42 protein-coding genes and 13 pseudogenes (1 of these 55 running past the window's edge) are annotated in these 57,671 nt (G+C 59.3%); 36 read left to right on the top strand and 19 right to left on the bottom strand.

What is annotated here, in order from left to right; translation table 11 throughout:
• The 4 genes in view from trbF to I6F17_RS34860 are tightly spaced (each overlapping or abutting the next) and all read left to right on the top strand, a layout consistent with a single transcriptional unit that may run on beyond the window.
• Positions 1-679 carry the 3' portion of a conjugal transfer protein TrbF gene (trbF, locus tag I6F17_RS34875; RefSeq protein WP_109141600.1) on the top strand. Its footprint begins 11 nt before the window's first position, so only the last 679 of its 690 coding nucleotides appear in the window; its start codon lies beyond the left edge, outside the window; its stop codon occupies positions 677-679.
• Entirely contained in the window at positions 676-1,755 is a 1,080-nt protein-coding gene (trbG, locus tag I6F17_RS34870; protein ID WP_109141599.1) for a P-type conjugative transfer protein TrbG, read from the top strand. The genes trbF and trbG overlap by 4 nt, the downstream gene beginning before the upstream one ends.
• Entirely contained in the window at positions 1,746-2,948 is a 1,203-nt protein-coding gene (locus tag I6F17_RS34865; RefSeq protein WP_109141598.1) for a TrbI/VirB10 family protein, read from the top strand. The genes trbG and I6F17_RS34865 overlap by 10 nt, the downstream gene beginning before the upstream one ends.
• Complete coding sequence (locus I6F17_RS34860) at positions 2,945-3,202, top strand: DUF2274 domain-containing protein (protein ID WP_091878502.1); 258 nt, start codon at positions 2,945-2,947, stop codon at positions 3,200-3,202. Before I6F17_RS34865 ends, I6F17_RS34860 begins: the two co-directional genes overlap by 4 nt.
• On the opposite strand, the gene I6F17_RS34855 is transcribed toward I6F17_RS34860, so the two are convergent.
• Both I6F17_RS34855 and I6F17_RS34850 read right to left on the bottom strand, forming a co-directional pair.
• Positions 3,166-4,077, bottom strand: a complete 912-nt coding sequence (locus tag I6F17_RS34855) for a LysR family transcriptional regulator (RefSeq protein WP_225130575.1) — start codon at positions 4,075-4,077, stop codon at positions 3,166-3,168. The two genes, I6F17_RS34860 and I6F17_RS34855, sit on opposite strands and share 37 nt — an antisense overlap.
• Positions 4,078-4,398: 321 nt before the next feature.
• Positions 4,399-5,103, bottom strand: a complete 705-nt coding sequence (locus tag I6F17_RS34850; RefSeq protein ID WP_109141595.1) for a GntR family transcriptional regulator — start codon at positions 5,101-5,103, stop codon at positions 4,399-4,401.
• 257 nt (positions 5,104-5,360) lie between these two features.
• Here I6F17_RS34850 and I6F17_RS34845 point away from each other — a divergent pair, with 257 nt between their 5' ends.
• The 7 genes from I6F17_RS34845 (at position 5,361) to I6F17_RS34815 (ending at position 13,629) form a co-directional block, all read left to right on the top strand.
• Positions 5,361-6,401 carry a mandelate racemase/muconate lactonizing enzyme family protein gene (locus I6F17_RS34845; RefSeq protein WP_225130574.1) on the top strand — a complete coding sequence of 347 codons (1,041 nt, stop codon included), beginning with the start codon at positions 5,361-5,363 and terminating at the stop codon, positions 6,399-6,401.
• Between the two features lie 19 nt (positions 6,402-6,420).
• Positions 6,421-6,606 (top strand): hypothetical protein, encoded by a 186-nt coding sequence (locus tag I6F17_RS34840; protein ID WP_225130569.1) that lies wholly within the window; start codon positions 6,421-6,423, stop codon positions 6,604-6,606.
• 103 nt (positions 6,607-6,709) lie between these two features.
• A complete protein-coding gene (locus tag I6F17_RS34835) occupies positions 6,710-8,218 on the top strand; it encodes an ABC transporter substrate-binding protein (RefSeq protein ID WP_225130568.1) in 1,509 nt (502 codons plus the stop codon).
• Between the two features lie 43 nt (positions 8,219-8,261).
• Complete coding sequence (locus I6F17_RS34830; protein WP_109145498.1) at positions 8,262-9,248, top strand: ABC transporter permease; 987 nt, start codon at positions 8,262-8,264, stop codon at positions 9,246-9,248.
• On the top strand, positions 9,242-10,162 hold the full coding sequence (locus I6F17_RS34825; RefSeq protein WP_225130573.1) for an ABC transporter permease: 921 nt from the start codon (positions 9,242-9,244) through the stop codon (positions 10,160-10,162). Before I6F17_RS34830 ends, I6F17_RS34825 begins: the two co-directional genes overlap by 7 nt.
• The gene (locus I6F17_RS34820; RefSeq protein ID WP_225130566.1) at positions 10,159-11,991 is read left to right on the top strand and encodes an ABC transporter ATP-binding protein; all 1,833 of its coding nucleotides are present in this window, start codon (positions 10,159-10,161) and stop codon (positions 11,989-11,991) included. Before I6F17_RS34825 ends, I6F17_RS34820 begins: the two co-directional genes overlap by 4 nt.
• Positions 11,992-12,045: 54 nt before the next feature.
• Positions 12,046-13,629, top strand: coding sequence for a GMC family oxidoreductase N-terminal domain-containing protein (locus tag I6F17_RS34815; protein ID WP_225130564.1), 1,584 nt, complete (start codon positions 12,046-12,048; stop codon positions 13,627-13,629).
• 443 nt (positions 13,630-14,072) lie between these two features.
• On the opposite strand, the gene I6F17_RS34810 is transcribed toward I6F17_RS34815, so the two are convergent.
• Entirely contained in the window at positions 14,073-14,351 is a 279-nt protein-coding gene (locus tag I6F17_RS34810; RefSeq protein ID WP_109141590.1) for a helix-turn-helix transcriptional regulator, read from the bottom strand.
• 1,111 nt (positions 14,352-15,462) lie between these two features.
• Between I6F17_RS34810 and I6F17_RS34805 the strand changes: the two genes are divergently transcribed.
• Positions 15,463-15,807, top strand: coding sequence for a hypothetical protein (locus tag I6F17_RS34805; protein WP_146207642.1), 345 nt, complete (start codon positions 15,463-15,465; stop codon positions 15,805-15,807).
• A 1,060-nt stretch (positions 15,808-16,867) separates the two neighbouring features.
• Here I6F17_RS34805 and I6F17_RS34800 read toward each other — a convergent pair.
• Positions 16,868-17,092 (bottom strand): hypothetical protein, encoded by a 225-nt coding sequence (locus I6F17_RS34800; RefSeq protein WP_146207641.1) that lies wholly within the window; start codon positions 17,090-17,092, stop codon positions 16,868-16,870.
• A 49-nt stretch (positions 17,093-17,141) separates the two neighbouring features.
• Here I6F17_RS34800 and I6F17_RS34795 point away from each other — a divergent pair, with 49 nt between their 5' ends.
• Positions 17,142-17,549 (top strand): hypothetical protein, encoded by a 408-nt coding sequence (locus I6F17_RS34795; protein WP_146207640.1) that lies wholly within the window; start codon positions 17,142-17,144, stop codon positions 17,547-17,549.
• 333 nt (positions 17,550-17,882) lie between these two features.
• Here I6F17_RS34795 and I6F17_RS34790 read toward each other — a convergent pair whose 3' ends face one another.
• Both I6F17_RS34790 and I6F17_RS34785 read right to left on the bottom strand, forming a co-directional pair.
• Positions 17,883-18,161, bottom strand: a complete 279-nt coding sequence (locus I6F17_RS34790; RefSeq protein WP_225130562.1) for a DUF2285 domain-containing protein — start codon at positions 18,159-18,161, stop codon at positions 17,883-17,885.
• 76 nt (positions 18,162-18,237) lie between these two features.
• On the bottom strand, positions 18,238-18,567 hold the full coding sequence (locus tag I6F17_RS34785) for a hypothetical protein (RefSeq protein WP_109141585.1): 330 nt from the start codon (positions 18,565-18,567) through the stop codon (positions 18,238-18,240).
• An 885-nt stretch (positions 18,568-19,452) separates the two neighbouring features.
• Here I6F17_RS34785 and I6F17_RS34780 point away from each other — a divergent pair.
• Entirely contained in the window at positions 19,453-19,677 is a 225-nt protein-coding gene (locus tag I6F17_RS34780) for a hypothetical protein (RefSeq protein WP_109141584.1), read from the top strand.
• Positions 19,678-19,788: 111 nt separating this feature from the next.
• Positions 19,789-19,974 carry a hypothetical protein gene (locus tag I6F17_RS34775; RefSeq protein WP_109141583.1) on the top strand — a complete coding sequence of 62 codons (186 nt, stop codon included), beginning with the start codon at positions 19,789-19,791 and terminating at the stop codon, positions 19,972-19,974.
• A 371-nt stretch (positions 19,975-20,345) separates the two neighbouring features.
• Here I6F17_RS34775 and I6F17_RS34770 read toward each other — a convergent pair whose 3' ends face one another.
• The 5 genes and pseudogenes from I6F17_RS34770 to I6F17_RS34750 form a co-directional block, all read right to left on the bottom strand.
• Positions 20,346-21,509 (bottom strand): recombinase family protein, encoded by a 1,164-nt coding sequence (locus I6F17_RS34770; RefSeq protein WP_225130560.1) that lies wholly within the window; start codon positions 21,507-21,509, stop codon positions 20,346-20,348.
• 128 nt (positions 21,510-21,637) lie between these two features.
• Entirely contained in the window at positions 21,638-21,925 is a 288-nt protein-coding gene (locus tag I6F17_RS34765; protein WP_225130558.1) for a recombinase family protein, read from the bottom strand.
• Between the two features lie 344 nt (positions 21,926-22,269).
• Positions 22,270-23,628, bottom strand: a pseudogene (locus I6F17_RS34760) (IS1182 family transposase).
• Positions 23,629-23,685: 57 nt separating this feature from the next.
• Entirely contained in the window at positions 23,686-23,907 is a 222-nt protein-coding gene (locus tag I6F17_RS34755; protein WP_225130557.1) for a hypothetical protein, read from the bottom strand.
• A gap of 110 nt (positions 23,908-24,017) precedes the next feature.
• Positions 24,018-24,794: an acetoacetate decarboxylase family protein gene (locus I6F17_RS34750; protein ID WP_109145496.1), complete on the bottom strand. Its 777-nt coding sequence runs from the start codon at positions 24,792-24,794 to the stop codon at positions 24,018-24,020.
• Positions 24,795-26,045: 1,251 nt separating this feature from the next.
• Here I6F17_RS34750 and I6F17_RS34745 point away from each other — a divergent pair.
• The 6 genes and pseudogenes from I6F17_RS34745 (at position 26,046) to I6F17_RS34720 (ending at position 36,696) form a co-directional block, all read left to right on the top strand.
• Entirely contained in the window at positions 26,046-26,804 is a 759-nt protein-coding gene (locus I6F17_RS34745; protein ID WP_109141581.1) for a glucose 1-dehydrogenase, read from the top strand.
• A 45-nt stretch (positions 26,805-26,849) separates the two neighbouring features.
• Complete coding sequence (locus I6F17_RS34740; RefSeq protein WP_109141580.1) at positions 26,850-28,610, top strand: oleate hydratase; 1,761 nt, start codon at positions 26,850-26,852, stop codon at positions 28,608-28,610.
• A gap of 735 nt (positions 28,611-29,345) precedes the next feature.
• A pseudogene (locus I6F17_RS34735) lies at positions 29,346-29,579 on the top strand (ATP-binding protein); the annotation flags it as partial.
• A gap of 2,063 nt (positions 29,580-31,642) precedes the next feature.
• A complete protein-coding gene (locus I6F17_RS34730) occupies positions 31,643-33,643 on the top strand; it encodes a cytochrome c (protein WP_109141579.1) in 2,001 nt (666 codons plus the stop codon).
• Positions 33,644-33,768: 125 nt separating this feature from the next.
• Positions 33,769-35,001, top strand: coding sequence for a cytochrome P450 (locus tag I6F17_RS34725; protein ID WP_109141578.1), 1,233 nt, complete (start codon positions 33,769-33,771; stop codon positions 34,999-35,001).
• A gap of 1,383 nt (positions 35,002-36,384) precedes the next feature.
• Positions 36,385-36,696, top strand: a complete 312-nt coding sequence (locus tag I6F17_RS34720) for a hypothetical protein (RefSeq protein ID WP_109141577.1) — start codon at positions 36,385-36,387, stop codon at positions 36,694-36,696.
• Between the two features lie 246 nt (positions 36,697-36,942).
• On the opposite strand, the gene I6F17_RS34715 is transcribed toward I6F17_RS34720, so the two are convergent.
• Entirely contained in the window at positions 36,943-37,242 is a 300-nt protein-coding gene (locus tag I6F17_RS34715) for a hypothetical protein (protein ID WP_225130556.1), read from the bottom strand.
• Between the two features lie 98 nt (positions 37,243-37,340).
• On the opposite strand from I6F17_RS34715, the gene I6F17_RS34710 reads away from it, so the two are divergent.
• A complete protein-coding gene (locus I6F17_RS34710) occupies positions 37,341-37,664 on the top strand; it encodes a hypothetical protein (RefSeq protein WP_225130555.1) in 324 nt (107 codons plus the stop codon).
• A gap of 276 nt (positions 37,665-37,940) precedes the next feature.
• Here the strand turns inward: I6F17_RS34710 and I6F17_RS34705 are convergent, their stop codons facing one another.
• From I6F17_RS34705 to I6F17_RS37645, 3 genes and pseudogenes are all read right to left on the bottom strand, one after another.
• On the bottom strand, positions 37,941-38,474 hold the full coding sequence (locus tag I6F17_RS34705) for a transposase (protein WP_225130554.1): 534 nt from the start codon (positions 38,472-38,474) through the stop codon (positions 37,941-37,943).
• Positions 38,475-38,808: 334 nt separating this feature from the next.
• Positions 38,809-38,967: pseudogene (locus I6F17_RS38000) on the bottom strand (recombinase family protein); the annotation flags it as partial.
• A gap of 280 nt (positions 38,968-39,247) precedes the next feature.
• Positions 39,248-39,523, bottom strand: a pseudogene (locus I6F17_RS37645) (recombinase family protein); the annotation flags it as partial.
• Between the two features lie 613 nt (positions 39,524-40,136).
• Between I6F17_RS37645 and I6F17_RS34690 the strand changes: the two are divergent.
• The 10 genes and pseudogenes from I6F17_RS34690 to I6F17_RS34665 all read left to right on the top strand — a co-directional run.
• Positions 40,137-40,579 (top strand): annotated as a pseudogene (locus I6F17_RS34690) (ATP-binding protein); the annotation flags it as partial.
• 1,142 nt (positions 40,580-41,721) lie between these two features.
• Positions 41,722-42,363 carry a GNAT family N-acetyltransferase gene (locus I6F17_RS34685; RefSeq protein ID WP_192893372.1) on the top strand — a complete coding sequence of 214 codons (642 nt, stop codon included), beginning with the start codon at positions 41,722-41,724 and terminating at the stop codon, positions 42,361-42,363.
• Positions 42,364-42,799: 436 nt separating this feature from the next.
• A pseudogene (locus I6F17_RS37995) lies at positions 42,800-42,967 on the top strand (transposase); the annotation flags it as partial.
• Positions 42,968-43,360: 393 nt separating this feature from the next.
• A pseudogene (locus I6F17_RS37845) lies at positions 43,361-43,648 on the top strand (ribonucleotide reductase N-terminal alpha domain-containing protein); the annotation flags it as partial.
• 15 nt (positions 43,649-43,663) lie between these two features.
• Positions 43,664-44,416, top strand: coding sequence for a hypothetical protein (locus tag I6F17_RS37840; protein WP_276519415.1), 753 nt, complete (start codon positions 43,664-43,666; stop codon positions 44,414-44,416).
• Positions 44,404-44,586 (top strand): hypothetical protein, encoded by a 183-nt coding sequence (locus I6F17_RS37835; protein WP_276519412.1) that lies wholly within the window; start codon positions 44,404-44,406, stop codon positions 44,584-44,586. Before I6F17_RS37840 ends, I6F17_RS37835 begins: the two co-directional genes overlap by 13 nt.
• A 2-nt stretch (positions 44,587-44,588) precedes the next feature.
• Positions 44,589-45,065, top strand: coding sequence for a hypothetical protein (locus tag I6F17_RS34675; protein ID WP_276519413.1), 477 nt, complete (start codon positions 44,589-44,591; stop codon positions 45,063-45,065).
• Positions 44,992-45,246 (top strand): hypothetical protein, encoded by a 255-nt coding sequence (locus I6F17_RS37990; protein WP_346656856.1) that lies wholly within the window; start codon positions 44,992-44,994, stop codon positions 45,244-45,246. Before I6F17_RS34675 ends, I6F17_RS37990 begins: the two co-directional genes overlap by 74 nt.
• Positions 45,179-45,433 (top strand): annotated as a pseudogene (locus I6F17_RS37985) (hypothetical protein); the annotation flags it as partial. The gene I6F17_RS37990 and the pseudogene I6F17_RS37985, both read left to right, overlap by 68 nt.
• A 52-nt stretch (positions 45,434-45,485) precedes the next feature.
• Positions 45,486-46,183, top strand: a pseudogene (locus I6F17_RS34665) (outer membrane beta-barrel protein).
• An 893-nt stretch (positions 46,184-47,076) separates the two neighbouring features.
• Here the strand turns inward: I6F17_RS34665 and I6F17_RS34660 are convergent.
• Positions 47,077-47,226, bottom strand: a complete 150-nt coding sequence (locus tag I6F17_RS34660) for a hypothetical protein (protein WP_158284318.1) — start codon at positions 47,224-47,226, stop codon at positions 47,077-47,079.
• Positions 47,227-47,649: 423 nt separating this feature from the next.
• Between I6F17_RS34660 and istA the strand changes: the two are divergent.
• From istA to I6F17_RS34640, 4 genes and pseudogenes are all read left to right on the top strand, one after another.
• Positions 47,650-49,381, top strand: a pseudogene (gene istA / locus I6F17_RS34655) (IS21 family transposase).
• A complete protein-coding gene (istB, locus tag I6F17_RS34650) occupies positions 49,359-50,126 on the top strand; it encodes an IS21-like element helper ATPase IstB (RefSeq protein WP_109146022.1) in 768 nt (255 codons plus the stop codon). Before istA ends, istB begins: the two are co-directional and overlap by 23 nt.
• A gap of 443 nt (positions 50,127-50,569) precedes the next feature.
• A pseudogene (locus tag I6F17_RS34645) lies at positions 50,570-51,367 on the top strand (ISAs1 family transposase); the annotation flags it as partial.
• Positions 51,368-52,530: 1,163 nt separating this feature from the next.
• Positions 52,531-52,827 (top strand): annotated as a pseudogene (locus I6F17_RS34640) (DUF3892 domain-containing protein).
• A gap of 1,625 nt (positions 52,828-54,452) precedes the next feature.
• Here the strand turns inward: I6F17_RS34640 and I6F17_RS34635 are convergent.
• The 3 genes and pseudogenes from I6F17_RS34635 to I6F17_RS34625 all read right to left on the bottom strand — a co-directional run.
• Complete coding sequence (locus tag I6F17_RS34635; protein WP_146207638.1) at positions 54,453-54,743, bottom strand: hypothetical protein; 291 nt, start codon at positions 54,741-54,743, stop codon at positions 54,453-54,455.
• Between the two features lie 604 nt (positions 54,744-55,347).
• On the bottom strand, positions 55,348-56,505 hold the full coding sequence (locus tag I6F17_RS34630) for an HlyD family efflux transporter periplasmic adaptor subunit (RefSeq protein WP_158284317.1): 1,158 nt from the start codon (positions 56,503-56,505) through the stop codon (positions 55,348-55,350).
• A gap of 930 nt (positions 56,506-57,435) precedes the next feature.
• Positions 57,436-57,555: pseudogene (locus I6F17_RS34625) on the bottom strand (ATP-binding protein); the annotation flags it as partial.
• Positions 57,556-57,671 lie beyond the last annotated feature (116 nt).

Raw genomic sequence — 57,671 nt, 5'->3', positions numbered from 1 at the left:
TCGGCGATCGTCGGTGCGCTACGGCCGTACGCCCGAACCCGAAACGCCGTACCAACGCGCGGCGCAAGTTTGGGACGAACGCATCGGCTCGGCCCGCGTGCAGGCCAAGAACTGGCGGCTGATGGCGTTTGGTTCGCTGGTCCTGTCGTGCGGCCTCGCCGGTGGGCTCGTCTGGCAATCCACCCACGGCACAGTCGTTCCCTGGGTGGTGCAGGTCGACAAGCTCGGCGAGGCGCAAGCCGTCTCGCCCGCCGCTGCCGACTACAGACCAAACGATCCGCAAATTGCCTGGTATCTCGCCCACTTCATCGAGATCGTTCGCTCGCTTCCGGCCGATCCAATCATCGTGCGACACAACTGGCTGCAAGCTTATGACTTCACGACCACGGCGGGGGCGGCGGCCCTGAACGAATACGCCCGCGCCAATGACCCCTTCGCCAATCTCGGCAAGCAGCAGGTCGCCATCGACGTATCCAGCGTCATCCGGGCCTCGCCCGACAGTTTTCGCGTGGCCTGGGTCGAGCACCGCTATCAGGACGGCGCGCTCGCCGGCACCACACGGTGGACCGCGATCCTCACCATCGCGATCCAGCCGCCCACCGACGCCGATCGGCTGCGTAAGAATCCACTCGGCATCTACGTCAACGCCATCAACTGGTCAAAGGAGCTGGGACAATGAGCCCGCCGATTTTCTCGAAAGCCGGCGGTCCGGCTTCGTCTTTCTTCATCGTTCAGCAAAACCGGAAAGACGGCGATCCGCACTTCCGTATATCCGCCTTTGCGGCTTTACTGATATGCGCCTCGACACTCGGCGGCTGTGCGCACAATTTCATCCCGCCCGACATCAACTACGACACCGCGGAGCCGGCAACGCTGACCGCCGATCCGCCAGCGCCCGTCAAGATCGTGGAATTGCCCAAGCCGTTGCCGCTGCCTGGCCAGTTGAAACCGCTTGCTGCCAGCAAACGCGTGCCGGAAGCCGCTGACCCGAAGGTCCGCGTCAAACAGGCCAACGCCGCGGCACGGGTGCAGCCAGTCCGCAACGGCTTCATCAACGCGGTGCAGGTCTATCCCTTCTCGGGTGGAGCCCTGTACCAAGTCTATACGGCGCCGGGTCAGATCACCGATGTCGCCCTCCAGGAAGGCGAGCAACTCGTCGGCACCGGTCCGGTCGCTGCCGGCGACACGGTGCGCTGGATTATCGGCGATACCGAGAGCGGAGCGGGTACGACCAGGAAGATCCACATCCTGGTCAAGCCGACGCGGCCGGAACTGGTCACCAATCTCGTGATCAACACCGACCGGCGGACCTATCTCCTTGAGCTGCGCTCGACGGAGAAGACCTACATGGCCTCGGTCTCCTGGCAGTATCCTGAGGATCAACTCATCGCGCTTCGGCGGCAGAATGCAGCCGCTGAAACCGCAGCGCCAATCGCGGCCGGCGTCGATCTCGCCGCGATCAACTTCCGCTACGCGATCGAGGGCGATGATCCCGCCTGGCGTCCGCTGCGTGCCTTTGACGACGGGAACAAGGTCTACATCGAGTTTCCGAGCGGGATCGTCCAGGGCGAAATGCCGCCGCTGTTCGTCATCGGTCCGGCCGGCGGCTCCGAGCTGGTGAACTACCGCGTCAACCGCAACTACTACATTGTCGACCGTCTGTTTGCCGCCGCCGAACTGCGTCTTGGCGACAAGGACAGCGAGCGGCGCGTGCGCATTGTGCGCACCGACGGAAGGCCGCGCGCATGGCGATAGATGGCGAACACGAACATCAACGCGATATCCCGCCTGTCGCACCACCAGACCTTCGGCTCCGAGGCGAGCGGCCTCGTGTTACGCGGCTCTCGCGCAAGGTGCTTATCGGCCTCGGCGCGGTGTCTGCCGTCGCAATCGCGGGCGCGCTCGGCTACGCGCTGCAGACCGGCAACAAGCAGCAGACGGGCCAGGAGTTGCTCAGCACCCAGAACAGGCCTTCGGCCGAGGGCCTCGCCGCCTTGCCGAAGGACTATACCGGTCTGCCGCGTCAAGCGCCGCCGCTCGGACCGCCGCTGCCGGGTGATCTCGGCAAGCCCATCCTCAACGCCGGCGCCGCACCGAACACCACGGCAGCGACGTCTGATCCGGAGACCCAGCGTATGTCCCAGGAAATCGAGGCGGCACGGGTCAGCCGCCTCTTCGCCCAAACTGCTCAACAGCCGCAGGGCGTTGGCCAACTCATCCCAAATGCTCCCGCCGGGACCGCGACGACCGCGGCGGCGACACCGCCCGTCGATGCCGGATCCGCCCAGAACATGCAGGACCGCAAGATGGCCTTTCTCACTGCTGCGACGGACAAGCGCACGGTCAGTCCGGACCGGCTCGAGGCCAAGGCCTCACCTTACGTCGTGCAAGCCGGCACCGTGATCCCGGCTGCGCTCATCACGGGCATCCGCTCCGATCTGCCAGGGCAGGTCACCGCCCAGATCACGGAGGCGGTCTACGACAGTCCTTCCGGCAAATATCCCTTGGTGCCCCAAGGCGCCAAGCTGATCGGCCAGTACGACAGCTATGTGGCGTTCGGCCAGAGCCGCATTCTCTTGGTCTGGACTCGCATCATCATGCCGGACGGCAACTCGATCGTGCTGGAGCGCCAGCCCGGCGCCGACACCGGTGGTTATGCCGGCCTCGAGGACGAAGTCGATAATCATTGGGGCATGCTGTTCAAGGCCGCCGTTCTCTCGACCATGCTGAGCGTCGGAGCCGAGGCGGGAACGAGCCAGAATGAGAACAACCTTGTCCAAGCAATCCGTAGCGGTGCGTCCAACAGCATTAGCCAGACCGGCCAGCAAATCGTGCAGCGCCAGCTCAACATCCAGCCGACGCTGACCATCCGGCCAGGTTTTCCGGTCCGCGTCATCGTCACGCGCGATTTGGTGCTGGCTCCCTACGGACAAAAAGGTGCGCGATGACGAAGCTCAAGCTTGGACCACTCGAAGACGATAAACCGGTCAAGCTCACGATCGAGCTGCCGGCGGCGGTTTTCAGGGATCTCAAAAGCTACGCCGAGATTCTGACGCGTAGCGGAAGTGCGACGACGCCGACCGAGCCTGCCAAATTGATCGCGCCGATGATCGAGCGCTTCATGGCGACCGACCGCGCCTTTGCGAAGGCCCGGCGAAGTGCTGCTCAACTCTCGCCCGGGTCGGCGGAAAGATCTGGATAGCGTTCACGAATCAAGTCGAGAAACGGACGTACTAATGGATTGCCGTTGGACTGCCGCCAATAGACGCGGAAGCTCAGCCGCGTCGGTCCCTCGGCATCATGTACCTCCCGAAAGGTGACACAGGGATAAGTCGCGCCAGTCGCACTTTCCAGGGCGAGGAGAATACCGAAGTCCATGCCCACCAGGGAGAGAAGCCTGTCGAGCCCCACGTCATAGCGAAGCAGCTTGCAAGGATCGGAAGATCCTAATTTGCTGATAAGAAGCTTGAGGAGCTCCGGTCCGGGGCCACGCTGTGACATCAAAAGCTGTTCGCGCCGCAGCTCGCCCCAGTGAACTACGTCATGACTTGCCAGAGGATGTTTCGCAGGGAGGGCAGCAACAACACGTTCGCTCCAGAGCACCAATGACTTGCCGCTCCAATTCGGATTGGGATCTGCCACGACAGCGACATCGATGGCTGAGCTGGCGAGGTCCGAAATCAGATGCTCGCTCGCTCCGTCGACAAACTGTCTATCGACATCGGGAAAGCGGTGCCTGTGCTCGAGGAGGGTGGCTCGGAGATTGCCGGCTGACAGGGAGGTGTGGATCCCGATGGTCAACCGACCGCTCTCGCGACGCGAGCGGGTCTTGAGGCGAGCGGCCATTGCTTCAGATTCGCCTACGATGCGCCGGGCATCCTCGAGAAATTCTCGACCTTCCATCGTTGGTCGCGTGCCTCCGTTGGTACGCTCGAATAGTTTGCTGCCCAACGCGTGTTCGAGACTTCGTAGGCAGCGACTGAGCGTCGACTGCTTGATTCTAAGCGTCTCTGCCGCTTGACGGATGCTTCGATGCTGGGACGCAGCGATCGCCCAGCGTAGATCTCGAAATTCCACAGCCACGCTCGAAGCCCTATGGTGAGTTGTGGGACCAAGTGTTTTCTTGCCCCTCCATAAATTGTGTTGCGTCAGCTCCTACGACTTCGGCCGGAATACGTATTTCAACACCGAGGTTATTTCAAACGTTAGGATGCGCGATGGAAAAAGACAACTACAGGCTACTTACCGTCTGATGAATTCGGTTCTCTCTCTCTCTCTCTCTCTCTCTCTCTCTCTCTCTCTCTCTCTCTCTCTCGATCCTGCGGCGAATGTCGCCAAATGATCCGGCCCAGCCGGCTCCGCGAATTTTGCGGACGCTGACTGCAATGCCTTCCCTCCCTAGAGCTTGCGCGAAGCCACTTTGTTGGTCTGTTTGGCTTCCGTCTCCTGAAGGTGCCTAACCAGAAGCTCGCCTGAGGTCTTGTTGTGCTCGCGTGCGTAACGTTCGGAGGCGGCCGCATCGCCCCTGAGCAGCGCGTTGACCATTTTCTCGTGGTTCGCGATGACCATGTCGGGCCGTTCAAGGATTGCGTTTGAAGAGGCCATGTACATGCAAACCTGATGTTCGACTAAGCCGTAATGATCGGCAAGGCGGTTGTGTCCCGAAAGGACAACGATCGTCTTGTGAAGCGCGAGATCACTATCGTTAATCCGCTTCTGGTTGCGGCTTTTTGCGGCGGCCTTCATGTCGTCGTAAGCCGCCTCCATCGGTTGCCTCCGATTCGGGTTGGCGGCAGCGAGCTGTGCGGCCAGGCCCTCGAGGCTGGATCGAAGTGTGTAGAGCTCCCATGCATCCTTGGATGTCAAGCTCGCGACCTCCCAGCCCGAGTAAGGCTTCTGCTTCACCAGGCCCTCGCTCATCAGCCGCTGCAACGCCGCCCTTATCGTACCCCGCGACACGTTGAGCTCCGTGGACAGTTCGGTTTCTGTCAGGCGCTTTCCCGGCGCGAGGCCGCCACTGGTGATCGTCTGGCGGATAACGTCGGCAGCCGCACGGTCCAAACTCCGCTTCTCGACTAATCCCGAGATGATCTTAGCAGCCATTCTTCCTCCAACCGCGTTTGCGGAATGTTCGTTCTGAGTCACGGCGGATATTGGCGAACATTCGCCATTGACACCAGAGAATTCGTGTTGTTTGTTAATTGTCGACAATCAGCAGTTGAGCGAGGCCGTGCTTGCGCATTTCCGAAACCAAGGGCGTTAGCTTCGCCGGTCTGCAGCGCCTCTCGTCGTCAGCCGCCTCTCACAAGATCGTAAAGGCGGATGCGATCCTGGTATCGATTCCGTTCGAATCCGGCGGAGTGCCGCCTTGGAGCTTCGGCGGAGCGCCGAAACTGCAGTTCGACACGCTGTTGGTGAGACTGGAAACCGAACAGGGCATCGTGGGGTGGGGCGAAGCCTTCTCGCGGTGCGAGGACAAGTCGCTGAAGGCGATGATCGAGACGCGCGTGTTACCGCTCGTGATCGGCAGGAGCGCCCTGGAAATCGGCAAGATCAAGTATGATGTGGAATTCCGGCTCCAGAATTTTGGCCGCGTGGGCCCTATCATCTATGGCGTCTCCGCGGTCGACATCGCGCTGTGGGACATCCTCGGCAAGATCTCCGGACTGCCGCTCACCGCATTGCTAGGCGGTGCATTCGCCAGCGAAGTCGAGGTCTATGCCAGTCTGATGCGCTACGGCAATTGCGCCGATGTCGTCAGGGCCACCCGGCAGGCAATTGAGCGCGGATATCGTTACATCAAGTTGCACGAGATCACCGCGGACGAAATCCACGCCGCCGTCGAAGCCGCAGGGGCGCAGGCCGCCGTCATGCTGGATACCAATTGCCCATGGCCGGTGGCGGAGGCGCTCAAATACGATCGGCTTCTCGAGCCTCTCAATCTGTACTGGCTGGAGGAGCCGGTCTGGCCACCGGAGAACTATGCTGGGCTGGCCCGCATTCGTTCAACCGGGCGGCACCACATCGCCGCCGGCGAAAATGCCGGCAGCCTGCATGATTTTGTTGCGATGATCGCCGCAGGGGCCATCGACATTGCGCAGCCTGATGTCGCGAAAGCTGGCGGTATTTCCGAGCTCGTGAAGATCGCATCGCTTTGTCAGGCTGAATCAATCGAATTCGTGCCGCATTGTGCAATCTTCGGCCCCGGCCAGGTCGCGACCATACACCTCAATGCGGCGCAGCGATCAGTCCCGATGCTCGAGCGGCTCTATTGCGACTTCGAGGCCGAGATCTACGGCGGTGCTACGCTTCCGGTCAATGGAAAGGTTGCCGTGCCGACGGGGCCGGGGCTTGGCCTCGACCCTGATCCAGGTGTGATCAACCGCTACCGCGTTGCCTGAAGGACGGAGGCGTTGTGACATGGGCCATAGTTACATTCGTCTCAACAGCGTCGTCGGCGGACCATCACCTAGCCGCGCTGCTGCGCGCAATTGCGCTCTTCGTGAAGGCACGAAGGTTCACGCAGGCCTGCCTGATCAGCTCGCGGGCGAGATGAAGCAGATCAGCATCGCGCTGGAAAGCGCGGTCCTGGACCAATTTATGTGAAGAGAGCGCTCATCAAGCGCGCTGTTTGCGCGTCTAACCCAAGAAGAGGGGACTCGAAATGGTAACACGGAGAGAGTTGCTTGCAGGAGCCGGAGCAGTTGCCGTGGCTAGCGGAGCGGGTCTCAAACCGCTCCCAGCGAAGGCGGCGCAAAGTAAAACCCTCGTGCTGGCGTCGATGGGCCCGGTCACCGGCAATTGGGATCCGACCTCTCACACGACCCTGGGGCAGTTGAAGTTCGAAAAGTTCGTATTCAATCATCTGACACGCTGCGAAATGCGGGCGGGTAAGTCTGAAGAGCTGACCCCGGACCTCGCCACCAGTTGGAAGCTGATCGATGCGCACACCCTGGAGTTCAAGCTTCGGGACGGCGTCAAATTCCACGATGGCAAGGAGTTCGGTGCTGAAGATGTTAAGGCGACCATGGAGTATGCCTCCAATCCGGCGCGCCCGGCATCCGCCCTCTATCCGGGCCGCGTTGATGTCGAGGTCGTCGACAAACTGACGGTCCGGTTGAAGACCGAAAAACACGGCTACCCCGCGTCTGCCTTCTGGTTCATTTCGAGCTTCCTTCCAATCCTGTCGGCAAAGGATATTGCCGATCCCGCGCTCCTCCAAAAGCGCCCGAACGGCACGAACGCCTTCAAATATGCGGGCACGCAGGGAGACAGGAACAGCCTCGAAGCGAATGATGAATTCTGCGGCGGACGTCCCAAGATCGATCGGATCGTCTATGCCTACGTTCCGGACGCCAACACGCGCGCGCTGGGCCTGTTGAACGGCGAATATCACATTGCCGAACGACTGGAGCCCGAGCAATACGCCTCGTTGTCAAGCAACCCGAAAGTCACCACCCACAGGGCGCTGACGACCGAAAACAAATATTTGCACTTCCGGTGCAACAAGCCTCCCTTCAACGACGCACGCATTCGCCGCGCAGTTTGCCACGCCATCGACCGCGATCAAATCCTGTCGCTGATGGGCGAGGCGGCCACACCGTCTAACTGCTATATTTCGCCGACCAAGTTCGGCTTCACGGACATTCCTGATTATCCCAAGTTCGATCCGGATGCCTGCCAGAAGCTTCTCGCCGAGGCAGGGTTTCCCAAGGGAAGGGGGCTGCCGCAACTCGAATATATCACCTCGATCGGGTTCTATCCGAAGACGAAAGAGTATGGCGAGCTGATCACAGCGATGCTCGCAGAACAGGGGCTTGATGTTCGCCTGACTGTTCTTGAACCGGCCGCGTGGGAGCAGGCGATCTATCGCCGCGCTGACGGCCAGGGCCAGGGCCACATGTGCGACGTCGGCTGGATGACCGGATCGCCGGAGCCGGATCTCGTGCTTCGACCGAACTGGCATTCAAGCGCCGCGCTGATCACCGGGATCAACGACCGGGAAATTGACGCGGTGCTAGACAAGGAACGCGCCGCTACAAACCCGGAAGAGCGCCGCAGTATTTGCAAGAATGAGACGTTTCCCACTCTCGCAAACAAGGTTCCGAGCTTGTCGCTCTTTTCCGCCGTGACCTTCCATGCCGCAGCCAGGAATCTGACGGGGGCATACTATTTCCCAAACGGGCCGATTGACCTGAGCAAGGCGGACCTGAGCTAAAGGGGCCGCAGCAAAAGTCTTTGGGAGGCCAGGAGCCGACATGCTGTTTGCGCTCGACTTCTTCGCTCGGCGCCTTGCACAAGGGTTGGTATTGGTCGTCGTCGTGACGATGCTCATCTTTACGCTGCTGCGCGTCGTTCCCGGCGACCCTGTGCGTATGATGCTGGGGCCAATGGCGTCAGTATCTGTCGCAGAGCAGACCGCCAAAGATATGGGCCTGAGGGATCCAATCCCGGTTCAATTCGGCCGCTATGTCGCGCAAATCCTGACGGGGGATTTCGGGAGCTCTTTCGTCAGAAGCGCACAAGGCGGCAGCACTGGCGGCTCGCGAGGCGGCTCGACTTTCGATGCCGCCAACCGTGCATCCGTTTTGGGCCTCATCACAACCAGTCTACCCTTCAGCCTGCTCCTTGCTGGCCTTGCATTCCTGTTTGCCTTGGCAATCGCGCTCCCGATCGGCATAGCCGCGGGCTTGAGATCAGGACGATGGCCGGATCGGCTTGCACTGCATTTGGCTTCCGTCCTGGTCTCACTCCCCAATGTATGGTTGGCCCTCGTTCTCATCTTTCTCGTCTCCGCCAAGGCCGGATGGCTGCCGGCGATCGGCTATCAGGGGCCGAGCTACGCAATCTTGCCCGCCATTGTTCTCGCGATCGAACTTGCTCCGACCCTCATTCGGTCCGTCTCGGTCTCGGTGAGCGGAAATCTTGTCGAGCCATACGTGTCGCAGGGTGAGATTCGCGGTCTCTCGCGCAGCCGAATGATTGTCGCGCACGTGCTGCGCAATTCGAGCATCCCCGTCCTCAATGTACTCGGGATACAGGCCATTGGGGTTTTGCTTGGTGGTCTGTTCGTCGTCGAATACGTCTTCAACTATCCCGGCGTTGGCCTTTTGATGATCAACGCGGTCTTCCAACGGGATTTCCCAGTTATCCAGGCCATCGCGATCCTCGCCTGTGCGACCTTGGTGATGCTCAATATTCTCGTCGACTTTGCAGCGATGGCGATCGACAGGAGGCTCCAATACTAGCATCGACGGAACTTTCGGCCAGGACCGACAGCCCTGCGGCAACACGAGGTCGCGGCATCGCGGCCAGCATCTTCGTGCAGGCATGGCGAACAACTGAGTTCAGGATTGGATTTGCCCTGTTTTGCCTGCTGATCATCCTTTCTGTCCTGGGACCCTACATTCTCAATCTGTCGCCGACCCAATTCAATGTCAGCAAGAAATTCCTGCCACCGGCACTGCTGGATCTTTCGAGCTGGCCTTATCTGTTTGGCACCGATCAACTCGGCCGTGATCTGTTTACCCGCTCCCTCATCGGTCTTCGGAATGCCCTGCTGATCGGCATCACGAGCGTTGCGGGAATGTTCATCCTTGGCTCAGCCATTGGCATGATCTCAGGCTATTTCGGCGGATGGGCCGGCTTGCTCTTGATGCGGATCACAGACGCGCAGATGTCGATTCCCGCGATCATTCTGGCGATCACAGTTCTCGGCGTTTCACGTCCCACTCCGCTGGCCATCATCCTTGTTCTGATTCTTGCCGGCTGGCCGGCGTATTCTCGCGTAGCGCGCAGTGTGACCCTGTCCGAGCGCCGCAAAGAATATGTTCGAGCGATAAAGATTCTCGGCGCCTCAGACGCGCGGGTCCTGCTCGTTCATATCGCGCCCAACATATTGCCTCCGATCGCCTTTGTCGCAATCCTGGACATTGCCCGCATGATGATTTTCGAGGCTGTGCTGGGCTTTATCGGGATCGGCATTCAGCCGCCCACGCCGACATTCGGCACCATCATCGCTGACGGCACGAAGTACATTTTGAATGCCTGGTGGATCACCACGGTGCCAGGCCTCCTGCTCGCGATCACACTCTGTTGCATCAACATCATGGGAGGAGCTCTCGAGCGATCTCGCAACAAGATCTTGCTAGGATTCGAATGATATCGCCGGTCAACATTCTTGATGTCCGCAATCTGACCGTCGCCCTTGATCTCGGGCCGCGCGGAACGCGCGCCGTGCTCACCGATGTCAATCTGAGTGTCGATGAAAACGAAGTGCTCGGCATCATCGGCGAGAGCGGCTCGGGAAAGACGGTGCTGTCGCGGGCGCTTGTCAGGTGGGTCACCAGCCCACTCGAAATCGAATCGGGCGCTATCAGTTATCGCGGCAACGATCTTCTGAGACTACCCCGGGCAAAAATGCAGGCGCTCCGTGGGCGCAAGATTGCCTACATAGGCTCCGATCCCGCCAGTGCTCTCGATCCAACCCTTCCGGTTGGCCGGCAAATCGTCGAAAAACTCAAATCCATCGAGCCTGATATCTCCAACGGCGAGGCAGAGGGACGTGTCATACGCCTGCTCGATGCCGTAAAGATGCCCGGCGCGAAACAGCGATTTGAGGAGTTTCCGTTCCAGTTCAGCGGCGGAATGATGCAACGCGCCCTGATCGTGGATGCGCTCGTGACGAACCCGGACCTTCTGGTCGCCGACAACATTACGCAACCTCTTGACGTTACCGTCGCTGCTCAAATCCTTCGGCTCCTGCGCGAGTTGCAGCGGGATTTCAAGACGGCGATTCTGTTCGTTTCATCTTCTTTCGGGGTCATCAACGAAATCGCGCACCGGGTTCTTGTTCTCGCAGGCGGCCGCGTCGTCGAGACGCAAAGCGTTCAGCAATTGATCGCGGCTCCGCAACATGCCTATACAAAGCAGTTGATAGCGGACATCCCCCGCATATGGCAGAGCTCGACTGAAGCCGTTGCAGATGAGGTGTCACCTGCCGCAAATGATGTCATTCTGTCGGTGCGAAACGTCAGCCGGATTTATCCCGCGAGGGATAGAAACAAGCTGTTTGCAAACCAGTTCGTGCACGCGGTGCGGGACGCTTCGTTCGACGTTCGACGAGGTGACAATTTGGCGATCGTCGGCGAATCGGGGTGCGGGAAGTCAACGCTTTCGCGTCTCCTGAGCCGCCTGGAGGTCCCGGATTCAGGGCAGATCTTGTTCATGGGCGAAGATATCGCGTCTATGAAGGCCAAGCGCCTATTGGCGCTCCGAAGGAAATTCCAGCTTCTCCTGCAAGATCCGTTTAGCTCCATTCCGCCTCATCTTTCGATCGGGCGAACCATCGCCGAACCTCTCTACGTCCATGGAGGGTTGTCGCGTTCCGAGATCCGCGATCGGGTTGCGGCGACCATGCAGGAAGTCGGACTGTCTCTCGACCTGTTCGGCAAACTTCCGGTCGGATTGAGCGCCGGGCAGCGTCAACGTGTGAGTATCGCCCGGGCCCTCGTTCTCGATCCCGAGTTGCTCATTCTTGATGAGACGCTATCGGCGCTCGACCAGGTCGAGCAGCGCAAGCTGCTCGCCCTTTTTCAGCGGCTTCAGGACCAACGCGGAATTACCTACATCTACATCTCACACGATCTTGGGATGGTGCGGCGAGCCTGCAATCGCATCGCCGTGATGTATCTGGGGCGCGTGGTGGAAGTGGCTGACAATCGGACCACCTTCATCGAGCCGAGACACCCCTATACCCGTGCGCTCTTGAGCGCGGTACCGGCGGTTGAGGAACGTCCTTTCAAGGCTGAGACCTACCTCCTGGAAGGTGAGCCGCCCAACCCAATCCACATCCCAGCAGGCTGCAGTTTTAGACCACGCTGCCCGTTCGCGCTCGATAAGTGCGCCATTGATGATCCGCCGCTCGCGGCACGCGGACGCGATGAATTGGCTGCTTGCCATCTGACAGAAATAGACCCGCACCATCAATGACTTTGCAGGATTGCGCGGCCATCCAATGGCGCTCCTATTCGGAGAGTGAACAGCATGGAGTTTGACTACATTGTCGTAGGATCCGGAAGTGCGGGATGTCCTCTGGCGGCGCGATTGGTTGAGCGAAAACAATCGGTCCTGTTGCTGGAAGCCGGGAAGAAGGAGCGTCTCAATCTGTCTCATGTTCCGGGTGCCCTCGTCTATACGATCGGGAATAGACGGTACGACTGGGCTTACAAGACGGAGCCAGATCCGAGCAGGGGCGGCGTGGTCGAGGACTGGCCTCGTGGCAAGGTGCCGGGAGGTTCATCTGCCATAAATGGGATGATCTTCATCCGCGGGGCCGCGCGGGACTATGACGCTTGGGAGGCGCTGGGCAACAGAGGATGGGGATGGAAGGACGTGTTGCCGTACTTCCGAAAAATGGAGACGGCGGATGAGGACAGAGACAATCAATTTCGCGGAGGGCTCGGACCTCAACGGGCCTCAGCTTTACGTTGGCGTCACCCCATTTCACAGAAGTTTATCGACAGCGTTCAAGCCGCTGGCATTCCCTTCAATGAGGATTTGAATGGTGCCTCGCACGAGGGAGTTGCCTGGAACCAAGGATCGACGCGCGACGGGCGTCGGCTTTCGGCCTTCGAGGCTTTCATAAGGCCAAAGCTGTCAGCAACTGATCTGAAGTTCTTGGATGATACCATCGTTCGCCACATTCTGTTTGACAAGACGCGCGCGAGGGGTGTTGCCGCCACGCATCGCGGACAACACCTCGATGTCATCGCAAGAAAAGGTGTTATTCTTTCCGCGGGCTCGATCAATTCCCCGCACTTGTTGATGCTTTCCGGTGTCGGTGATCCCCGTCATCTCACCAGACATGGCATTGCTCCCCGCGTGGAAAGTCCTGAGGTTGGACGGAATTTGATGGAGCACCCGGGCCTGTATGTCCTTGCCGAACTCGATGTAGAGACCGCGAATGCACTGTCGCATCCCGTAAGGGGAACACTCGCCTTGGCGGAGTGGGTCTTCAAACGGTCGGGGTTCATGAGCGTGCCCACGGCGCAAGTCCTCGCCTTTCTCAGATCGACGCCTGAGCTTGCTGAGCCGGATCTGCAATTTCACCTCTTCCCGTTCGGCCTCACCAAGGAGAATGGAAGACTGAAAACCCCGAGAGCTAACCTGGTGACCATCCTGGTGAACGTCAATTATCCGAAAAGCACGGGGCATCTCGAACTAAGATCGAACGATCCTCTCGCTCCAATCGCCATCTTTCCGCGCTTGCTTGAACATCCTGATGATTTTGAGGGAGTTATGCGGGGATTGGATTGGGTCCGGAAGATCTGCTCTAAGCCCCCGTTCGGCTCTCATGTCGTCAAGTTCAGGGACGCACCCGTACCAGGGGCCGGGCGGCAGGCAGATGAAGCGTATATTCGGAAAGCGACTGTCCCCTTCTTTCATCCCGTCGGAACTTGCCGCATGGGAACAGACGATCGTGCGGTTCTCACGCCTTCTCTCAGAGTGAGAGGAACTGAGAATTTGTGGGTTGCGGACGCCTCCATCTTTCCTCGTCATATCGCGGGGAATACCAACGCCACGTCTATTATGATCGGAGAGAGGGCAGCAGATCTCATCCATCTGTAAGTCGTTGTTCCGTAAATCCAAATTGGAGAGAGTCCGTGGCGCGCTTCTGCGGTGCCAGGATTGGAAGGATGGAATAGGCACGCATGCATTCGATATCTGTCGTGCTCACTTCGAGAAATCGTATGACCTTGGCTCAGATGACAATGTGCGTATTATCGTAATTGTGCCGCGCACTATCTCCTGAATCAGCTGCCGCGAGTCTGAGCAGGCCGCTCGCGAGGCGCGGCCTCCAGGGCGCGGTAGCGAGCGAGCGGCTTGCGTCGATTCGGCCAAAGAACCTGTCGGGATTAGATACCAAAGCGTATCGTGCAGTCATTATGGCTTCGCGCTATGCCTTCGAAGAGACGTGCCTCATGGGAAAACATTCTGAGCGCTGCATAATCCTGCCGACCGGCGTCGCGTTATCGAGATGGCTGTGTTGCTCTCCCGTCGCGTATGAATGGCTACCCGTTGTTGCGAAGCAGACGCGGCCGCTTAGGCCGGGGCGAAATCTTGAGAATGCTCGCACAGCTCGACGGCTCAACAAAGAGATCGGACGGATGAACGCCGAGCGCTTCGGAAATTCGATCGAGAACATCAATCGTCGGACTTTTCGATTGGCGCTCAAGACCGGCCAAGTAGGAACGATCGATCCCCGCCGTGCGAGCCAATCGTTCCTGCGACATACCACGTTTGATGCGGATCCGACGGACGTTCCAGGCCAGTAGCGCACGAGGCTTCATGTCTCGAAGCTTGCCATTCCTCGATCGATTAAAACACTGGCTATCGCCTACCATTTAGATGAAAGTCCGTGTTCTCGCCGCACAAGGAGAAGTGCGATGTTCCGAGGCCTGCGGCCCCCCGGGCTGCGCAACACGATCGGCGCCTTCCGCCGATAGGCGCCGTCGCTTCCTGTCAGGCCGTGGCTAAGAGAATGCCGAGTTCAGCTCGCTCAGCCTCACGAAGATGGAAGGGCGGGTGGGTAAGTAGCGCACCTGACGGCGCAATGTCGTCGACGTGGGGACCGCGTGTTGGCTTCTGCATTGGCTAACCTGGGTTGGGGTTACCTGGACTGGCCATTCTTGGCCGATTGGCTGCTTTGCCTAGTGCCATTTTCTGTATCGGTGATGTCACCCATCAGCCGGCTCGGCAGAACATCATGCTCTTGCAAGGCGCTACATGCGCATAAAATCCTCTCGTGCGATCGCCGAACGGCCCGCCTTAGTCGCGCGGGCTGGAAGAGGACCCGCAGCAGTGCGAAGCTTGCACACGGTACTTCTTTCGCGGACTCCGTTTGCGACTTCAATTGGGCGATTTGCTCTCTCCAAGTGTCTGCACCGCTCTATCGAAAGTGAGAAAGTGATGAGCACGTACGCGATAACATCCACTGCCGGGCCCGCGGGCTGCTTCGAAAGTGGTCGCCGACTTCGAACCTGAATGTGTCGGTTGACGTACAGCCTTCGTCGACGGCCTGTCGGCAACGAACTTTTTTGTGCGATCGTTTTGCGGCCGGATCAGACGCTCGAAACCAAGTAGTGTGTACGCGAGATCATGTATTGCTTTCTCGGTGCGTTTATGCCGCCTTCCTTGAAAATTTTCTGCACGGCTCGATGGCCGGGCGCTGGAATTCAGCTTCGTGCTTCAAGTTGCATCTCGCAAATGTTACAGGATGTATGCCGTCGATCGTTTGTTGCGGGCAAAGCGGACGACCTGCATTTAAAGAAGTTTATTAACTGGGCCAGCCTTACAACCCGAACCAACAAGCGTTGCTGCGCATGTAATTCCATTCCCGCGCGGATCTATCAGCATGACTGCGCGCGCGTGATTTTGGATGCGCTTTGATCGAGGTTCGAAATGCCCAATGTTGTGGAGTTTCGTCGACCGAGCGCGCCGGTGCGGGCCACTCTTGAAGCAGCAGAAACGACCGTCCTTGGCAAGTGTGACACGCCGGTAGTGCCATTCCCGATGGCGTGTGATTCCGGTCGATGTGCAAATCCAAATCCACGGCTTAAATCCATTCAAGCGAACGCCAAGCTCACGATTGATCATGCCATCGCCACGCTGGAGCAGACTCATCGTCAGATACGAGCCGCCATACAAAAGATTGGCGACGCTTCAGCTGGGGCCAACCTTGAAACCAGTCTCGATCTGATTGAGCGCAACCTCGAACTCGCCAAACTGAAATCGTCCTGTCTATAGCTGACGTTTTCACCGGGCGATCAGGTCGCTGCACGCGAGCATTCTAAGCAAGGCAACCTTCCACTAGCAGAAAGCCATAGCAAGTGCTTGCAAATACCAAAATCGCCGGTCGGCTGATGGTTGGTTTTCGGATTGCTCCTTCTGATGACCGCAGCAATTGGCGGCTACTCGATCCATGCCTCCCGAAGCGCGAGCGGATCGTTGGCGACCGTGGTCCGCCAAAAAGATCACGTGGTAAGACGAGCGCATCGAAAAGCGCGTATTGGAAGCTCGGATGCATGTATGGACGGCCTTGGCAACCGATGACCAGTCGCATTGGGAGAAGGCCGCAGCAAGCTTTAAGCGAACATTTGCGCAGCTTGATGAGCTCGCTGCCGACACCAAGGACTTGGGTCGCCAAGCACGAGTGCGGGATCTCAAAATAGCTGTCGCGGACGCTAACCTCCTCCTGCCAAGCAATTCGTGGTTTCGATAAATTGGAGATTACCGGCGGCGAAGGCCGCCGTAGGCGAGAAGCCGATCGAAGGAGTGGCTCACCCACCAAGCCCGAGGCCACATATGCGGCAAAGCCGCAAGTAATCCCAGAGCAAACTTAGCGGGCCTTCTGTTCGTACTTGGCCTTCCAGCCCAAGAGCTTGTTCTGAAACCGTCCGCTATTGAGAAAAAGAAGAACCGTGAGCGACGCACCACGACGTAAACTGCAAGCTTCCAAGGAAACAGAGGGATCATCGATATCGCCGTCCCCTCAATTGAAAGCGTGAAGCCCAAGGCGACGTCCTCGCCTGGGGATGGGGCATGTGGTAGCTGAAGCGCGACTAAGGGCTTGCCGATCACGCCTGCACCGCCTCCTCGACAGGCACGGTGCGGCTATTCGCCTCGCCAATTCATCTCAGAACTTCGATCCAGCGGGTTCGTCGACGTGTACTATTCGAGGCTTGCGGTGGAACGGGCCGAAGATCTTCAGGACGTTCCGCTCTTCTTCGACCAGCCTTTCGCAAAGATTTGACTGCCCAGTCGAGCTCGTTTCGCCCTTGACCTAAGCGCCCGAGCCGCGGCGCTATTATCGACGGCCCAAATCGTCTGGATCAGAAGCGTCTTTTAATCTGGCTGCGGTTTCGCTCAGAGCAGAGAGCGCAGGTTGCATTTTGTCGGGCTGCGAACCGAGTGTCGTTTGAAGATGCTGCCGGTCGAGCTCGATGGCGCGATCGAGCGAGGAGCCGTATATCGCCGCAATCGCGATCTCCTTGGCCAAGCGCGTATAGCTCTGCCACATGAGATAGAACATCAGCGGCGGGACCTGACAGTTCGCAAGCATCTCATAGCAGCAGCCACCATTGCTGCGCGAGCACCACGAGCCGTCGAAAGTCTCGTCTCGTTCGGCTGAACTTGTCAGGGTCGACGCCGCCGATGAAGGCGCAATGATCGAGCCGATTCAGGCCCGCCATGATCGCAACTGGATAATCGACAACAGGAACGCCCTTGAAGTCGGCGACGGTTTCTTCGTGCGGAGCCTGCCTGAGAAAGGCATCCATCATTTCGGCCTAGCGGACGGCGCTGACCAAAAGATCTACGTAGCGCCGCGGCACCATCATCACGTAGCGGCAGGCTTCGAGCCGCGTGTGCTCCCAGATGGCACGCACATTCCCGTCGGTGTCGCCCAGTCCACGCTTGCAGTCAGGGTAAACCAACCGGCCTTCATCGGTTTCCTTGAGGTACAGCGGAAGCAGCCTGTCGAGGGCTGACAGGAGCGTCAGAGGTTCGAAGAGATCGCCTATAGCCTTTTCGGCAGAGGCTAGAACCGACTTCTTTGATCGTCCCCATCCGAACATTTTGGCCGCCCCAGGTCCATGCTGCGCTGGGGCTCGCCTGAAGACGCAAGTCCGCCCATTTCCGGCCTTTGAATGATCCGGAGCCCGCCCGAATCGGTTAGTGGGTTATTAACCGCCGTTCGGCAGGCTTGCGGCCACGGTTATCGCTGCCTAATCAGCCCCCCAGCCCAAGGCAGCGTAAGATGGCCGGCGGTGGATGAGCTCCGCCGGCCGTTTTGCTCGAGAGACTGTCCGCGCTCTCTGCCGTTACGGAGCCTTCGAAGGCCCGCCTCGCAGTTGACGGTATCCGCTGTTGGCCATGCAGAGCGCGCGCTCAAGATGGGTTTCAAATGCCTGCCGGGCCCGCTTGGGCTCGCGGTCTGGGTCGATACCAAGGACGATCCGCGATACCTCGCGCCAGTCAGCGCCCTCGGCATTGGCGTCGAGCAGGCGCCAATACGTGGTCATGTGCTCTTCATCGTACACGGTAAGGTCGGACCCAGAGGGCGCTAGATTGGCGAGAACTGGATTGAGGAGAGGCGGCATTGGCTTCCCCGCGATCATTGGTTGTGACACCGGGATATTTCCCGGTGTTTGTGTCGGCGGCGTGACCGGTGCAGGATCACCCAAACAGCCGGCGGCTGACATTGATGATGAAACCGGCCGGTGCGCCGATGATAGCGCCGACTAGGCCATAGCCGGCGGCGCCACCGGGACCGATCATCACCGCGCCGTAGAAGAAGCCGATACCTGTACACAAGACAATCATGCCGATCAGTGTCCGATCGTTCAGCTCTTCGATCCGGTGCAGGCGTTGCTCTTTGGAGCTTTGCACATAAGGACCGGCCGGCTCACGCGAGCCGCAGTGCGGGCAGGCGACGGCCGAAAATGAGACATTGCCGCCGCAGTCGGAGCAGCCAATCAGTTCCTGTTGTACGCGCCCGCCCGTCATGCGTCCCAACGTAGCCGCCTCGCTACCATGGCGCTACGGGCTTTGCCCGGGGTCCACAATCACTATTCCTCGGCCCGGGCCAATCGTCGCCTAGCAGCTCGCCAGAGGAGGATCGCTGGAGCGGCACTGCCGAGATATTCGACGCGGCCCGCGCCGGCGTCCAGGCCGCCTGGGAGGCGCTGGCGGTCGCGCGACGGCCGTCGAGTAAACTGCCCACCTGGCTAACCGTCGCATGAAGCATACCGCAGAACGTCCAAGCGCCGATCCGGAAGCCGCGGCCCTCCGGACTAAACTGTTAAAGGTGGGTGTCGATGGATCGAATGGAAGGCGACCGTATCGCGTGGGTCCGCCACCTTGCCGAAGCGACGGTACGACGGCGTACCCCTTGGCTGTTCCGGGCATTCGAACTCTGATGATCTTCACTGCCGCGACGTATACTTCCAGATCGGCTTGTGAGAGGCCGGGGCGGCCTGGATAACACCCGAGCTGACGAGTGAGCCGCAGATGTCTCACGTGGCTCGTCGAGCAACGCAGCAGTTGAGCAGCTTCTCTCTCCGTCCACATCTGCGAGTTCGGTTTGATCTGCGCTTCATCGCGCGATTCAAACACGGTGCACCTTTGCGCGTCGATATAATTAATGGCTCAATACGTGTTATACAAAACAATACAACGTAAACGTTGACGTGGCCGAACCGCATTTCCTATCGTCGCAATGAGGTCCAGAAAACCTCGTACGGCAGGCGTAATCGTTTTCCCCAGAGTCCTGAGTCCTCGCGCGTATGTCCAGTGACGCAAGCCTAACGGCGCGAGGGAGCGCCTGTCGTTGCTTATTTCTGGCTCCGGACGACTATCTCGACCTCAGAAAGATCGACGGAGAAAACCACAGTGAAAGCGGTAACAAAACAGAAGGCAGACAGAGCTTGCGCCAAAGAGTTGAAGATTTTGGCACGGGTCGAAAAGGATCTCGAAAATGCACGCGGCTCCGGAGCGGTTGAAGACCTCTTCCTTGGGCTTGAGGAAAACTACTCGATGCACATGCGCACCGAGCATCAAAGCGTCCGAGCAAGATGCGAAGCCATCTTGCGCGCCGGCAGTTTGCCGAAGGCGTAACTGACGATCGTAGAGCGCTCCGTAGGGAGCGCTCTACGCATTTGAGCAACGCGGCCGGCAAAAGCCGGCATCTGATGGCCCCGGCACGCTTCTAAAAGGTGGTAATAACCCGTGCGAGACCTGATCATCGAAGCCTTCGACAGCGTCATCCGCCGCGAGATCGCGGAAGCGGACGACGTTCGCAAGGAAATCGCCCAGCGCGGCGTCTATTGGGCTGGCGACGAGATATGCATGCTGCGTCACCAAGTCGCCGCGCTGCGCAAGCGTGTTGCCGAGCTTGAAGAAACCGACGCGTGATCTCAGCAGACCGCGTTCTCCTCGATGCCCTTTGGAACCGTGGCTTGAATCGCTTCGCGCGGCACCGTGTCCGGTTATCACAGTGCGCGTGCAGATCTTTTGGCTTAGCAGTCATCTGCTCGCGCGGGTTTTCGCGGCTGATGCGCTTGCCGGTCTCCGGGTCTTTGATGAACCTTTGGCGGTTCCAGATGATGGGCCCGGCGTACAGCTCATTCTGAAGGATGCCGTTCAAGCGCTTGCGGCTACGGTCAATGGTCGAGTCGTTTCAGGCCCCGCCACGTGGCCCGGGTACGCCTATCTTGTTCAAGGCAGCTGCGATGTCGCGTGGCGAGTTGCCGCCTTCAACGGCTTCTTCATCTGCGGTGTTAGACTCACGAGGGCTTTTCCTTGCCGATGCATTCGATGAGGAAGCGTGACAGCGCTTCAAACGTGTCAAATCGGTTTATGGTGTGGCCCTTATAGACTTCCTTGGAGAACCAGAACATGCTTCGACTGAAGGTGAGCCACGCCGAGGGCATCAAGACATAGTCGAAGATCGCTTCGTTCTTCTCGTCCAGCCGAACCGCGACAACCCATCCCTTCGGCCACCTCACGCGGTATTGCAGCGTCCAGCGCAAGGGCCGGTTTTCATAGTTGCGGCATCTCGCGACCCGAAAGACGACATTCACGGCATTATCGATTCGAAGACATTCAGTCGAAGCATTGAGGGTGGCACGGCGACCAAGTCTCTTAAAAGCGTCTCGAAGGCGAGCAGCATTGCTAAGCTGAAGGGCGGCCCATCGTTGGTGCGCGGCGTATTTGTCAAACCATCCTTGATTGCCGTTGTACCCGATGAGACGATAGATGTTCCGCAGCGCGCCGAAGTGCAAAAGATACGAGGACATGGACGGCAGGCCTGGACTTGACTTGACGATCGTCTTACTAAGCCTGCCTTTCTTCATCAGGACCTTACGAAGCCGAAGCAACATTTCCTCTTCGGGAATGCTGACGCGCCCCTCACGCATAATCTTTTGCGCGCGCCGGAATGCGTCGCGATGGACGATAGGTTGGATGGCATTCTCTTTTCTGATCCAGAGCTCCCTTGGGTTGCGCGTGACCTTGGCGCCAAGTTTCCTGCTTTTGCGATTGTAGGTCAGAACGCCGATATAAGCGTGGTTCCGGAGGAGGTCACCGACAGCCTTTCCAAGCCACGGTCTTCCCTGGCTATTCAAGATCCCTCGCTGGTTGAGCTCTCGGGCAATGGTGGCCTGCGATTTGTGACGGAGATATTCGTGGAGAATCCAATTCACGATCTCGACTTGATCGGGCGCGCCGGGGATGAGCTTGACATGGTCGGTAAGCAAAGATTTGCGCTGGCCGATCGTTAAAATGCCCTTCGGCCTGCATTGATCGTCGACGAGACATCGTTGCAACGCGTAAGCCGTAGGGCCGCCCATTTTGAAGACGCGATGCGTCAGTCGGACTAACCCTGCGAAAACTTTGGCGGAGAGTTCCCGACTGAACTCAGCCGCCATCACTCTCTTAATATTCTTCATGATGCTGGCGAGAACGCTTCCGTCATTGTCGAATTGTTCCGCGCAACAAGCAACCTTGACGCCCGACTTGCGGCAGATGAACGCGTAGTGCGCGCTCTCGTCAACGTCCTGAAAGCGTCCCCACCGGCTCACGTCGAAGACAAGCAGATGAGCGAAGTCAGCGCGTCCGGTTGCACGTCTTCAACCAGTTCGGTAAGGCCCCCCCGGTTTTCGATTTTGAGGCCGCTTTCTCCCTCGTCACGATAGGTGCGGACGATGGTTAGCTTGTGAAGTTCGGCATAGGTCGCGATGACCACTGCCTGATTCTCAATCGAGTATTGCTGATAATCCGTCGACATGCGGACATACTGCGCCGCCCGTAGCGCTTTTTGCGACTGAGGCAGGCGTTTCGCGTGTACAACAAGGGCGTTGCCCATGTTGCCTCCCCGCGGCGATATCGCGCCGCGCCGTATTGCGCATCGCAAACCATTTAGGCGCATCATCAAGTCCGCGCCATCGGAAAGTGTATTCAGAAAGAGTCAACTGCTATGTCGTTTTTCTTGAAAGCACGTTGCGGCGGGCGAAGCGAGCTGCAGAGAAATGCGGGTTTGCGCTTTTGGGCCGATTTTGTTGCAGAAGTCGGTAGGATCGACGCTCTCAGCCGGGGCTGAGATCTGAAAATTTGGGCTCGCGATCTCTTGGCCGCCTGCCCGGCATGGGCTGCGGAGACGGCCGGGCACTGATGCCTGACGCAACAACGCGACGGACGCACTTACGCAACTCATAGTTCGGCCGTGTTGGGTGGATGGAGCGCCAGCTTGGCAAAGCGACGAAGGTTCTGAGCTATTGCTGCAAGCGTAAATTCGAACCGCGCGCCGGCCGGTCCACGCAGTCTTAGGCGGTCGAACCGCAGGATCCGCTTGAGGTGCGCAAACAGCATCCGAACCTTCTTACGATCTCGTCGGGTCTGATCGTAGGCAGGTGTCTTGGCGATAGCCCGGGCGACATCGCGCGCTGCCTCGTGCACGTGGCGTGTGATCTTCCGGCTCGGCGAGTTTGGACAGCACTTGGATTTGAGCGGGCAGTCGCGGCAATCGGCGACGCGCGAGAAATACGAGATAGCGTCATCTCCGCGTGGTCCGCGTGCGCGGCAGGATCTTGCCGCTGCGGCAGACATATTGATCGCGCGTCTCGTCATAGATGAAATCGTCGCGGCTGAACGTGCCGTCGTCGCGCTGTGACTTGTCGATCACCGGGATGTGGGGCGCGATCCCCTTCACATCGACCAGGAAGTGGAGATTTTGGGCCGCCCGTAGGCCGTATCCGCGACGAGCCAGTCGGGTTTGATGCCGAACGTCTTCTCAGTCCTTTCGATCATCGTTTGGGATGCGCCAACCTCGGATTGGCGGATCGCCCGGGACGCTTCGACATCCATGATAATACCGAACTTGATGTCGATGAGGTAATTGTCGGCGTGGGCGAAGAACGCGGCGTTGCGCAGTGCGCCAGTCCACTGCGCGGCTGGGTCGGACGGCGCGACAAACTTCGGCACGACGTCGGTGGCACGACCTCATGCTGGATCGTCGAGATTGGCGAGATAGTCCTGAACGGCGCGCCTAGCCCCCATCGGGTCGATGTCGTGGCGCCATTTATCGCCCGGCGTCGAGCGGCACTTATTGGCGTCCGCCGCGATCAAGCTGGCATCGACGGCGAAACCATTGCCGCCGACAAGGCCAGCCTTGATGCACAAAGCGACGACGCGCTCGAAGACGTGACGAAAGACATCATGATCGCGAAATCTCTCGTTGCGGGCGCGCGTGAATGCCGAGTGATCCGGGATCCTGTCTTCTATGCCAAGGCCGCAGAACCAGCGATAGGCGAGATTGAGCTGAACCTCGCGGCATAGTGCGCGCTCCGAGCGGATCGCGAATACGTAGCCAAGGATGAGCATCCGGATCATCAGCTCCGGATCGACCGATGGTCGGCCAGTGTTGGAGTAATGCGGCGCAAGCTCGACGCGCACCCACGACAGATCGAGAACTGCCGCAATTTGCCGAACCTGATGGTCGTCCGGCACTACGGCCTCGAGGTCGAACGCATAGAACAGATGAGCCTGCTCGCCGTTGCGCCGCCCCATCATCGAATCTCTCCGTCGATAGCCGCTTCACTTTGACGGAATCACGGTTCGCACCGATCCTCAAGGTAGTTCTGCAACAAAATCGGCCCGTAGCCGACATGTCCGGCGCAGCTCTTTCGTCTGCTTCTGACGAGGCAACCAGCAGGATATGGTCGTTGTCCTTGTCGATGATGTTGAACGCCCATCCATCATGGCTGTGGCGATCGCCACGTCGGCCTTCTTTTCCTTATTGCCGCTATTCTTGTTGTAGACGTGGGTCTTGAAGCCGGCCTTGTCGACCATCTTCCAAAATGAGTCGCCGGGAGGAGGTGAACCCCACATACGGCCGTCAGCTGGCAAGCCGACAGCCCTGGCAGCAATTTAGGATTGGATGAATTCTTCAAGCTCGTGGATCATCTGTTTACCGGGTTTGATTCCTCGGAAAGGATATCAATGGCCTTGAGCCTTGCGTCATACTCCTCGTATGTGCCGAGCAGGGCTTGGCCAACTGTCAAGTTGTGCACGGGATCGATAATCGAGGGGGAGTCGTAAGTTAGGGAGGTTGGTCCAGTAAATAGAACTTCTTCGCCACGCTCGTCGCGTCGCAACGTTCGGTCCGTACACCATTTGACGAGTTGCGTGACCTCTCCCTTCCCGGACTCAATGATGGGCGGCAGCTGCCGAACCGAGTAGAAATTCGTCCGCGCAGAATACATCTGCCGCGAATCCGAGCTCATGCGCTCGTCTGGTTGAGCGGTAAGGGTCAGCAGGCGCTTGCCTTTCGGACGCTCGAGCGTACCCTGAATTAGACCGCCTTCTCTGATCAGTCTAATGTGCGCCAGCTTTTTTGGAGCACCAAGAACCTCTCGTCCCGAGGCGAGAGCTGCATCATTTACCGTCACGTAAATGTAAGGGATGTAGTAGCCAGTCTCACCGTCGGGATCACGAACTTGAATTCCTGAATAGCACTCCAAGTATGGCCCGACAGTGCTTGAGCGATAGCTCGCGACTCCCACAATGGCGATTGCAGGGTTTGCTGCAGGTGCTAGCTCCTTCGGCAATAAACAATTCGCCTCGTGCCCCACGCTGAACATAAGGTTTATGGCTTGGCAGCCGAGAAACGCACTGCCACGATTTTTGCCCCCATGGTAAAGAGGCGCATCAAGCGGAATGCCTTTGACGTCGGGCATCGCATCCTCCTTGATCTCAGAATAATTCGCGCGGTTGGAGATTGAGCTATTCATCTCACCGCGCCTCTCCGGTTGTTGAAGCGCCCCTGAAGCGACTGTATTGCGCTGGATGCGATGTGGATTCGGTAGTCCGTACGGCACATCGATCCGGTGATAGCGATCTTCGCTACGCGAGGCCGCAGCGCCGTTTCTGCGCCTTGCACCTCAATCCGCCGGATTAAACGATCCGAAAACATCCGACACGCTTGACCTTTTCCATTCTAGAAGCCGGCAGCTGTCCTGTGCTGCCGGATGCGCCTGATTGTGCATCCATTCCGGCGGAGCGTGCTCACCGATGATGACGTCAAGGCGAGTGGGTGATTCCTATTTGTCTATCAGTCGTTATGCAACGTCGATGCCAGGCACCTCGTGCCGTTTATACGGCTCACTGGCTGACGTCAAATTGCGTACGAGTGACCCGACAACTTTCGACTCTTGTTTTGTTGCCTTGCTCGCTTGTCCGATTGACGACGCGATGTCGAAAGCCCGACATGATCAAGTATCCGGACAGAAAGTCGATGAGGCTCTCTCACGAGTTTTCGCAACAGCATGGCTATCGCCATTGTGTCTCGATTAAACCAGATCAGCGCAACATTATCGCTCGCATGGTCGAAAACGCAGGCCCTGACATCGCCGTCTCGGTGGAGAGTCGGAAGACCTCCAGCGCCTGTGCAAGAGTCACGTGAGGCTGACTTCCCATCAGGTCGGCGCGCCGATTGCACGGAATGGATACTCCAATTCGCAAGTCTTAGGAGAACCTCATGCGTTCTGCGCCCCACTTTTCGATCCACAAGGAGCTCAGCACCGTTCGGCACCGGTATCGCTCCGCTCGCCGGTACCGATCCTATCTCCGAAACCGGAGGAAATTCGGTCGCAAATTGTCGGCGTCTAGAAGGTGGGATAGTTCGGCAAAGCCAATGCAACAATCCAAAGGATGGCTACCGCCTGAGCGGCGGAAGCATGTTCGCGACGTGAAATCGTTATTGAAGTGCTTTAGCGCCAATTTACACGGGTACTGCGCACAAGCTTTGGGCATCAAAGATGATGCGTAGCAGAGGGCAGATCGGCAAGAGTCCGGGGCGTGGTGCAGACCGCAACTCTTGGCTTGCCCGACTTTCAATGCTCGTTCTCAACCATTTTGATCAACATGCCCGTCATCCTTTTTGATGCTGAAAAACCCTGCACCGCCACTGATCGAGGGAACCAAGAGTTATGGGACGTGTGAGCGAAAAAGTCATTTTGGTAACCGGCGGGGCTCGAGGGATGGGGGCCGCTCATGCGCGCCTGCTGGCAGCCGAGGGCGCTAAAGTCGTGATCACCGATATTCTTGACAATGAAGGAGCGACTTTCGCGGCCGAACTTGGCCCATCCGCGATCTATGTGCGTCAAGACGTCGCCCAGCCAGGGGAATGGTGCCAGGCGATCGCGGCTGCGGAGGGCAAGTTCGGCGCGCTGCACGGCCTCGTCAACAATGCAGGCATAGCGAGTATGGCTCCCATCGAGCGGTTCCCGCTCGAGCAGTGGGAGAAGACCCTGGCTGTCAATCTCACCGGTGTATTCTTGGGAATGCAGACGGCCCTACCTGCCATGCGCCGCGCGGGCGGAGGCTCGATCGTCAACATCTCGTCGGTTGAGGGGCTGAGGGGTAGTGCTGGGCTTCACGCCTATGTTGCTTCCAAGTTCGGCGTGCGGGGCATAACGAAGTCCGCTGCCTTGGAGGCCGCCGCGTCCGGCGTTCGCATAAGCTCTATCCATCCGGGCTTCATCAACACTCGGATGACAGAGAACATCGATCTTTCCGGTTTTCCAATTCCGCTCGGGCGGCCAGCCGAGCCGCAGGAAGTGTCACAGGCAGTCTTGTTCCTGCTTAGCGACGAGTCCTCTTATCTTACCGGCTCCGAAATCGTCGTCGATGGCGGTCTGACGATCGGCGTCCCGCAGAAGTGTCAGGCGGTCGAAAACATCTTCTGACTATCAGCGGACGGATTGTCACATCAAACGAGATGGAATGTCGCGATGTATTACACCAGTGGAAATTACGAAGCTTTTGCTCGGCCCCGCAAACCCGCCGGCGCGGACAGCAAGACAGCTTGGTTCGTTGGTTCGGGGTTGGCTGCGCTCTCCGGCGCGGCCTTCTTGATCCGCGACGGGCAGATGCGTGGCGACCGTATCACCATCCTCGAACGACAGACGGTTCCGGGAGGCGCGTTGGACGGTTGTCAGGATCCGGAAAGGGGATTCGTGATTCGAGGTGGCAGAGAGATGGAGGATCATTTCGAGTGTCTCTGGGATCTGTTTCGTTCGATCCCATCGCTCGAACTTGAAGGCGCCAGCGTGCTCGATGAGTTTTACTGGCTGAACAAGGATGATCCGAACTACACACTACGGCGGGCGACGGTGAAACAGGGGCAGGATGCTCATACCGATGGCCTCTTTACACTGAGCGAACAGGCCCAGAAAGAGCTGATTGCCCTTTTTCTTGCCACTCGTAAGCAGATGGAGACCAAGCGCATCGACGAAGTGTTCGGGAGAGATTTCTTCAACAGCAATTTCTGGCTCTATTGGCGGACCATGTTCGCCTTTGAAGAATGGCATTCGGCCCTCGAGATGAAACTTTATCTGCATCGATTCATCCACCATATCGGCGGCCTGCCGGATTTCAGTACGCTGAAGTTTACCAAATACAATCAATATGAATCGCTTGTTCTGCCGTTATCCAAATGGCTGTTGGCGCAAGGCGTCAATTTTCGCTACGGGGTCGTAGTCACCGATATCGATTTCGACATAAAGCGTGGACGCAAGCAAGCCACAGCCATCCGCTGGCTGGAGAATGGCATTGAGGGCAGTCTCATTATTGGCGCCGACGATCTTGTTTTCATGACGATCGGGTCGCTGACCGAAAACTCGGACATGGGGGACCATCACACGGCCGCTAGGCTCAACGAAGGACCGGCGCCCGCCTGGGATCTGTGGCGGCGTATTGCGGCCAAAGATGCGGCCTTTGGACGCCCAAATGTCTTTTGCGGCAATATTCCTGCAAGCAAATGGGAATCGGCGACGATCACGACCCTGGACAAACGCATTCCAGCATACATCCGCAAGATCGCCAAACGCGATCCGTTCAGCGGCAAGGTTGTCACAGGAGGCATCGTTACGGTGAAAGATTCGAGCTGGTTGCTCAGTTGGACCACAAATCGCCAGCCGCATTTCAAGCGCCAGCCCAGCGATCAAGTCGTCGTCTGGGTCTATTCGCTATTCGTCGATAAAGCCGGCGACTACGTGAGGAAACCGATGCAAGATTGTACGGGCGAGGAAATCACGCAAGAATGGCTTTATCACCTCGGTGTGCCGGTTGCGAGTATACCGGAACTCGCCGCTGGGGCCGCCAAGACGGTCCCGGTGATGATGCCCTACGTCACTTCCTTCTTCATGCCGCGGCAGGCGGGCGATCGGCCAGATGTTGTGCCGAAAGATGCGGTCAATTTCGCCTTCATCGGCCAGTTCGCGGAGTCGGGTGAACGGGATTGTATCTTCACGACGGAATACTCCGTTCGGACCGCGATGGAAGCCGTGTATATCCTCCTCAAGATTGAACGTGGCGTGCCAGAGGTATTCAACTCGACCTATGATATTCGCAAGCTGCTTGCAGCAATGGGTAGACTGCGCGACGGAAATGAAATTGAGATCCCGGGACCTGCGTTCCTGCGCGAGCTCATTCTAAAAAAGCTTGAAGCGACTGAGCTTGGCGAACTACTCAATAAATATCACCTGAGTTGATTAAGGCGCGGACGCTGCGGGCGACCGTTCGCTCGGATAGAGAAGCGCTGTCCTGCGCCGTGACGGCTCGGACTCGCCAAGGCGCGGATCAAACGTTCGCGCCGATCTTCCAGGCAACCTTTAGGCGTACTCTGGAATTCGGTGTTCTTTCGGCTTGATGTTATTCTCGCCACACGCATCCGATTAACCACGAGGTGAGGGCGAAACTAGCTAGTGGCTCGTCACAGTGATTTTGATGGTTTGATACCGGCCAGCTTAGGATCGGCAAGTTTTCTGGCGGCGCGAGGATTTCGATGCTTCTGGGGATGCAGGATTCGGCGGGTGGCCGTCCGAACATGTGCGAATAGTATAGATGAACGCCAGATAATGGCCCTGCTTCTCGGTAAAGCGTGCGTCTGGTTTTTGACTCATGGATCGATTCATCCGTGCCTCCTTAGTCGTCCGTGAAGAACAGGTAAGGGGCTGATCTGGAGGCGCTTTTTTTCCGGCTGCGGCGACTTTGTGTGATTGCAGGCTTTGACAGTGCGGTAGCTCGGAACCTGCAATTTGCAGTTTGAGATTCCCTCGAATCGCACGGCATGATTCGGCGCTCGTGTCGGAAGGAGCCGATGCGACCGAAGAAGCCGAAGGCGACGGAGGAAGGTGATCTGTTCCGGGCCATGCTCGAGCAGATCATCAACATGGAGCACGAGCTGGTTCAGCACGCCGGCAAGATCAATTGGGACTGGATCGACTATCGACATGAAGGCGTCGCGCGGGCTCGACAAGCCGCTGTTCCAAAAGCTCGTCGCCGTCGAGTGGATCGACCGGCATCAGAACCTGCTCATCATCGGCCCGACCGGCGTCGGCAAGAGCTGGATTGCTTGCGCCTTGGGCCACAAGGCCTGCCGCGACAACCGCTCCGTGCTCTGTCAGCGGCTGCCGCGGCTGTTCGAGGCGCTTGCCCTCGCGCAGGGCGACGGCCGATGGTTGGGTTGCCGATGAGCTTCGCGCTTTCGCTTCCTTGTAGACGTTGCTGATCGACTCGCGGATGTTGCGACACGGCACCATCGACGAACCGCGTTCGGATGCGAGATAGGCGTGATAGCCATCGATCTTTTGGCGAGCATCTCCTGCACGAGCGCCGGATCAAAGTCGATAGCGACTGCTGCTGACTTTGCCGTCGTTTGTCCCTGTTGCGTTGCTTGGCCTCGGCGAGCTCTCATGCGCTTGACCTTGCCGATGATAGCGTTGCGAGATACGCATCGCCACCCCTCGCAGACACCTAGTGGCCCGCGCTCCACATGCATTGCAGAAGCGACACGTCCTCAGTATCCCATGCCGATGTGGCTTGATTGACCATCGTTCGTCATCGTCACGAGCACGAGTCGATGGTCGTTTTGATTGTCGCCAAAGCAGTGCGTGTCGATGTTTACGCTTGTTCGCCGCTATTCGATGTTCGGAAAAGTTTTTGGCTGCGACGATCGGCCTGCCTTATAAAATAGGCAGACGAACGTGCATTTATGCCCGCGGTTGCATCGTGTCCGGAAAGTTGATCCGCTTACGTTCGCGGCTGTTGACAACATGCATAAACGGCGTTGCAATCACCAGCACGACAAACGGCGGTGAGTTTACCAACTAACAACAGCAGCTAGAACACGACGGCGTTACTGCTCGCACACGGCTACTAGCGTGAGTACCCGAGCGTTTGCGCGGAAGGATGGGCCATGCAGTCGATTCCTTGCTAGGTGTCGTCGGTGCCGGGGATCGTGTCGTTTTCGGAATACTGCCAGAGCTTCCGGTGCCGCGACGCTGACGTCTCCGGAGGTAACAATGCTGACGTCGACTCGACTTCAACCATTTCAACGGCGACGATGCAAACTTGGTCGCTTGGATCAGCCCTGCGGGCAGCAGGCCGCCGGGGCCGCGCCGCGGATGGTCGAGCAGCGCCTGGACGGCCTCGTGCAGATCGTCGAGCGGGGCTCAAACCCACCTTCGAGAAGGTCGTTCAATTCGAGCCGCAGCATCTCGTCATCCCAATTGGTGCGTCGAAGGCCTCGATGAGACGCGACCAAGCGCGAAGCTCGAGACAATACCCGAGAGTGTACCAACAGCAACGGGACAGCTCGCAGAGATGGAAGCAAAAGTAAAAAGATCAAACAGCGTCATAGCAAGTCCGCCGATCTGGAAGCTAAGCGCGCGCTGAACCGCGTGAAGGAGGGTGACCCGGAGGGATATGAGGCCTTCCTTCGCAAGCGTGAGAACCGCGGGGACACTGGCGGTTTCGGCCCGGCTGGACGGGCGAGGCCATAGTCACCACCACATTCCTCGCCGTCGCATTCGCACAACTCTGGCGCGTCGTCGCCATGCGCAGCAGCCGCTCCGGTACCGTTGTCAACGAGTTCACGCGCAATCCATGGGTCTGGCTGCGCTCGGCCTGTACGGCCCTCTGCTCGCAGTCCCTCTCTACTGGCTGCCGATGACCGACGTCTTCCACGTCTGCCACCGACGCTCACGATGTGTAGCATTGTCGCGGGCTACAGCTTGACGCCGATGCTGCTAATTCAGGTCAGCCGCGCCGTCATCGTGCTTGCCAAACGAAGCCGTTAAATGGTAGCCGCGTTGCTTGACTCGAATTCGCCGTCTGCATCATCGTGATCGGCGTGGCCGGATGTATGCTCATGGTCATTGCGCCCTACGGAGTCCTGATCTCCGAGTGCGAGCCTATTGCCCTCAGGCGCCCGGCCGATTCCGTTCGCTCGCGTTCCCGCGGATTACAGCCCCCGATCTCCCACAGCGGACCCAACGTCACTGCAAATTCGATCGCGAGGATGGGATGGCGGCTCGAACAAGAGCTCGTCCGAACGCTCTAGATGTTCTTGTTATGCGGTCAAGTTCGCCCATTCCACAGACCACCGATTGTGACGTCAGAAAGAATAGTGATCGCGTCTCAAGGACGTCAACAGCAGGGGTAAGCCTACAAGATCATGTAGTTGTAGTATTACTGTTTGCACGGCTCTCTGCTGGTGGCCGTTCGCTGACACGGGGGAGCCATGTCGACAGTTCCCAGCGCAATTCGGCGCCTTTGGTGGCGACGCTTTCTTGTTCTTCTGGCGATCGTCGTGGTCATTGCTTTGATCGCAGTCATGACCAGCTCCCAGCTTGGCGCGACAATCGAAGCTCTGACGCCGCCTGCTCTCCCTGAACCGGTTTCCGCGAGCGAGCAGGTTTCGCTCGATCAGGGCTGGAACGCCGAAGACGCCGATCGATTCCATCATAAAGCCCAGGGCACGCAGACCTTACCGATCCCGCTGTCATGGTTTCTCGCCCTGGAAGCGCCGCTGAACTCGCCTTTCGCTATCCCCTTTTTCAAACGAGAACGGTTTTCTGACAACCGCTATTTACTGCGGTTTGGATTCATAGAGTCTGCCGAAAGCGAGAACAATGAGTACGGTTTGCCGATCGGCTTTGCATATTCGCCGTTTCAGTCGATCCGCGGACTTTCGCGTAAGGAGACTGCCGTTGGATTGACCTGTGCCGCGTGCCATACCGGCCAACTGATCTTCAAAGAGAAGCGCTATGTCATTGAAGGCGGCCCCGCCGTGACCGATCTCGGTCAATTGACAAATGCGCTCCGCGCTGCGCTCGCACAGACCGCTTTGTCGGCAAAGCTACCCTTCTTCGACGGTCGCTTCGGGCGGTTCGCGAAGCGCGTTTTAGGAACCGAGTACAGCGATCTTACACGCGTCCAACTGTCCAAGGAGCTCGATGGAATACTTGGTGCTCTGATCGATCAGCCCGCTGGGATCGACGTCACGGAAGGGTTTACCCGCCTCGATGCGCTCAATCGCATCGGCAACCAGGTGTTCGCACTCGACCCCAAGCGCTACGGCAACTACGTCAACCTCAACGCCCCTGTCAGCTACCCGCACATCTGGACATCGTCATGGTTCGATTGGGTGCAGTACGACGGCTCGATTATGCAGCCATTGGTGCGCAATGCCGGCGAGGCGATGGGGGTTTCGGCGGAGCTCAACCTCACCGCCCCGCCCAAGGGGGGACGTTTTGCCAGCAGCATCCCCTTCGATAATCTGCACTGGATCGAACAACAGCTCGCTGGAAAGGACCAGCCGCTGGTGGCGAAAGCCTTCACCGGACTGAATGCGCCGGCCTGGCCCGACAGCTTTCCTGCGATCGACAAAGCCAAGGCCGCCGTGGGAGCCCAACTCTACGACAAACATTGCAGCGGCTGCCATCTTCCAGCGCTGACGCCGGACATCGTGCACGGCAGGGCCCCGGACGCGGAGTTCTGGAAGAACTTCGGCCCTATCCGCTGGCGCGGTCGCGATGGGCAGGAGAAGCAGACGAGGGAATCCGTACTCAACGTCAAGATCATCAAGCAAAGCCATATCGGCACCGATCCGGCCCAGGGCGACGTGCTGCGCAATCGCACCGTGGACACCGCCGGCAGCGAACTGGCCAGGGCGGGCCAGAGCAGCCCAGGACTCGGCCTCGACATCGATGTCTGCCAACGGAAGGCTGACAACACGCTGGATACGATCCACCTCTCGGACCATGCGATGCAACTCTACGCGCTTGCGCTCGGCGCCGTGGTCCAATCCGGCATCGACGAATGGCTTCGGTCGACCGGGACGGTCCAAGCGGAGATCGAAGGCGATCGGCCGAACTGTCTCGCGGCAGGTTTCGGCTATAAGGCGCGTCCGCTGAACGGCGTATGGGCGACTGCGCCGTTCCTGCACAACGGCTCGGTGCCGACGATCTACGATCTGCTCAGCCCGGTTGCGGAGCGCCCACAAGTCTTCCTGCTCGGTGAGCCCAACTTCGATCCTGTCCGCGTCGGTATCGTGACACGGACGGTCGCTCCTGAAGGCAGGACCTACGACAGCAAGGGCTACTTCATCATCGATACGTCGAGGCCCGCCAATCGCAATACCGGCCACGAATTCTCGAACGAGAAGCATGAGGGCGTCATTGGCCCTGCGCTGTCTCCGGAGGAGCGCAACGCAATCATCGAGTTCCTCAAGTCGATCTGAAATTGATTGGGTCAGCTCCAACTGGAGCAATAGCGAAGACCATCTCGCTCCCGCAGGGGGAAAGGTGGACGGAAGCCCGGATCGACCGACCAGGCGAAGCTTTTCGGAGTTAGGGTGCGGCAGCAATGGCGGAACAGAAACAGGGGCCGGCGGCGAAGTTCCTGAAATGGATGATCGCCAAACATCCGGATGCATTGTTCGCATTCATCCGGCGCGTCAGGCCCAACCTGGCGTTGGGCGCCGCGGGGCCGGTGTTCATCACCCGCTTCCCCGACGTGCAGGAAGCGCTGAGCCGCCCCGACATCTTCAACGTCACCTATGCGCCAATGATGGACCCTTCGGTCGGCCCCTTCATGCTCGGCCGCGACTGCACCGAAATAAACCAGCGCGACAAGGGTATCATGCGCGCCTTCATGCGCATGGAGGATCTGCCGGCAATTCGCCAGAAGGTGCGCAGCCTCGCCAATGCGTCTGTCGAAAAGCAGATCTATACCCAGAACCAGATCGACGTGGTCAGCACGTTGTCGCGCCTGGTGCCCATTCAGCTGACCCGAGAATATTTCGGCTTTCCCGGCCCCGATCTGGCCTCGATGTTCCGCTGGTCGCGCGCGACGCAATATGACATGTTTCACAACCTGGACAAAGATCCGAAGGTGCACCAGGACAACATTGACGCTGGGCAGGAGATGCGCGCCTATCTGACACAACTGCTCCCGCAGCGGCGCGAGCAGCTGAAAAATGGGGCGCCGCTCGAGGACGTGTTCAGCCGCCTGCTGAATAGCCATTTTGACGATTCGATCGGCTTCGCCGATGAACGCATTATTACCAATATGATGGGCACACTGGTCGGCGGGATTGAGACCACATCGGCGGCCATCGTGCAGCTGCTCGACGAGTTGTTCAAGCGCCCGAGGATCCTGAAGGAGGCCATCGACGTCGCCAGCAGCAACAATGACCATCTGATGTATCGCTATTGCTGGGAAGCGCTGCGCTTCAACCCGATCAATCCGTTCGTGGTGCGCCACTGCCGGACCGATTACCGGATAGCCAAGGGCTCGCTGCGCGCGACGACAATCAAGGCCGGCAGCACGGTGCTGATCTCGACCCGGTCGGCGATGCGCGATGGCTTGCAACTGCCGGCGCCGTCCAGCTTCGCGATCGACCGGCCGGAGTCGGTCTACATGCATCTGGGCTACGGGATGCACACCTGCCTCGGCGACCAGATCAGCCGCATCCAAGTTCCGGAAATCGTTCGCCGCATCCTGCAAATCCGGGGCGTGCGTCCCGCCGCGGAGATTGACTACGCAGGAGGGCCGTTTCCAGAACGTTATCCCATCACCTACGACACCCCCATCTGAAGGGCGGACTTCCCAGCAACGAGCCGCGAGTAGGGACTGATCCGGCCGCTGGCGTGGCGGCCTCTGGCGTCAGCACTAGGTCGGTCGTCGCGAAGTCTCCGTCACGCGATGCGCGTGAGATGCGTGAGGCAATAATCAATCGTGTCGGTAGTGTGTTCCGGCTGCGAAACACATCAATAGATGAGAGGCAGAGCTTCGCATGCGCGGCTACTACATTGGCTGACCGAGGAAATGGTTTAAGCGAACGGAAGCCGTATGACGCTGAAGAGGGCCTCGGCAACCGGCAGTTATGCACGAACCTCGCGGAAATCAGCGCAACAGCAATGATACGGTCAAACGGCACCCGCAGGATCACCATTACGCACGACGCCGACGACTACAAACAGCTCTGCTCGCTGATACACTCTTTCGACGCTTGGCGCCCGTTATGACAGGCGAATAGGACAGGCAAACCGTCAATTTTACCGGCTTCTTCATCGATCTCGCGGCCGCATTGGTCTGCGGTTGCACGCGTTTCCCCGTAGCTGTCCGGATTGGCAAGTGTTGGAACACGGTGTTCTACTTGAAAGAACACCGGCTGAGGGATTTTATACTTAAACTGTCTTTTCACTAAATTCCGGTGGCGAGGCCGCGGGACTGCATCGTCTCGCGGCCCCATTGATTTTTCGTCGTTGAGGTCCGGGCCAGCTCCTCCACCGAATTCCGACTCTTTACTCCCAGAAGGGGTAATCGCTTCGATCGCCCGTTGGCATTCAGACGCGTCAAATTCGCGCCGTCGGCAAGTCCTCGCTGGACAGCATTCCGGAGTATGTTGTCGTGGAGTGCACATGGCTGCTGCCAACCTGATCGACAGTAGCGACGGCGATCGTACGAAAACGCGCTCCGCATCGAACATGGCGCGTGGTGTTTGACGTCCCAAGATGGCTGGAGTTCTCCCATCAAGACAGCTTCGGCCGAGCTTGTTTGGCTTTCTAGCTCTGCCAAAGGGCAGAGCCAGACTGATAAAACAAAGTCGGCTCGCTGTCGCGCGCGCCATCGAAAACTGCCCCCTCGACGTCACGAGGAATTGCCCCCTCCTGGGATAGCCGAGGAGAGAGCGAATGAACGAGGAACGAATCGAAGGCTTGTCGTGGAGTAATTCACAGGGGCAGGTGATGAATACGCCGGATGACGTGACGGAGATGTTGCACCTGAGGGTGTGTGGGTGAGGTCTGAAGCGGATTGCGCGCCAGCTGGGCTGCAGACGGTGAAGGACTACGTGGCGCGGGTGGGTGAAGCCTTCAAGTCGCCTGAGCGGGCGAAGCGGGTCATGGCCTTGAAGGCTGGCTGCGCGAGAGGTTCATTCGACATCGCGGCAATGCGGATGCGGTCCGTCACGACCTGTTGGCCGAAAACGGCTTGGCGGTCAGCCGGCGAACGCTGCGACGCGCCGTGCAGCCCTACCGCCAGGCACTGAGGGCCGAAGCTCTGGCGACGACCCGGTTCGAGACGCCCCCGGGGCGGCAGCTACAGATCGACTTCGGCGAGCGTCTGGTCGATATCGGCGGGGCGAAGGTCAAAGCATTTGTGTTCGTGGCGACCCGCGCCGAAAAGCAAGAGCACTGGTTCGCTGGGCTCGAGAGCGCATTCACGACCTTGCCGGAGGAAGTGCTGAAGGACAATCCACGCGCGCTCGTGGTGCGCCACGACAGGTGAGCCGGTCGGTTCAGTTTAACGACAAGCTCATCACGTTCGCGAAGCATTGGGGCTTCCGTCCTCGCGCCTGCGCACCGTATCGGGCGCGCACAAAGGGCAAGACGGAGAATGGCGTCCACTACGTGAAGAAGAACGTGATCGCGGAGCATTCCTTCGCGAGCTGGGAGGCATTCGAGACGCATCTCGCCGAGTGGGAGGGCGGGGTGGCGAACGTACGTATCCACGGCACGACGGGCGTGGCGCCGATCACTCGCTTTGCGTGTGACGAGGTACACCGGTCGAAGCCGCTCGGCGTCGCTCGGATCGCCGCGCGAACTGGCCCGCGTCGTCGGCAACGATTGTGCTGTCGAGATCGACACGGCCAACTACGGTACCCTGGCGGCTGATCAGCGAGCGCGTGGCGGTGACGGTCGCGGCTGGCGAGGTGCGCATCCACCATGGCATGCGCGAGGTTGCGGTCACAGGCAATCGGAGGATCGCCGGCTGCGGATCGTCGAGTTCGCCCACCTCGACGGGGTTGCCTGTCGCGATGGCGCGGTCTGCCAACCAGCAACCGCGACACCGACAGTGCCGGCGCCTTCACCACTGCGCTCGTTGTTACGTCCTCTTGCCGAATACGAAGCTACGATCGGAGGGAGCTTCTGATGGTGCGTACAAAGAAGGTCACCGAAGCACCAATCGATTGGCTGGGGGACATGCTGGCGCGCTCGCAGCTCTCCGGCATCCGCGACCAGCTCGACAACCTGCCCGACGAGACGGCGCGCGTGAACCTGTCGGCGCATGAGACGCTGATCCTACTGTGCGAGCGCGAGGTCGTGCGCAAGGATCATAGGCGCAGCCGTCGATCGACCGAAGCAGATCCGCGACCTGGCCGCGTCACGTTGGATCGCCAACGGCGAGAACGTGCTGCTGCTCGGCGCGCTCGAGTCAGGTTCATGCTGCCCATCTCGCTACCCCCTTGGAGTTGAAGTTCTTTTTGACCCGGATCGCCAGACGATGGCCGCCGGAACCGCCGCGCCCTTGACTTGGGGATGTTCCAGATCAACCGCTTTGACCATCCACGGTGCGCCTTTGCACAGCTGCTGCGCAGCCAAGCTCTGTTCTTCGATCAGACGGCGAACCGTCGAAGGACTGACTTTCAACGCAGCTGGGCGCGCTCGTCCTCTCGGTAGGCCGCGATGGCGTGTTGGTTGCGCAGACTGCGAACGCGGACGCGGGCCCAACTGTTGCCACGCCCTGTCGACCTACTGACGCGGTTGAGAACCGCGGCGATGGTGCTGTCGGGCATCTGACGCGCGAGGACACGAACGAGATCGACCACATCCGCCGCGGTGCTCGCCGGTGCGGTTCCTCCTCACCTGCAATGCCGTGTAATCGCCGCCATGCCAGTGGACAATCAAGTCCAGCACCTCGTCGCGGATGCGCACAACGATCTCATTGATCAAGCTTCGGATGATCCTGTTGCGCGTCGCAGCTGTTGCACCCGGACTTTCCCAAGCTCTCTTGAGTTCGGAACCAGGCGCAAGTAACCGATCGCGATCGATGTCGCTCAACGTCATCTCCGGCGTAGCCAACAACGTGTCGCGCTCGCCCTCAAGCTCGCGGACAGTGACCAGGCGTTCGTTCCAGCGCCGCTCCAGCTCGCCGGCAACAAGGCGATTGTCCGGCTCGACAGCCTCGTATCGCCGACGAGCGCGAGTTGCCTCGTAGCGTGCCTGCTCCAGAGTCAACTCGAGCTGACGCAGCTTGTCGGCGTGTTCACGGCCGCGCGCTTCCATGGTCGCCAGCGCCGCCCGTATACCCAGCGGCTGCAGCCGCGCGATGACCCCCGCGCTGATCGCGCGATCCGCGCGCAGACCGCCTAATGAGATGCACGGGTCTCCACCATGGTTGATCTGGCTACCGCGGCAATGATACCGCCCGACAGTACTGTGCGTACCGCTGTAGGTAACGTGAAGTTTGCTGCCGCAGTGGCCGCAACGAAGAACCCGCGAGCAGGCCTTCGCCGCTGCGAACCGAGCCTCGACTCATGAAGCTTTTTCCGTTGGCGTTGTCGGTGATCAGGCCCTGATTCTTCTCGAACTCCGCCCACGTAATGTAGCCCTCATGGTGGTCCTTGATCAAAACCTCCCAGTCGTTGCGCTCGCGCCGGAAGCCCCGCACGATCCTCTTGCGGCCGGCCTCGATCGTCACTCGACTGCCCGAGCGCCCGAAGACATAGGCGCCAGCATAGGCGGGATTGGTCAGGATGTGGTAGATCGTATTGTACACGGGTAACTTCCATTCGACGTGGCGCCCCTCGGGGCCATGGCCGACCCCCGGGCAAAGTGATTCGCTCCTGCCGTAAGCAGAGGTGGATCTGGCGCAGTGTCTGCATCTCGGCAAACTTGGTGAACACGAGTGCGAGCGCCTCCTGAATGCGCCGATCAGGGTCCTTGTTGATCCGATCGTTGGAGACCTTGAGGTAGCCGATGGCGACGTTGAGGAAGAGCTCACCCCTGCGTGCCTTCTGCTTCAAGGCTTCAAGCGAGCGTTGCCGAAAGATAGATAGCTCCATCTCGCTCATCGTGCCCTTCATGCCGAGCAGAAGGCGATCGTTGGGATAGCGAGGATCGTCGACGCCATCCTCACCGACGATCAGTGTTCCAACGAGCCCGCAGAACTCCAGGAGCGTGTGCCAATCCCTACCGTTGCGGGCCAGCCGAGAGGCCTCAATCGAGACCACAGCGCCAACTTGCCCTTCGCAAATGGCGGCGACCAGCCTCTCGAATCCGGGACGCGCGGTGCCGCCACCAGAGCGACCGAGTTCGTCGTCGATTACGGCCACCTCGCTCTAGCCCAGCTGCCGGGCAAGGTCGGCCAAGCCGTACTAGCGGCGCTCGCTCTCGCGGTTGTTGATGACCTGGTCTGCCGTCGACTGGCGAACGTAGACGACGGCCTGGCGAGCAAGGTGCTCAGGTGTGATATTGCTCACCGCCGTCCTCCCGGTTCACGTCGTGTGCCTCGACTGCGCTGTCGGTGAGCGCTTCGGTCAGAAGCTCCTCCCAGCATTTGCTGTTGGGCTTCGATTGGAATGCTGCTCTATGTCGGAGGGCTCTCGAACAGATCCCCCTGACGACGTGATGCGTCCGCCATGACGGCCTCCTCGCGAATGGGACGATTCCCTGGAAGAGGAGACTAAGAGCGCCTCGACAAGAAGACGCGCTCCAGTAGACGATCCACCGGAAGCTGCGGATCAGCTTTGAGATGGAAGGAAGCGGCGGCGGGAACCGCCATCCATGCCGGCAGCAGCGTTAAGGTGGCATCAGGTTGTCTGATCACAAAATGCGTCTCACCCCCAAGCCGCTTGCAGGAGACAATGACGACTGACGCTCCGCATCGCGGATGGAACGCGTAAAGGATCTCCACCTCAGATCCCAGACACCCGGCATTATGACGCTGGTCCGCCAGGCGTCGGCAAGACGCACCTGCCGATTGCTCTCGGGCGAGAGGCGATCCTGGACGGGTACACGGTGCAGTTCACCACGGCAACGACGCTGGTCGCGGGCCTCGCCAAGGCGCACGGCGAGCAGCATCTGGACAAGAAACTGCTCGCGCTGTCGAAGCCAAAGCTACTAATCGTCGACGAACTCGACTACCTGCCCCTGAACCCGACGCTGCGCATCTGTTCTTCCGGCTGGTCAGTCGCCGTTACGAAACCGGCGCCATGCTGATCACGTCGAACCGCAGCGTTGCCGAAGGGGCAGTTCTTCATGACGAAAAGGGGGCAGTTCCGGATGGCGTTCGACAGACTATGCTCAAGGTTGAACCCGGGCCAACTCAGCATCAAGGGCGGATAGATCCCTACCCATTCTGGGGAGGTCTTCGCTACAATGCCTCCTGATATGCTGCCCCGGCGACTACAGTTTTCCAAGACAGAATGAATAGCATGACTCACCACGTGGATCTCGGACCCGGTGTGGCAAGCATACCAGCGCCAAGAAATCTTCCAAACCGTTCCGATCAGGGAGTGAGTTGGAACAAGTCCTACGAAGCCATCAACGCTTGTGGCCAAAAACCTCTTTTACGAGAGTTACTCACGCAACTACGTCAGCCTGCTGTCTTTCCCACTATGGCAAGGATCGCGGCGGATACAACTGATCTGGGCGTCAAGTTCGACGAGGGCACGACAGCAACGTTTTCGCTCGATAGAGCTAACGCCGTTGTGCGAGCGATCGACACGTCTGACGATCAATCAAGGCACGAAAGCTCTCGCGCGATCCCAAGTTGCGTTGTCCAGTAGGTCCACGGCGGCAGCGTCGTGGTATCCAGTCGCGTTGCCTTGATCCGAGAATCGCGGCGATGATGCGCCGAGAGCTGTTGGACACAAGAACATCAAGGAGCGCAGACAACATGCGATAATTGGAAAGCCGCTGTACTACGCATATGACTCTGGCAGACGAAAGCTCTCTCTGCCGGTGACCGCGGACACGACGTTGGCAATGGAGGTTTCGCACTTAGCATGTGTTTTGACCAAGAAACTTACGAGAACCACTCAATACGAGACGAGGTGATGATTCCTTGCCTAGTCTGGACCTCGACGCGCGACACCTGGCAAGCTGTTTGCTTGTGCCGGAGCCCGGTTCAGGCAGCCATCGCCCGATGTTCGCCATGCCCTGACTTCTTCGCACTTGCAATCTCAGAGGCGTCCTCATGTCATTCCCTTCGCGGACGGTTGCACCCGAACCGTGTCGACCTTGAGAACGTCGGAGCTTCCTTTGGGAAGGGCGGGGCGGGTTCCAGATAGGGCGTGGAAGCGCAGAAGCCCGCCAGGAATATGTAGATCCAAGCATTGCCTACCAAGGAGCCTTCGTCCGAAGTGGCCGTCAAAGTCAGCCGTCTGAGACAGGCGGAGATCTCGGAAGGGAAACCAAATGCACCCGGCGGGTCCCCGTCGGTGCATCCATTCCGCTCACCGTCAGATGTGTCGATGCCATGCTCCTCCTTGGAAGGCCAATGCCAAAACAGAGCCCCGAAAACGACATCATGACAGAAGAATCAGATATCAGATCTGCGAACGCAAACATTCGTGCAAGCACTGTCTGGACAATTGTGCTCGGCTTTGCCGCGGATCCGTTGATGCGTTGGAGCTGGCCTGACCCAAGGCAATACCTTAGGAGCATGCCTCAGTTCATTGACGCCTGTGGGGGCCGAGCATTTGCACATGGCACAGCCTACGTCGCGGGAGAGATTCGTGGCGCGGCCCTGTGGCTGCCTCCCAACGTGCAGCAAGACGAGGAGGCATTGGATGCAATCATGGCGCTATCCCTGCGCCCGGAGATTACCGAGGATATGGCACACTTGCGGCGGGGAATGGCCGAACATCGTCCCCACGAGCCACATTGGTATCTGCCGCTCATTGCCGTCGATCCGAACTGGATCGGAAAAGGGCTTGGCACGTTGCTGATGAAATACGCCCTTCAACGATGCGATGAGAACGGCATTGTTGCCTACCTCGAAAGCTCGAACCCTGAAAACATTCCCTTTTACCAACGTCACGGCTTCAAGGTCGTTGGTGAGATACAACACGGTTCTTCGCCGCCGCTCACGCCAATGTTGCGAACGGCTTCATTCCGACCCAGCAAGGCCGCGCCGCCGGATCGGCTCGTCACCCAAACTCAAGCATAGCTCCGCCTCATCCCGTTAGGATTGATTGCCAATAACCTGACATGACCGCGTTCGGTCAGGACGGCTTATGTTCGCGGCCCAGACAACTGAGCACGTGAGGCGGCTCGCCCGGCCTGCGAAAAGCATACGAATCGTCTCTTCGGCAAAGTTGGCATGTCTGATGTGAGAGCTGGCGGGGTCAAATCCACTAAGCGTGGGACATTGCCACGGGCGGCTGCATCGATTGCGGTCGGGCTCCAGACAATTTTCATCTAGGGGCCACAGAAAGCGATGAATGGCGAGACGCGTATGGCCGCCGAAACCCGATCCAGCCCAACTCAATTCGCGGACCGCGAACCCATCGATGCCAACATTCAGGATGTCCAGGGTTGCTGTTCCCCTGTTGGAGAATTTGCGACGCCACTTCCAAAGGCTTGAGCACATCTTTGCCGATCGCAGGCGCTGGGTCGTCGAGCGCACCTTTGCGTGGCTCGGCAGATGTCGGCACCTGTGCAAAGACTTCGAAGGTTCCGCCGCTACCGAGCTCGCTTGGCTGCTCGTCGCCCAACTGAGGCTCCTAACTCGCCGATTGGCTGGCCTTGAGAGGTCTATGCTTTTTGAGTGAGGCTCTCAGGACAGGCGCTCGGCGAATTTCGAACCTCGACCTCGGGGCTGCTCCAACTGGTTTACTTGACTGTGCCGTCTTGACGAGCCTAGGCAGGGCCTTCTATATGTGGTGTCGTCTTGGTTTTAAGTTCGCATATATGGTGGCGCGGAGTTGGGGGGAACCCATTGTCTCGGCCGCGGCTATTCCGAGGCATTAGCGCGACAGCGCTGGGAAGGCCGACAGCCGCAGCGACCCGCGAGCCAGGAGACCTAATGCGACAGAACGCATGTGCCCGGGTGGGTCGCTTGCAGCCGGGGACATTTGCCCGGTCTCCTCGCAAGTCGTCCGCACGGTCCCAGCCCCCAAATATCACGGGGTTGCCGATGTCGGCGTCTTACGATTTCGATCAGTATGGTCATCTCATTGAGCTGCCGAGTGTGCGGCAGCCCTCAGCGCAGGCAAAGGTCTTGTGCAGCCCCCAGCATTGCCGGCTCCCCTGCCGAGGCCCCCCCGCGATCGCCAACTCCGTCTGACCTTTCGCTCGATCGGTCGCGCGACGACCTGCTGACCTCGTTTGGTAGGCTGACGCTGACCGACCGCTATCTGCTCGCCGGCGAAGGCCTCCAGGACATGTTCGCCCGAGTGTCTTGCGCCTTCGCGGACAATGTTGCGCATGCCCAACGCCTATATGATGCGATGTCTCGGCTGTGGTTCATGCCGGCCACACCGGTGCTCTCCAACGGCGGCACGCCGCTCGGCCTTCCGATCTCGTGCTTCCTCAACTCAGTCTCGCTCGAAGGCATCGTCGGCACCTGGAACGAGAACGTCTGGCTTGCTTCCAATGGCGGCGGCATCGGCACCTACTGGGGTAATGTTCGCTCAATCGGCGAGAAGGCGAGGGGCGGCGTCACCTCGGGCATCATCCCGTTCATCCACGTCACGGACGGCCTCACGCTGGCGATCAGCCAGGGCTCGTTGCGGCGCGGCTCGGCGGCGGTCTATCTCGATATCCACCATCCCGAGATCGAGGAGTTCCTCGAGATCCGCGAGGCGTCTGGTGACTTCAACCGCAAGAGCCTCAACCTGCATCACGGCGTCAACGTCACCGACGAGTTTATGCGTGCCGTGGGCGCCGGCACCGCATTCGCTCTGCGCAGTCCGAAGACTAACGAGGTCGTCCGCGAGATCGATGCCCGCCAGCTGTGGCAACGCATCCTTGAGAACCGGCTGCAGACCGGCGAGCCTTATCTCTTGTTCATCGACACCGTGAACCGTGCGCTCCCCAAGCACCAGCGCGAGCTCGGCCTCAAGGTCTCGACCTCGAACCTGTGCAGCGAGATTACCCTGTCGACCGGCATCGATCATCGCGGCGAGGAGCGCACCGCGGTGTGCTGCCTGTCGTCGCTCAACCTCGAGACCTGGGACCAGTGGAATAAGGAGCCATCGAGGACGTCATGCGCTTCCTAGACAACGTGCTCAACCACTTCATCATCATGGTGGCGCCGGACGAAATGAAGCGTGCCCGCTACGCCGCCCTGCGCGAGCGCTCCGTTGGCCTCGGCGTCATGGGCTTCCACTCGTTTCTCCAGGCCAAGGGCATTCCAATGGAGGGTGCCCTGGCCAAGTCATTCATCTGAACATGTTCCGAAAACTTCGTCGCGATGCCGATGCGGCATCCGTGGCGCTCGCTCGCGAGCGTGGCCCGTGCCCGGATGCCCTGGAACGCGGCGTGATGGCGCGCTTCAGCCACAAGATCGCAATCGCGCCGACCGCCTCGATCAGCATCATCTGCGGCGGCACCAGCGCCTGCACTGAGCCGATCCCGGCCAACATCAACACGCACAAGACGCTATCCGGCGCCATCTCGGTGCGCAATCCGCACCTCGCTAAGGTGCTGGCCGCGAAAGGCGCCGACACCTCGGCGACCGGGGAGTCGATCATCGCGCACGACGGGTCGGTCGCCCATCTCGACGTCCTGTCGGAGCACGAGAAAGCGATCTTTCGCACCGCTTTCGAGATCGACCAGCGCTGGATCGTCGAGCTTGCCGCCCGACCGCGCCGCGTTGATTTGCCAGAGCCAGTCGATCAACCTCTATCTGCCGGCCGACGTCGATAAGTGGGACCTCCACATGCTGCACTGGACGGCGTGGAAGCGTGGGGTGAAGAGCCTCTACTACTGTCGATCAAAGTCTATCTCGCGCGCGGCGTTCGCCGGCAAGATTGCCGGGGATGCAACGCCGACGCAGCAGCCGGCGCGGCAGCGCACCGACTATGAGGAGCGCCTCACATGTCAGTGATCGATCTGTCGCGCGCCGATCCGCGCACGTTAATCGGCAAAGGACGCGTCGGCCTCTTGACTCGACCGGCAGCTATGACGTCGATCGCTATGCCTGGGCTTACGAGTTCTGGAAGCGCCAGCAGCAGACCCACTGGATGGGCGAGGAGGTGCCGCTCGGCGCCGACCTCAACGACTGGGCTTCGGACCGCGTCACCGACAGCCAGCGCGCGCTGCTCACCCAGATCTTCCGTTTCTTCACTGCCTTACTTCAAAGCGCCTCGGGCGGTCATTCCGATCTACGATTGGAGCGGCTTCTACGTCGGCATCAATGGCGGTGGTGGCTCTGCGCAGCAGTGCTGGGACGTGGTCAACGCTGGCGGCGTGGTCGTCGCTCCGCCTGTTGGCATGGGGCGCCATAATGCGACGGGAGGCACGGTGGGCGGTCACATCGGTTACCGCTGGCAAATAGCGAACTCGGTGTTCGGTCTGGAGACGCAGGGCAATTGGGCCGATTTCAAGGGCTCCAACGCGAACCTTGCTTTCGCAGGCGTCCGGGATGACTCCACGCTTGATGCATTCGGCCTGTTCACGGGCCAAGTCGGCTATGCTTGGAATAACGTGCTGCTCTATGTAAGAGGTGGGGCTGCAGTCGTCCGTGACAAATACCGGGTCTCCGATTTTGCGACCGGGCTCACTATCGGCAACGGCAGCGAAACTCGTTGGGGAGGCACGGTAGGGGCTGCCTTGAATTTGGCTTTGCTGCGAACTGGTCCATCGGAGTTGAATACGACCACCTGTTCATGGGTCGTCGGGATGTGGATTTCTTTTTTTCACCCGGACTCGTGGGTGTTCCGGTGGGCGCTTTTGCAGAGACTGCCCGTATCGGTCAGGACGTCGATAACGGCTTGGTCCGTGTGAACTACCGTTGGGGTGGCGTGATCGCCACGACCTATTGATCGATCTTCGCCAAAAATGGATGTCCAAACACTTCTGCACTTTGGTCAGGCGGAAAGTTGTTGCTGATATAGCGGTCGCATATTTATGTAGCATTGTTCCGGCAATGTGCCGCGGCCGTGTCGCGGCCAAGTTGAGGCAGGATTGGCCGGCAGGAAGGGCGCCGACGACGCGGGTTCGCACCAATATCCTGAGCTGCATCGCGGCATAGAAGCCTTGGCGACAGGACTCGCATCAATAGCGCTATCGGCTTCTTGTCGGTACATCGGCTCGAGCTGGTCAGGCGTGGTGCAAAGGAATCTGGCTGATCTGGTTATGACGCAGCGCCACGGCGAAGATCGCGGCGAACTCAAGCGTGCTGCCGTGGTCGAACGCCAGCCGCTTAGTAGCTGGCTGCGCCGATTTCCCGGACCCGTGCCCCCACCTGCATCACCGTCGGCTTTCCGGCCGTCGGAGAATGATGAGGCAAAAAATAGTTGTGTCACCGTCGTGGTTAACTCGGACCTCGCTTAGGGAGACACAGGTCATCGATTACCATCGTTCCGGTCGGCCGCAGCACGCTCATCGCACGGGCAGCGCACTGAAATGCGAGCCGAGGTGCGAGCCGGGCGCACCTTCGAGCTACGACTTGGTCGACCAGGTCGAGGCCGTTCTAACCGACCTCGGACGAAAGGCCGACGAGCGGTCGAAGCGGCGCTCGTGCGAGGGTGGGACATAACGTCGACGACGTGATGGCTTGCGTCATCGTCGCTGCCGATCTCTGCGCCCGATGAACCTGCCGAACCCCCGCTGGCGCGGATCAATTGGGAGCGCCTCGGCGAGCGGATGCAAAATCTCGAGAGGTGGATCGGCAGCGCTGAAGCGGAACTCTTGTGTTAGGACAGAAACGCGGCCGTCATCCGAGCCGCATTGCCAGCGTCTGCTCGTAGTAGATCACCTCCGCGAAGCCACGGCCGAGGAAGACCGCCAGCGGCTCGGCGACGAAATCAAACGCGAAGGGGGAGGATTTTGTCCGATATTTGTCGGTTTTCGTTCGCAGCGGCACTGACGCCGCCGCGACATCATGTCGAGCAGCAGCCGCGTCTGCGGCGAAGGCAGACGGACGTACGACCTTTTACGGCCCTGAACATCGGCCTGAGCGGCTCTCGAGCAATGAAGCTACCGAAACGATATAGCCTATCCGGAGACTTTCGTTCATCTCGATGTGTTAGGCCCGCTGGCATTGGCATATGTTCGAAGAAAAGCGCGAAGCCGTGCCTGCCATTGATCAGCGAACATGACGGATGTGCGGATTGACACTTCGACGTGGGAGCGCGAGTACGGCCCCGCGGGTCGGTCAAAATCCCCCGGGTAGGGTCACCTGAAACTCCCCCACCTGATGATCTCCGGCAGCGCCGCTGAACAGCGGTAGCCGGGTCAGGCAGGATGTTTATTTTCGTCCCCTTTTATCCAGCAAGGGGACTGGGAGTTGAACGTCTTGAAGGCGCATCTGCAAAGCACTGTATTTACATTACTTGATCGCAACGCCAGCCAGCGCGAGATCCACAGGCTGACGGGTATCGATCGCAAGACGATCCGGCGTTACCAAGCGCTGCGGGCTGGTACGAAGGCAAATTCCCCCGGGGTGACCGCCGGCTCGGCGGGCGCGGATAGCCAAATTCCCCCACCCCGACCACCGGCTTTTGGGGTGTCGGAAGCGACAGTTGCCAGCAGCCTGGCCCGCTCGGCCTGCGAACCATATCGGGCGTGGATCGAAGAACAGGTCCGCCTGAGGCGGAATGCACAGGCGATTTACCAGGACCTGGTCGATCAATTTGGCTTCCTGTCCAGCTACCAGAGCGTCAAGCGGTTCGTGCGCACGTTGCGGCACGCTGATCCCGAGCAGTTTGATCGACTCGAGTTCCTGCCTGGCGAGGAGGCCCAGGTTGACTATGGCGAGGGCGCGCTGACGATTGATCCCAGGAGCGGCCGTTACCGTCGTCCCCGCCTGTTCGTGATGACGCTGCGCTACTCGCGGCGCAGCTTCCGGCGGGTGGTCTGGCAATCCAGCCAGCAAGTCTGGGCGCAGCTTCACGAAGAGGCGTTCCGGTATTTTGGCGGGGTCCCCAGCTATGTCGTGCTCGACAACCTGAAGGAAGGCGTTCTCAAGCCGGATTTGTACGAGCCCGAGCTCAACCCGATTTACAGCGCGATGCTGGCTCATTACGCCGTGGTCGCCGATCCCGCGCGGGGTGGCCGATCCCAATCGGAAGGGATGCGTCGAGAATGCGATTCAACACACCCAGAGCACCGCGCTGGCCGGACGGCGCTTCGAGACGCTGGAAGCCCAGAACGAGTTCTTGAGGCACTGGGAGGAGACCTGGGCCTCCAAACGCATCCACGACAGCACGCGTCGTCAGGTCGAGGCCATGTTCCAGGAGGAGAAGCCCCACCTGCGGCCGTTGCCGGTGGCTGCCTTCCGCATCTTTACCGAAGTCGTTCGGACCGTCTGCGACGACACCACCGTGCGGGTCGACAACAGCTATTACGCCGCGCGGCCCGCGCCCATCGGCAGCCAGGTCGTGGTGCGCATCTACACTTCCACTATCGAGATCCGTGATTGCCATAGCCATGCGCTGCTGCGTGTTCATCCCCGGATGACGCACCCCGGTTCGGTCGTTCTGCCGAGTAGCGAGCGGCCGTTCAACCCGTCGCGGCAAACCACCGTGCTGCTGGCGAGCGCCGAGCGCATCGGGCCGCAGACCCGGGCGTTGTGTCAGCAGATGTTCGACACCGAGGGGCGCCCCGGACAACGCGCGATGTGGGGCATTGTCGGGCTGAGCCGGAAGTATCCGGCGCGGTTGGTCGAGCAGGCCTGCGCACACGCCATCGACAACCGCATCTACCGCTACAAGCACGTGCGTGCGACCGTCGAGCGGCTGTTCGAACAGGCGATCGAGCTGGTTGGAGCGACGCCACGACCGGCATCGCCGCTCACCCAGGATCATCCGCTGATCCGTTCCCCGGCCGAATACGGCGATCTCTTCAGCCGTGCTGCGCGGCACGACGCCGACGACAATCCCCGGCAGGCCGGTGCTCACGACAGCCGCGCTCGTGTCGCCTGCGCAACCCCGGCCAGCTCCGGCGCCACGAGCGCTCCCACTGCATCTTCTCACCTCAAACTGGAGACCCGACCACATGATGACCATGCCGGAAATTGAGCGTTGCCTGCGACAGCTGCGTCTGTCGGGCGTCCGCGACACGCTGCAGACGCGTGTGCTGCAGGCGCAGGGTGCCAACCAATCCTTCCTCGAGACCTTCTCCCTGATCTTGCAGGACGAACTGGATCGCCGCCAATCCCGCCTTATCGAGCGCCGATACCAGCAATCCGGGCTCGACGAAAAGCTGACGCTCGCCGAGTTCGACTGGTCCTTCAATCCCAAATTGCCGCGCCAGACCTGCTTCCAGCTCAACACCCTGGCGTTCATTGCCGCCGGCGAGAACGCGCTGCTCGTCGGCAAACCTGGCACCGGGAAATCCCACATCGCCAAGGCGATTGCCTATCAGGCGATCATGCAAAGCCACAAGGTCCAGTATCTTGAGACCGATGACTTCTTCCACCGCCACACCCTGAACTCCCCGGCGCAACGCGAGCTCCGGCTGCGAACCATCATCGACTGCGATCTCCTCGTGCTGGACGATCTCTTCCTCGCCCGCACCATCCCTGACGACGCCGGCGCCTTGCTACAGACCATGGTCCATCAGCGCTACAAACTGCGCCGCAGCGTCATCGTCACCTCCAATCGCGTCGTGCAGGACTGGGGGACATATCTGGGCGACAACACCATGAGCTCGACGATCCTCGATCGCCTGATGCACCACTGCCACCTGCTCGAGTTCGATGGACGAAGCTATCGCCTCAAAGAGGCCGCCGAAGCCCTTGCCCGCGAAACAATGTCAAACTAACAATCCACTTCTGTCCTGCCTTCGGGGTGGAGGAGTTTGACTGACCCTACCCGGGGGAGTTTGAAGTGACCCGCGGGGTACGGGAAGAAGCCAAGCGGGCGCCGCTATTGGCGCTTCCGGATCATATCGCCCAGTATTGCACTCAAAGACTATGAATTAAGAACGGAGATCCCAATGACGTTCCCCAGCGCGTGCAGGGGGGCAATAGAGAGGGCGCGGCAACGCGGTTCGGCTCAAATCGTGCTGCTACCGTGAGGGACCCTGACGAGTTTGACGATCGAACGCATGTTTTCCCGAGGGCGGAGACGGAACAAGAGCTTGGGATCACGGTCATAATGGAAAAGTGGATCGTCTCCCAATCCGTCATCAATCCAGCCGTTGACTCTAACGAGAGAGAAAAGACTGGCTAGCAGCTAGGCGACATCTCGCTCTCGACACTCGATACGGGGGTGGTGGCCGTCGATGGCAAGGCGCTGCGCGGCGCCTACGAACGCGGCGGGAAGGCCACGCCGCTGCATCTGGTCAACGTCTTCGCGGTGGAAGCCCGCATGGCCTTGGCCCAGCAGAAAGCGCCCGGTCGCAACGAGACGGCCGGCGCCTTGGAGGTGCTGGAGCTTCTCGGTCTGGAGGGCTGTATCGTCACTGCCGATGCGCTGCACTGCAGCCGCGCCTTTGCCAGTACCGTGCTGCAGCGAGGCGGCGATCATGCACTTGTGGTCAAGGCCAACCGTGGCCCCTTGTTCAAAGCGGTTATGCAGCAGTTTGTGCGATCGGGCAGCCGCAGCAGTGCTGCACGGCTCGAGCCTTCCAGCCACGATCGGCGCGAAGCGCCGCAGGCCACCGTCATGCGCAACACCAGCCTGGCGAGACACCTCCGCTTTCCTGGAGTTGTCGCAGTGGGGCGCGTTACCTCGCGCAGGCGCCTGCGAGGCAAGCCAGCCGATACGCCAGTCGTCCGCTACTATCTCCTCTCCAAATACATCTCCCCCAAACGGCTGCTGCACGTCACCCGCAGCCATTGGGGCATCGAGAACCAACTCCATTGGGTGCTCGACGTTCATTTCGCCGAGGATGGCAATCGTGCCCGAAAGGACAACGCCCCCGAGAACCTCGCCATCCTGCGCAGGCTTGCCCTCAACATCCTGCGATCTCATCCGGACAGCGCTTCGATCCGACGCAAAATCAAGCGCTCCGGCTGGGACGATGCCTTCCTCCTCAGCATGCTCGGCCATATGCGATAGCCCTGCCGGTCACAGCAACAGTCCAGCCCTATCACTACAAGGCGCTGCTCCTTCCGAGCCCACCAAATTCGGTAGTTGAGGCGACCGCGGCAGATTTGCAGAGTAAGGCCATCTGTCGATCACAGGGGCGAGGCCGGAGCAAACTTTATGGCTGGCGTTCAATACTTCGTGTCGCGCCATAAAGGCCGGTGGAAGGTTGCGCTTAATTTTGAGTACTCCGGCCCCTACGCCACTGAGGAAGAGGCGACCGCGTCGCCGTCGACGCCGCGGCAGGGCACGTCGCTCAGGTTCTCGTTCAAAGGGAAACCACCAATTTAAAGCGTTGTCATAGGAATCTCCGACGCTGCTGACAGACGGCTCGACGCCAGCCTCAGCCAGGCGCTCGGTGTACTTGATGGATACGTACGTTAAAGTGCTGGTCAAGAAAGCTGACGTTTCATCGAAATGACCTTGGCTTGGCTACCCTACAGGACATGAATTACCGGAGAGCTGCCTAGTCGAACTCCTTCGCCGCTGATGTTCACGAGTTTAAGTCAGGCCTTGTTGACCAGACCGTCGCCGAAGACCGGGGCTGACCGCCTTTGTCCCCGAGAGAGTCGTGCGGCACCCAACCCTCCCACTCTAGAAGCGCGCGTATGCGTGCAGCGATCCGCCGCGCGTCGTTCGGCCTAAGATTGGGCTTCACGCTGTCGAGGATGCCTAACACTGCCCGAGCCTCCTCGGCATCAAATGTCGCGACTTGGCGATCTGCCAGGCTCAAAGACTGATCGGCCGCCCGGGCCTGATTGGCTGCAAGCACCTCAAGCGCTTGCGACTGTAGGGCCGTGATGTGCCGCTCGAATATATGCATCCTTTGGCCCCATGGTTGGGAGTTAGCGGCCACGTGGCTCGGCGCTCAATCTGAGAGAAGAAGAAGCGCTGTCCCTACCACGCGCGCCGCTAACTCCACCGCCAGCTTCGGGGAGGGAAGAAGGCTGTCGGTAGGATACATCCACCGCAAAAAGCCGTGGCACAACTACCAGAACTGGTTGCCGCATCACAGTCACGGTCGCCTGGCAATGGGGGCGCGACTCGGCGCCGAGAAGGATGCAAGGCACCTACCAGGATTGGTCGGCACACTAACCCACGGCCGAGGTCCACACTGAGGCTCTTTATTCTTGCAGATGGGAGAGACCCGAGTGACCAGCCGCATACGAATTCAATGCATCAACAAGACTGACAGGCAGAACCCTCACGAGCGAATCAAAAACGTTGGCGGAGTAAACCCGGACGGGTCTAGGTGGAAGCAATCCGTCGATCACACGATCAAAGAAATCGAAAACGGTGTATGGGAGTTCTATGTCGAGGAAAAGCGCACGGCCGATGTGATTGTGGCCGTCCACAACGGGCACAAGTAAATCAAGACGAAGGCCGATGGCATTCAACCGGACAATTTGCTTTCACTCCCTGAGTGCCCCTAATTGTCGCAAGGATAAAGTTCATTGGCGATCCGGCTGATCAGTAGTATAATTTTGATAGAGCGCCTCCCGAGAGTCACTTGAAAAGGTTGGACGTGTACGCTCCTATCTGCCAGCCTTCCGTTCTGAGGCCAGCCAGTCTGGGAGCGGATCGCTCGATGCGGTCTCCCCGGTAGGCAGACCGGACGCCCGGTCCAGATACCAATCAATCGCCTTGCGATCCCAACGCTGAGTGCCGGGGATAGCCTCCGGTACCAAGCCCTTAACGCGTCCTTGGAGCACCCGCAATAGGCGGCTGCGTTGGCCTTAGTGAGGCCCCGAGGTGCGATCTGATCGGCGCGTAGTATCCGCTCCGAACGTCTCAGCTCTGCGGGCGAAGGTTTGTCACGCTGATGATCACCGTCCATTTGGACCTATGGTAGAAGTTAGCGGCAACGTGACTCGGCGCCCGAGCTGGAATTAGAGGCGCTGTCCCTACCACGCCCCGCCAACTTCAACATGGCCAGCGTCAAGCGACTGAAGCTGACGACGGAAAGTATCGTCCGGGAAAGCCCGTGGCGCAACTACCAGGACTGGTCGCCGCCAGGCGCTTGGGCGATCAGTCTCAGCGACCGGAAGCAACGCGGGCACGGCTCGGCGCCAGGTCAGGATAAGAATCGGGCGTTGTCCCTACCGCGCACGCGCTGCAATTGAGATTAGCGGTGACGTGACTCGGCGCTCTAGCCCCCTCGCGTACACCGGGGCACGCGCTGTCCCTGCCACGCGCCGCTAAGCTCAATGGCTGAGTATTCGGGCTAGCTTTCCAAAAGCTGACAAAGATCCGCGCGGAAAATTTACAAACGAAAAGCGGCCCGCTTGGGCCGTTCCAAAGCTCAATCTGTTGTGGGCAATCATGCAGCCACGCAAAGACGCTCGCTAGACTGTAAGGCCGTGCGACTTCATGGCCGTCAAGCTTAATGGGGTGATCTTCGATAAGATAGAATTGCCCATCGGCTGTTCTGACCATCCGATCTCTTAGCTCAAACCACACGCCCGTCGGCCACCTTTTGTAGGATAGTCGCGTCGCGAAATGGACCGCTTCAGCAATGTCCCGCGCGCGCAAATGCCTTAAAGGCTTAGCCTTTGGTGCCATGATTTCCTCGTCGGCTCAAAAGCCGCGCGGATGCGACTCGGCGCCTTTATCGGCTGGGGGGCTTAGATAGAGGCGCTATCCCTGCCGCATCCGCACTGCCCCGTGAAGTTAGCCCCTCGGATCATAAAGGCTAACCCACACCCTGCTTTCCCGTGAACCTTAACCCGCTGGGAGCTGAAGTGCGGTTTAGCGAGAAAGCCGCCGTGCGTGGCCTACCTAAATTGATAGGCCAGACTGAGCGACTTAACGCCGCTCAGCCTGCCAGTATTCAGCCTCGGTCTTTTGCAGATCGATCAGGCCGCAGACAAAAGGCGTTCGGCCCGCTTACGATCAGCGGCAGCCGCACCACGACGGCGGGTCGGATTGGCGCTCAGCCAATCTATTGCACGCTTACGGCTGATTGGCGTCACGATTTCAGGCACTCGCGGCTCCCACGTCTCTTCGACCAAATAGACTCGCCCGCCCGACCAACCGATTTGTTCGGCCTAGAAGGTTCTTAGTGTTGTTTGAGAGTGTAGGGGCGACGGCGCGTGCGGGAGGCCCATCTATATTGGTCCCAAAGCCGTTGAGCTATGCTCTGGTGCGTGAAGACGCGTTCCCCGCTCTCTTCGATCACCAGCTCGCGAGTAAGCCACTCTAAACGCAGCTCGGCCTCCAACGCGCATTTGCCGTCGCAGATAGCCGCCGCGACGACTTCAATCTGTTCTTCGATAAGATCCCGGAGGACTTGGATGCGGGGTAATGCGTCCATTGTGCTGCTCTCCGGCTGAGAAAAATGGCGGGCCATTTTACGCTCTAAGTTCCGGCTGGCACCTACCAGAATTGGTCGGCCGCCGAAGGGCGCCGCGCCCGCTCTGAACCTTTGATCCCACCTTGCTCATTCGATCAGGCTTTCTGGTCGGATACCGTGCTTGACATCAGGCTTCGGAAGCCGACCAGCTACTTAGGTTGTCAAGCGACGTCCGGATTTAACCCCGTAGCGACATGAAGAAGTGACCCCCTTGTTTGTTTTGGCGGATGTGGAGCAAGCCGCTCGCGGAGCGCGCCCCCATAGCGCCGTAGCGAGCGAGCGGCTTGCTTCAGGGCTTTTTCTCCGATTTAGCTTCTGGCGCGGCGGCCTTCTGCAAAAGCCCGCTACGACAGAAAGCATCGTCAGAGCTTCGAGGATGGCGAATCCCAACTGAACAGCGCGTCCGCAGTCCAGTCGAGCGGCGCCAACGTTTCGGTGAAGCGCCAAGCCATATAACGCCAAGACAGTAGGGCAGCCGTCGCCAGGAGAAGAGCGCGCCAATACCACTTCATCGGATTGAGAAACGGAAAGACGGTAAGCCAAAGCCCAATTATGAGGGCGACGCCTGCGAAGGCAGCAACGAGTGGCGACACCAGAAGCATCAGAGCCCGTGCCGCGTTATAAAGCGACGGAATTGTGCGATTGGGCCAGCTGTGAAGATCACGCGTCCAGTGCGTCCAATCCCGCAGCCGAGATCTGCATCTCCCGCAAGATCTGGAACTGTCACAGTGACATCAAAGCGCTGGAGATGTTGCGCACTTGGACCCACAGCAAGATTGTTGTAGAGTGAGGCCGCACCGGATCCGCCAAGGCGGGTTATGGTTCCATTGAAAATACGATCATCTCGAAACAACCGAAATTGCGCGGCCGTTCCCACCGAGAGACCGTCGTAGAGAGATTCGCTGACGCCCGCGGTGACGATCAGGGTAGGGCAGTCAACGATCTTGACGAGATCCTGGCCGCGCCGGGCGTATTGGCCATCGTCTATTAGTATGTCCCAGACCAGACCAACGACGCTGGCATTAAGGGTAGCGAAGCTCAAATTATTGACACGAAGACGCTCGGCATCGACTTGCCGGTCGAGCTGTACAATACGTGCTTTCATCTGCTCCTTGTCGACATTCAGCTCGGCCAACCGCTGCTCGAGCTCTCGGATACGTTGGGCCGAGGAGGGAGCGTCGTTATAGGACTCCCCGATGAAGACGCCCTCGCGAGCGGACGTAAGTTCCGTCTCCAAATATTTCACCCGCTGCTGCGTACTCTCCAGCTCTTGCTGCGCGACGTCGTAAGTTGCACGAGCGCGATCCAAATTCGCCGCCGTCTGTACACCACGCGTGCTTAGTTCGTTTGCTCGCTTGAATTCTGCGTCCGCTTGACGAAGGCGTGTGGCCGCAGCGTCCTGAGCTGCTTTCGTTTCGGCAATTCGAGCCTCAATCTGCCGAACCCTTCCGCGCTGGTAATCAGTTGATTGAACATCGAAGCGAGACCTGGATGCGGACAAGGCCTCTCGCTGGCCAACGAGACGGTTGAGCTCGATCTGCTGGTTCGTGCGATCGCGATCAAGCTCAAGAAGCCTCGCGGTATCGAAGCGTTGGTCGTTGATTTCTGCTATGAGCTCGCCGGGACTAATGCGCGCGCCGATGCTCTTTACGGCAAGGGTTACCTTTCCTTCGATCGGGGCGCGAACGATGTAGAGCCGCGCATTGAGTGTAGCATCCGCCGATGTTCCAGCGTGGTGCTCACCGATAATAACGTACAATCCCACTGCCAACAGGGCCAAGCCGACGATTGCACGTACGAGCCTCATAACTCCCGACTGCATTTATGACGGGAGGGTCGCGCAGCGTATTACTGAGCAGCTACGGCCCAATCGTTTTCGCCTTAGCGACCCTCCGCGGCTTTTGATTGCCAAGTCCGGTGCCGCTCGGATGCAAGTGTTAGCGGGTCAGGCGTCATGATCAGACTAACAGGCTGGTAAAGAAGAGCTTCGTGATCTCAGCGGCAGGAGGATCCGTATCGTCAGAAGTGCAAACGGTCATGAATTCATTCCTGCAGTTCCAGCAGCGCCAGAGATCTTGGACCCCCCGCGCACCGATGCGTTCATGCCACTCGAGGTGGACCAATGCAGAGCCACATTGAGGGCAGTTTTTGTGACGTGCTATTGAGACCGACTCCATGTGGCAGCTCGTGTCATTGCGTCAAAAGGCCACAGCCGAAGAAGCGTTAGCGTAGCCGCCGCTTCGTGGCGGCTGCGGTAGATGGACCTCATCTGTTCAAATCCTGTGCCAACCGCGACAGCTTGATCAGTAAGGGATAATTTTTCAAGGAAGTGTACCAAACCTGACAAGGTCATGTTCGAACGTAATGTCGCAAATCGGACTAAGTCTCGTTTTGGAAGCCTTGGGGGATCGTTTGGTGCTGAGCAATGCGGCCTGGGAGGTTTGGCTGATCATAAACGGCCTGATCAGGAGGGTGCGGATTCCGATGATCTCGCCCGGGTGTACCGATTTGATCTCGCCCGGGGCGCGAGGCGTTCTGGCTGTTTGGTTTCTGGCATCGGTGAAGCCGCGGGGTCAACCTTGAATCGCGGCTTGAGGCCCTTCTTCGTCTGCTGTTGGTCTGCTGTGGGCATGTGGGCAACGCTCTTTGCGTTGTCCAAGCGCAGCGGCATGTCCACAGCGCCACTGGCTCAGGCCTTTCGATCGGGTTTGCGGGTTCGCCGCAGGCTCTCGCCGTTGAGATCGATCCGGTGGGCGTTGTGGACCAGGCGGTCGAGGACGGCATCGGCGTAGGTGGGATCGCCGAACACGGCAGAGTACCCCTATTTTGGAACGTGTCGTGTCTCACGTCACGATCACCGACCCGCATCATTTTTTGTTCGGGCACAGGCTTGAGGTGCTGAAGGAGCGGTCGGGGCGCGGTCCC

This window comes from Bradyrhizobium sp. NBAIM18, from assembly GCF_020193825.1.
In the GTDB taxonomy this organism is placed as follows: Bacteria; Pseudomonadota; Alphaproteobacteria; order Rhizobiales; family Xanthobacteraceae; genus Bradyrhizobium; species Bradyrhizobium yuanmingense.
This window is presented reverse-complemented; position numbering and strand designations above follow the sequence as displayed.

Coding starts and splice junctions, on each gene's coding strand:
- I6F17_RS34740 (WP_109141580.1), top strand. CDS start 26,850: ATGTATTACACCAGTGGAAATTACGAAGCTTTTGCTCGGCCCCGCAAA.
- I6F17_RS34810 (WP_109141590.1), bottom strand. CDS start 14,351: ATGAAGCCTCGTGCGCTACTGGCCTGGAACGTCCGTCGGATCCGCATC.
- I6F17_RS34745 (WP_109141581.1), top strand. CDS start 26,046: ATGGGACGTGTGAGCGAAAAAGTCATTTTGGTAACCGGCGGGGCTCGA.
- I6F17_RS34730 (WP_109141579.1), top strand. CDS start 31,643: ATGTCGACAGTTCCCAGCGCAATTCGGCGCCTTTGGTGGCGACGCTTT.
- I6F17_RS34820 (WP_225130566.1), top strand. CDS start 10,159: ATGATATCGCCGGTCAACATTCTTGATGTCCGCAATCTGACCGTCGCC.
- I6F17_RS34635 (WP_146207638.1), bottom strand. CDS start 54,743: ATGGCCCGCCATTTTTCTCAGCCGGAGAGCAGCACAATGGACGCATTA.
- I6F17_RS34790 (WP_225130562.1), bottom strand. CDS start 18,161: ATGCCGCCTCTCCTCAATCCAGTTCTCGCCAATCTAGCGCCCTCTGGG.
- I6F17_RS37840 (WP_276519415.1), top strand. CDS start 43,664: ATGCCGGCCACACCGGTGCTCTCCAACGGCGGCACGCCGCTCGGCCTT.
- istB (WP_109146022.1), top strand. CDS start 49,359: ATGATGACCATGCCGGAAATTGAGCGTTGCCTGCGACAGCTGCGTCTG.
- I6F17_RS37835 (WP_276519412.1), top strand. CDS start 44,404: ATGCGCTTCCTAGACAACGTGCTCAACCACTTCATCATCATGGTGGCG.
- I6F17_RS34750 (WP_109145496.1), bottom strand. CDS start 24,794: ATGCCCGACGTCAAAGGCATTCCGCTTGATGCGCCTCTTTACCATGGG.
- I6F17_RS34710 (WP_225130555.1), top strand. CDS start 37,341: ATGGTGCGTACAAAGAAGGTCACCGAAGCACCAATCGATTGGCTGGGG.
- I6F17_RS34805 (WP_146207642.1), top strand. CDS start 15,463: ATGCCCAATGTTGTGGAGTTTCGTCGACCGAGCGCGCCGGTGCGGGCC.
- I6F17_RS34675 (WP_276519413.1), top strand. CDS start 44,589: ATGTTCCGAAAACTTCGTCGCGATGCCGATGCGGCATCCGTGGCGCTC.
- I6F17_RS34705 (WP_225130554.1), bottom strand. CDS start 38,474: ATGGAAGCGCGCGGCCGTGAACACGCCGACAAGCTGCGTCAGCTCGAG.
- I6F17_RS34765 (WP_225130558.1), bottom strand. CDS start 21,925: ATGGGCAACGCCCTTGTTGTACACGCGAAACGCCTGCCTCAGTCGCAA.
- I6F17_RS34755 (WP_225130557.1), bottom strand. CDS start 23,907: ATGGTCGACAAGGCCGGCTTCAAGACCCACGTCTACAACAAGAATAGC.
- I6F17_RS34685 (WP_192893372.1), top strand. CDS start 41,722: ATGACAGAAGAATCAGATATCAGATCTGCGAACGCAAACATTCGTGCA.
- I6F17_RS34725 (WP_109141578.1), top strand. CDS start 33,769: ATGGCGGAACAGAAACAGGGGCCGGCGGCGAAGTTCCTGAAATGGATG.
- I6F17_RS34850 (WP_109141595.1), bottom strand. CDS start 5,103: ATGGCTGCTAAGATCATCTCGGGATTAGTCGAGAAGCGGAGTTTGGAC.
- I6F17_RS34800 (WP_146207641.1), bottom strand. CDS start 17,092: ATGTTCTATCTCATGTGGCAGAGCTATACGCGCTTGGCCAAGGAGATC.
- I6F17_RS34815 (WP_225130564.1), top strand. CDS start 12,046: ATGGAGTTTGACTACATTGTCGTAGGATCCGGAAGTGCGGGATGTCCT.
- I6F17_RS34860 (WP_091878502.1), top strand. CDS start 2,945: ATGACGAAGCTCAAGCTTGGACCACTCGAAGACGATAAACCGGTCAAG.
- trbG (WP_109141599.1), top strand. CDS start 676: ATGAGCCCGCCGATTTTCTCGAAAGCCGGCGGTCCGGCTTCGTCTTTC.
- I6F17_RS34770 (WP_225130560.1), bottom strand. CDS start 21,509: ATGAAGAATATTAAGAGAGTGATGGCGGCTGAGTTCAGTCGGGAACTC.
- I6F17_RS34840 (WP_225130569.1), top strand. CDS start 6,421: ATGGGCCATAGTTACATTCGTCTCAACAGCGTCGTCGGCGGACCATCA.
- I6F17_RS34865 (WP_109141598.1), top strand. CDS start 1,746: ATGGCGATAGATGGCGAACACGAACATCAACGCGATATCCCGCCTGTC.
- I6F17_RS34785 (WP_109141585.1), bottom strand. CDS start 18,567: ATGACGGGCGGGCGCGTACAACAGGAACTGATTGGCTGCTCCGACTGC.